Raw genomic sequence first — 57,041 nt, 5'->3', positions numbered from 1 at the left:
TGTGTTCTGGTCCGCTGCCCTGGCCGCAGACTCGACGCCCCGTCCCTCGTCCCTGGACGAGGCGCAACGGACGGCGAACGACGCCGCGGGCTGGGTCGAAGAGAACTGGTCCGTCTGGCTCAGCAACGGCCTGCGTATCGTCCTGATCATCGTGATCGCGGTCGCCGCGCGGTCGCTGATCCGCCGTGCCATCACCAGACTGATAGCGCGGATGAACCGCACCGCCCAGGCGGTCGACGGCACGGCCCTGGGCAGCCTGCTCGTCAACGCCGAGCGGCGCCGGCAGCGCTCGGAGGCCATCGGTTCGGTGCTGCGCAGCGTCGCCTCGTTCCTGATCATGGGAACAGCGGCCCTGACCGTGCTCTCCGTGCTGAAGATCAACCTTGCGCCGCTGCTAGCCAGTGCGGGTGTGGCGGGTGTCGCCATCGGTTTCGGCGCCCGGAACCTGGTCACCGACTTCCTCTCCGGCGTCTTCATGATCCTCGAGGACCAGTACGGCGTGGGCGACGAGGTCGACGCGGGCGTCGCCACCGGCACGGTCGTCGAGGTGGGCCTGCGCGTGACCAAGCTGCGCGGGGCGAACGGCGCCATCTGGTACGTGCGCAACGGCGAGGTCAAGCGCATCGGCAACCTCAGCCAGGGCTGGTCCATGGCCGAGGTGGACGTCACGCTGCGCTACGACGAGGACCTGGACCGGGCCCGTTCCGTCATCGCCGCCGCCGGCGAGGAGATGGCCAAGGAGACGCCCTGGTCGGAGCGGATCTGGGAGCCGGTCGAGGTCATGGGCCTGGACTCGGTCACCCTGGAGGCGGTGGTCGTGCGGGTGCAGGCCAAGACGATGCCGGGCAACGCCGCCGGCGTCGAGCGCGAGCTGCGCTGGCGGATCAAGCGGGCGCTGGACGCGGCGGGCATCCGCATGGGGGCTCCGCTGCCGGGGTCGCTGGAGCAGGAGCTCGACGCGCTGCCCGATCCCTCGGCGGGCGTCGCCGCTCCCTCGGCCCTCAACAACCCCACGTCCCCGCAGGCGCAGGCGACCGCGCCGATTCCGCCGGCGCCGCCGGCTCCGGTGCCGCCGGGCGCGACGCTCGGCAAGTAGCCGGCCCCGATGCCGTGGAGGGCTCCCTCGCCGCCGATGTGGTGAGGGAGCCCTCCGCTTTCCTTCAGTGTTCCTGGAAGACCTTGTCCAGGAACTGGTCCACGTTGACCCGCATCCGCTCCAGCCGCTCGTCGAGCGAGAGCGACTCCTTGTACCGCATCGTCATCACGGGCGCCTTCTTGCCGCGTACGTACAGCGGGCAGGCGAGGTCCGCGCACATATAGGCGCCGACGGTGTTGCCCTCGCGGCCGGAGACGCCGACCCGGCGGGCCGCCAGCAGGGAGACGCCCGAGCCGGGGTGCGCGGTCAGGCACAGCGAGCACATCGTGGTCTTGGCCAGGCTCCGGGGGCCGCCCTGCGGTACGCGCAGGGTGACACCGGTCAGCCGGCCGTCCCGCTCGGCGACGAGGTAACCGCGGTCCGGCGCCCCCGGGTCCCGCCAGCCGAGGAAGTCCAGGTCCGCCCAGGGGAGATCGGCCAGTCCGCGGGGCAGGCTGATCCTGCGCGCTTCGCCCTTCGAGCAGTTGACGAAAGAGGCGCGTATGTCGTCGTCGCGGAGTGGTTCCATGGGAAGGGAAGCTAACAGTGGGACGTATCTGACGTCGCGTGATTTTCCGCCCCGGCCGGCGGCCCACCGGTCCAGACCTATTGACGCCCGCGCTGACGTGCGCATACCTTCTGTCAGCGATTGGAAAGTTTCCTTACAGAGCGGCTGTTCACGGACGCCGGCGAAGGGCGGGACGAAGCCATGGCAGGAACCGGGATCCCCGGCACCCCCAGCGTCCTGCGGGCCATGAACGACCGCGCCGCGCTCGAACTGCTCGTCGCCCACGGCCCGCTCACCCGTACCCGCCTGGGCGAGCTGACCGGCCTGTCCAAGCCCACCGCCTCCCAGCTGCTCGCCCGGCTCGCCGCCGCCGGGCTGGTCCGCACCGTCGGCAGCGTCACGGGGCGGCCCGGGCCCAACGCCCAGCTGTACGAGGTGAATCCGGCCGTCGCCCATGTCGCCGGCCTCGCCGTCGACAAGCTGGGCATCACGGCCGCCGTCGCCGACATCACCGGCACGGTCGTCGGCGAGCACCGCGTCGCGGCGGTGGCCCTCGACGAGTCGGTCCGCGGCCGCACGACCGAGCTGGTGACCGAGGCCGTCAGCGGCGCCCTGGCCGCCGCCGGGCTCGCCCCGGACGCCCTGCGCCGCACCGTCATCGGCACCCCCGGGGCGCTCGACCCGGCCACCGGCACCCTGCGCTACGCCCCGCACATGCCCGGCTGGCACTCGACGACCCAGCGCGAGGACCTCGCCGAGGCCCTCGGCACGCCCGTCGCCATCGAGAACGACGTCAACCTCGCCGCCGTCGCCGAGCGGCACGCCGGGGCCGCTCGGGACGCCGAGGACTACGTGCTCGTCTGGATCGACGAGGGCGTCGGCGCCGCCGTCGTGCTGGGCGGCCGGCTGCTGCGCGGCGCCACGGGCGGCGCCGGCGAGATCGGCTACATGCCGCTGCCGGGAGCGCCGCTCGCCCGCGGCGGCCCACAGGCCACGATCGGGGACGGCGGGGGCGGCTTCCAGCAGCTCGTGGACTACTCCACCGTGCTGCCGCTGGCCCGGGAGCTGGGCATCCAGGCGCCGACCGCGCCCGAGGCGGTGGCCCTCGCGCGGCGGGCCGAGGGCGCCGGCGACGCGCTCCTGGCGGAGCTCGCGACCCGCATCGCCTGCGGCCTCGCGGCGGTCGTCGCCGTCGTCGACCCCGCGCTCGTGGTGCTCTCCGGCCAGCTCTGCCAGGCCGGGGGCGAGCGACTGCGCGCCCTCGTCGAGGCGGACATGACCGGGCTCGCCCTGCCCCGGCCGCACCTGCGGCTGAGCACGGTGGAGGGCTCCCCCATCCTCATCGGCGCCCTGCGGACCGCCCTCGCGGACGCCCGCGACACCGTCTTCGACACGGTCTGACCACCGCACGACCGTCCCCGCCCTCCGGAGCGACACCTCCCCGCCCTCCCCCGTCGGAAAGGACGTTCCGTATGCGCCGAAGCGGACGCCGCGGCTTACCGGCCGCGCTCCTCCCCCTGCTGGTGACGGCGGGCCTGCTGCTCGCCGGCTGCGCGAACCCGGGCACCGGCAGCGACCGGGACGACCCGACCCGGCCGGTCACCCTCCGCTTCTGGCACGGCTGGTCGGAGAAGAACGAGGTCAAGGCGGTCGACGAGGCGATCGCCCGGTTCGAGAGGCGCTACCCCCACATCCGGGTGGAGTCGACGGGCAACGTCACCGACGAGACCGTCAACCAGGCGCTGCGGGCCGGCGGCGGAAAGGCACCCGACGTCGTCTCCTCCTTCACCACCAACAACGTGGGGCAGTACTGCTCCTCGGGCATGTGGGTCGACCTCGACCCCTTCCTGCGCAGGTCCGGCCTCGACAAGAAGGACGTCTTCCCGAAGACGCTCCTGGACTACACGAGCTACCGGGGAACGCAATGCGCCCTGCCCCTGCTCGCCGACGCCTACGGGATGTACTACAACCGGGACGCCTTCGAGGAGGCGGGCGTCTCCCGGCCGCCGCGCACCATGTCCGAGTTCAAAGCCGCGGCCGTGAAGCTCACCCGGCGGGCGGAGGACGGCTCGTACCGGCGGGTGGGGTTCATGCCGAACTTCCGCCTGTACGAGAACAGCCCGGACCGGCTCTTCGCCCAGTGGGCCCCGCGCTACTTCGACGACGAGGGCCGGTCCCGCCTCTCCCGGGAGCCCGCGGCGCGGCAGTTCTTCGGCGTGCAGCGGGACCTGGTCTCCGCGCTCGGCGGCTACGGCCCGCTGGAGAGGTTCCGCACCACCTTCGGCGACGAGATGTCCTCGCAGAACGCCTTCCTGACCGGGAAGCTCGCCATGCACCTGGACGGCTCCTGGCGCAGTCTGATGCTGGCGAACGCCCGGCCCTCCTTCCGGTGGGCGACCGCGCCCATGCCCGTACCGGACGACCGGCCGGAGACGTACGGGCGCGGCTATCTGACCGGAACGGTCGCGGGCATCGCGCACAGCAGCAAGCACCAGAACGCCGCCTGGGAGCTGGTGAAGTTCCTGACGACCGACACCGATCAGGTCGTCACCTTCGCGAACGCCATCCACAACGTGCCCTCCACCAAGGCCGCGCTCGCCTCGCCCGGGCTCGACGCCGACCCGGCCTTCCGCACCTTCCTCGCCATCGCGCAGAACCGGCACAGCGTCTCCATGCCCCCCTCGGTCAACGGCGGGATGTACATCACCGCCCTCCAGGACTTCGCCTACGACGTGGAGGCCGGCAGGGTCCGCGACCTGGACAAGGGGCTGCGCGCGCTCGACCGGCAGATAGACGACGACACCCTCCAGTCCGCCAACTGACGAAAGCTGCGCCATGGCCCTCCTGCCCACCGCGCCGGCGCTGCGCCGCAAACGCACCCGCGCGCGCCTGCGCACCCTCGGCTTCCTGTCCCCCTGGCTGATCGGCTTCGGCGTCTTCTTCGGCTACCCGCTGCTCGCCACCGTCTACTTCTCCTTCATGCACTACAACCAGATCCAGGCCCCCACCTTCGTGGGCCTGCGCAACTGGACGTACGTGCTGCGCCAGATGCCGCTGTTCGGGCCCGCTCTGTGGAACACGCTGTGGCTGGTGGTGGTCATGGTGGCGCTGCGGGTCGTCTTCGGGCTGGGCGTCGGACTGCTGATCACCAAGGTCAAGTCGGGCGCCGGCTTCTTCCGTACGGCCTTCTACCTGCCCTACCTCGCCCCGCCCGTGGCCGCGACCGTGGCCTTCGTCTTCCTGCTCAACCCGGGGACGGGGCCGGTCAACGAGGTCCTCTCCATGCTCGGGATCCCGGCGCCGAACTGGTTCAACGACCCCGCCTGGGCCAAGCCCTCGCTGGTCCTGCTGTCGCTGTGGGGCATCGGCGACCTCATGGTGATCTTCATGGCGGCGCTGCTGGACGTGCCCAAGGAGCAGTACGAGGCCGCCGAGCTCGACGGCGCGGGCCGCCTGGCGAGGTTCCGCTATGTCACCTGGCCGTCGATCACCCCGATCGTGATGTTCGCGGTCGTGACGGGGGTGGTGCAGACGATGCAGTACTACACCCAGGCGCTCGTCGCCGGGAAGCTCGCCTCCGGCATCAGCGTCGGCCCGGGCTCGGTGATCCAGCCCGGCTATCCCGACCACTCCACCCTCACGGTGCCGCAGCTCGTCTACTCCCTGGGCTTCCAGAACTTCAACACCGGCGCCGCGTGCGTGCTCTCGCTCGTGCTCTTCGTCATCGCCATGGCCGTGACCTCGCTGCTGATGCGCAAGGGCACCGGCCTGCTGAGGGCGGAGGACTGAGCCGTGACGACCCGCAAGCGTGCCCTGCACTGGATAGCCGTGCACACCACGGCCGTCGCCGCCGCGCTCTTCTTCGTCCTGCCCTTCGTCTTCGTCCTCCTGACCTCCGTCATGAGCGACGAACAGGCGATGAGCGGCGAACTATGGCCCCACGAATGGCACTGGTCTCATTACGCCGACGTCTTCAACACGCCAGGATTCACCCGCTGGTGGCGCAATTCGCTGCTGTACGCGGGGCTCGGCACCCTCTTCACCGTGTGCTCGTCCCTGCCGGTCGCCTACGCGCTCGCGAAATTCCGGTTCCGCGGCCGGCGCCCGGCGCTGTTGCTGGTGATCTCCACGATGATGCTGCCGCCGCAGGTCGTCGTCGTCCCGATGTATCTGGTGTGGGCGCAGCAGCTGCATCTGTCGGGGTCGCTGTGGCCCCTGATCATTCCGATGGCGTTCGGCGACGCGTACTCCATCTTCCTGCTGCGGCAGTTCCTGCTCACCATTCCCGGCGAATACCTGGAGCAGGCGAAGATCGACGGCTGCGGCGAGCTGCGCACGCTCCTGCGCGTCGTCGTGCCGATGGCCAGGCCGGGCATCGCCGCGGTCGCGCTGTTTCAGTTCTTCTACTGCTGGAACGATTACTTCGGGCCGCAGATCTACGCGGCCCAGAATCCGGGCGCGTGGACCCTCGCGTACGGCCTGGAGTCGTTCAAGAGTGCGCACGACGTCAACTGGAATCTCACCATGGCCGCGACCGTCCTGGTCATGGCCCCCGTCGTCATCGTTTTCTTCTTCGCTCAGAAGGCCTTCGTCGAAGGCGTCACCCTCACCGGAGTAAAGGGCTGATTTCCCATGGGGCTCGTATGAAACTCGCTGTGGTCGGCGGAGGCTCGACCTACACCCCCGAACTCGTCGACGGCTTCGCGCGCCTGCGCGAGGTGCTGCCGGTGCGGGAGCTGGTGCTGATCGACCCGGACGCCGGCCGGCTGGAGTTGGTCGGCGCCCTGGCCCGGCGCATCTTCGCCAAGCAGGGCCACCCCGGGCGGATCACCTGGACCGCCGACCTCGACGCGGGCGTGGACGGGGCGCACGCCGTGCTGCTCCAGCTGCGCGTGGGCGGGCAGGCGGCCCGTGAGCAGGACGAGACCTGGCCGCTGGAGTGCGGCTGCGTCGGACAGGAGACCACGGGCGCGGGCGGCCTGGCCAAGGCGCTGCGGACGGTGCCGGTGGTCCTGGACATCGCCGAGCGGGTGCGGCGCCGCAACCCCGACGCGTGGATCGTGGACTTCACCAACCCGGTCGGGATCGTCACACGGGCCCTGCTGACGGCCGGGCACCGGGCCGTCGGCCTGTGCAACGTGGCCATCGGCTTCCAGCGCAAGTTCGCCCGGCTCCTGGGGGTGGCACCGCAGGAGGTGTCGCTGGAGCACGTGGGCCTGAACCACCTCACGTGGGAGCGGGCCGTGCACGTGGGCGGCCGGGACGTGCTGCCGGAGCTGATCGCCGCGCACGGCGAGGCGATCGCCGCGGACCTGCGCATGCCGCGCGGGCTGCTGGACCGGCTGGGCGTCGTGCCCTCGTACTACCTGCGCTACTTCTACCAGCACGACGCGGTCGTACGGGAGTTGCGCACCAAGCCCTCGCGGGCCGCCGAGGTGGCGGAGATGGAGCGGCGGCTGCTGGCGATGTACGGCGACCCGGCGCTGGAGGAGAAGCCGGAGCTGCTGGGCAAGCGGGGCGGGGCCTTCTACTCGGAGGCCGCCGTGGCGCTCACCTCCTCGCTGCTGGCCGACACCGGTGACGTCCAGGTGGTCAACGCCCTCAACGGCGGCACCCTGCCCTTCCTCCCCGACGACGCGGTGATCGAGGTGCAGGCGAGGGTGGACGCCCAGGGAGCGCATCCCCTACCGGTGCGCCCCCTGGAACCGCTGTACGCCGGGCTGGTCGCCGGTGTCACGGCCTACGAGCGTTTGGCGCTGGAAGCCGCTCTGAAGGGCGGCCGGGACCGCGTGTTCGAGGCGCTGCTGGCGCATCCGCTGATCGGGCAGATCGAGTACGCGGACCGGCTGACCGACGAGCTCGTCGCGCACAACAGGGAGCACCTCGCGTGGGCCTGAACCACCGGCCCCACGGGGGCCTGATCGTGGCGGTCGACGCCGGCAACAGCAAGACCGACGTGGCCGTCGTCGGCCGTGACGGCACGGTCTTCGGCACGGCTCGCGGCGGTGGCTTCCAGCCGCAGACGGTGGGCGTCGAGCGCGCGGTCGACATCCTGCAGTCGGCCGTCGCCGAGGCCGCCTCCGATGCGCTCCGGGAGCTCCATCCGCCCCTGCTGCTCGACCATTTCTCCGCCTGTCTGGCCAACGCCGACTTCCCCGAGGAGGAGGAGCTGCTGGCGGCCGAGATCGCACGCCGGAACCGGTCGGGGGACCCCACGGACCCGGGCCCCACCGTCGAGGTGGCCAACGACACCTTCGCCCTGCTGCGGGCGGGACTGCCCGACGGGGGCGAACCGACAGGCGTCGCCGTGGTGTGCGGCGCGGGGATCAACTGCTCGGGGCTGGCCCCCGGCGGTCGCAGCGCCCGCTTCGCCTCGGTCGGCCGGATCTCGGGCGACTGGGGCGGGGGCGGGCATCTGGCCGAGGAGGCGCTGTGGTGGGCCGCCAGGGCCGAGGACGGGCGCGGCGAGGCGACGGCCCTGGCCCGTGAACTGCCCGCCCACTTCGGGCTGTCCAGCATGCTGGAGCTGATCGAGGCCCTGCACCTGGGGCGGATCGGGCGGGAGCGCCGGCACGAGCTGGGCCCGCTGCTCTTCGCCGTGGCCGCGGGCGGGGACGCGGTGGCCCGCGCGATCATCGAGCGGCAGGCGGAGGAGGTCGTGGCCATGGCGGCGGCCGCGCTCGGCCGGCTGGGCCTGCTGGACGCGCCGGTGCCGGTCATCCTGGGCGGCGGCGTGCTCACGGCCCGCCACCCGCTGCTGCACGACCGCGTAGTGGAGCTGCTGGCCGGGCGCGCGCCCCGGGCCGTACCCCACGTCGTCGTGGCACCGCCCGTGCTGGGCGCCGCGCTGCTGGGCCTGGACCGCACGGCGGCGCCCCCCACCGCGTACGCGCGCCTGCGCGCCCACTACGCGCGGCTGTGAGGGATCCGGGGCGGGCGGGTTTTTGGGCGCCCCCTCCGGATTTCAGGGCACTTCGGGTCGTACGGGAACCGAACAGGCGCCGCCGGACGTGAAGGGGAGGGAAGGTCGGCGCGGACACCCGATGAAGATCGCGATCCGAACAAGATCAAGGCACGATGGGTGTGTTTGTCAGTCCCTGCGGCCATACTGCTGGCCGGGCACCTGTTCCCCCACCGCTGTCGGGGTGACGGGTCGCCGCCGGCGACCAAGGGGGGGTCACGTGTCACCACCGCAGGCGGATCCGGCCGCGCGGCGCACCGCGTGGCACGAGAGCCTGGAGCGGCTGAGAGCCTCGGCCACGACCGAACCGGGCCGGCTGCGCATCATCGGAGCCGTACTGGCCGCCCTGCTGGTGGCGTTCGGGGCCGTCACCGTCTGGCAGGTCACCGACCGGACCACGGCCGCGGACGCCGTCGTCGGCCACAGCCAGCCGCTGAGCGCCGACGCCGCGGACATCTACCGTTCCCTCGCCGACGCCGACACCGCCGCCGCCGGAGGATTCCTCGCCGGCGGGCAGGAGCCGCGAGCCGTCCGCCAGCGGTACGAGAAGGACATCGCCCTCGCCTCCCGGCTGCTGGTGAAGGCCGCCGCCAACACCGACGCCTCGGACCCGGCCGGCCCCCAGATAGCCAAGCTCAACGAACAACTCCCCGTCTACACCGGTCTCGTGGAGTCCGCCCGCGTCAACAACCGTCAGGGACTCCCGCTGGGCGGCGCCTATCTGCGGTACGCCAGCGAGCGGATGCGCGAGGAGCTGCTGCCCGCCGCCCGCGCGCTGTACGAGACCGAGACCGGCCGCCTCGGCTCCGACTACGGCCACGCCAAGGCCCTGCCCTGGCCCGCGTTCGCCACCGGGGTCATGGCCATCGGCGCGCTGGGCTGGGCGCAGCGCCGCAACTACCTGCGCACCCACCGCGTTCTCAACCACGGCCTGCTGGCCTCGACCGCCGCCGCCACGGTGCTGCTGCTGTGGCTGGCCGTCGGGCACGGCCTGGCCCGTGCGGGGCTGAGCGACTCCTACGAGCACGGGGCCCGTTCGCTGCAGGTGCTCAACCAGGCCCGGATCGCGGCGCTCCAGGCGCGGGGCGACGAGAGCCTCACGCTCGTGGCGCGCGGCGCCGTACTCACGCCGGACGGCTCCGACGCGTACGAGGCGAGCTACCGGCAGGGCATGCGCAAGCTCGTCGGGGGCGACGGCGTCGCCTCCTCCGCGCCCGGCGAGGGCAGCCTGCTGGAGCGGGCGCGGTCGCTGGCGGACGGCTCGGCGGGCCGTGACCCGGTGGCCGGGGCGATCGAGGGCGTGCGGGAGTGGCAGCAGCGGCACCGCGACGCCCGGGCCTCCGACGACAGCGGGTACTACGAACGGGCGCTGCCGAAGGTGATCGGCGAGAAGGGCAGTACCGGCGAATCGTTCGACCGGGTGGACACCGGGCTGCGGCGCGCCCTGACGCAGGAGCAGGGCGAGTTCCGGCGGGCGGCGGACGACGGGCGCGGCGCGCTCGCCGGGCTGGCCGTGGGCGCCGTCGTGCTGGCCGTCCTGGGGGCGGCGGGCGCGGTGCTCGGCATCGGGCGCAGGCTGTCGGAGTACCGGTGACAGGGGGAGGCGGGCGCATGCGGGGACGGGCCGGGGCACGGTTGCGGGCGGCGGCGGGCGCCGTCGTGTGCGCGCTGGCCGTGGCAGGCGTCGCGGCGCTGTCGCCGTCGTCGGCGCCGCGGCATACGGACCGGGTGTATCCGGCCGCGGCGGGGGCGGCCGCCAGGGCGCCGGCGAAGTGCGCCTCGCCGGAGGCGAGCCTGCGGCCGTCGACCGCCGACGGACCGGCCGTGCAGCGCATCAGGAACCGCGGCCGGCTCATCGCCGGCGTCGACCAGAACAGCTACCGCTGGGGCTATCGCGACCCGGCCACCCGCGAGCTCAGCGGCTTCGACATCGACCTCGTGCGGGCCATCGCCAAGGCCGTCCTCGGCGACCCCGACAAGGTCACCTTTCTGGCGATCCCCACGAACCAGCGCATACCCGCCCTGGAAAAGGGCAAGGTGGACATCATCGCGCGCACGATGACCATCAACTGTGACCGGATCAAGCAAGTCGCCTTCTCCACGGCCTACTTCGAGGCCGGACAGCAGGTGCTGGCCCCCAAGGGTTCACCGGTCACGGCGTTCGACGACACCTTGAAGGGGAAGAAAGTCTGTACGGCCAAGGGATCCACGGGCGAGAGCGAGCTGAAGCACGAGTCGCACGGCGCCGAGGTGCTGACCGTGCCCAATCAGCTCGACTGCCTCGTGCGGCTCCAGCTGGGCCGGGTCGACGCGGTGGTCACCGACAGCGCCCTGGCCGCCGGACAGGCGGCCCAGGACCCGTCCGTGCGACTGGTCGGCAAACCGTTCACCACCGAGTCCTACGGCGTGGCGATGAACCTCGGGGACACGGACCTGGTACGCCGGGTCAACGCAGTACTGGACGACTACCGCCGGGGCGGCGACCAGAGCCCGTGGATGCAGGCCTACCGCAAGTGGCTGGAGCACGACCTGAGGGACATCACCGCCCCTCCGGAACCGAAGTACAGGGACTGAGGGGACACGAAGGACTGACGGCACACCGAGAGCTGACGGAGGACCCGGCGCAAGGGCCGGCAAGGACTACCGTTCACAGCGTTCGTGCGCGGCGCGGGCCGCGGACAGGAGAGGGGATCGATGGCGGTCGCGGGGCCCACCGGGCCGGCCTTGAGCCGCGAGGAGGTGGACCGTGCGCTGACGAGGCTCGGCGCGGAGCACGAGGCCGTCGAGTCCTCGCTGCTCGCCCTCCAGGACCACGCGGGCCGGCGCCTGCTGGAGGGGGCGGAGCTGACCGGCGCCACCAAGAGCCGGTGGGCGGTCACCGAACAGCTCATCACCCAGCTGTGGGTGTACTTCGACGCCTACACCGACGCCCTGGAGGCGGCCCGTGAGCTGCGTGCCCGGCGCCGCTGGCCCACCCCGGGCGAGCTGTCGGACCTCACCGACCTGCTGTGCGGCGCGGGCCTGACCCTGCCCGCCGGCCCGCCGACGGCCACGCTGGCGGCCCTGGGCGGCCCCGCGCGGCTCAGCGAGCGGCTGAGCCTGCAGGACCTGCTGGACCGGATGAACGGCTGGTACGCCCAGGCCCTGGACGTGGTCGTCATGGCCGACGCCGTCTGGTCCGCACTGCCGGCCCGTATCGACCTGCTCGCCGCCGAGCTGCGGCGCACCCGGTCGCTGGCCCACTCGGTGGGCGTGCGGCCGGGCGAGCACCCCGCCGGCGACGACCTCGAGCAGATCACCGACGAGCTGACCGCGCTGCGGTGCGAGGTGATATCGGATCCGCTCGCGTTCTGGGCGGGCGCCTCCCCCAGCTCCGCGCCGGGCGGGGGCCGCCCCGACACCGACCGCTACGACCGTGCGGCCCGCGCCCTGGACGAGGTGCGGCGGGAGGTCGAGGCCGTCCTGGACGTCCGCCAGGACGCCGAGCAGCGGCTGATGCGCGTCCGGGACGTGCTCTCGCGCGCCGACCGCACCCTGGGCGAGGCCCGGCAGGCCCGCGTCGAGGTCCTGTCGAAGATCGCCGCGTCCGAGGTGCCGGCCGTCTCCGGCCCGCCGACCGCGCTCTACGAACAGCTGTCGGTGGCCTCGGAGCACCGCAGACGGGCGCAGTGGCACCGGCTCTCCCCGCTCCTGGAGGGCCTGGAGCAGCGTGCCGAGGAGGAGTTGCTGCGCGCCCGCGAGTCGCTGACGGCGGTGACCGCGCCGCTGGCCGTGCGGGCGGAGCTGCGCGGCCGCCTCGATGCCTACAAGGCGAAGGCATCCCGGCTGGGGCTGGCCGAGGACCCGTTCCTGATCGAGCGGTACGACGTGGCGCGCCGCATGCTGTGGAGCGCGCCCTGCGATCTGTTCGCCGCGGAACAGGCCGTCCTGCGCTTCCAGCAGGCCGTGGCCGGGGCCCTGGCCCCGCCGTCCGCCGGCTCCGCCGTTCCGGAGACCGCCGACCGCAGGGGGGACGCATGACGGGAACCAGCTGCCAGCGGCCGGACTGCGCCGGCGCCTACGAGGACGTCGGCAGCGGCGAGCTGTACTGCGACACCTGCGGGCTCGCCCCGGTCGTCTCGCCGGGCGGCCTTCTCGCCTCGCCGGCCACCGGGGTCACCCGGGCTGGCGGGCGGGGCGCTTCGTCGCCGGACAGCGCGGGCAGCGGCGGCTCCGCGGGGTCCGGTTCGGGCTCCTCCTCCGGGTCCTCCTCCCGTTCGTCGCGCTCCTCGGGTTCCTCGGGCTCGCGCCGGTCGGTGTCGGGGCGGCTGTCCCGCTCGCTGGCCGGCGGCTCCGGGAGCACCGCCGCGGTGTCGGTGCGCAGCCGGCCCTCCGGCGCCCCCGCGTCCGGGCGCAACAAGCTGGGCGCGGGCCTGGTCAGCATGCCGGGCGTGCCCCGGCCCGAGCCGCGCTCGGCGGTGCTGGAGAACCCGGAGGTGCCCGAGCGCAAGCGGTTCTGCAGCAAGAGCGACTGCGGCGCGCCCGTGGGCCGTTCGCGCGCCGACCGGCCGGGGCGCACGGAGGGCTTCTGCACCAAGTGCGGCCACCCCTACTCCTTCGTGCCCAAGCTGCACCCGGGGGACGTGGTGCACGGCCAGTACGAGGTGGCGGGCTGTCTGGCGCACGGCGGGCTCGGCTGGATCTATCTGGCGATCGACCGTGCGGTCTCCGACCGCTGGGTGGTCCTCAAGGGCCTGCTGGATACGGGCGACGAGGACGCGCTGGCGGCCGCGGTCTCCGAGCGCCGCTTCCTCGCCGAGATCGAGCACTCGAACATCGTGCGCATCTACAACTTCGTCGAGCACCTGGACCTGCGCACCGGAAGCCTCGACGGCTACATCGTCATGGAGTACGTCGGCGGCAAGTCGCTCAAGGAGATCGCCAACGAGCGGCGCACGCGCGACGGCCGTCGCGATCCCCTGCCGGTGGAGCGGGCGTGCGCGTACGGCATCGAGGCCCTGGAGGCGCTCGCCCATCTGCACAGCCGCAATCTGCTGTACTGCGACTTCAAGGTCGACAACGCCATTCAGCAGCAGGACCAGCTCAAACTGATCGACATGGGCGCGGTCCGCAGGATGGACGACCACGACAGCCCGATCTACGGCACGGTCGGCTACCAGGCCCCCGAGGTCGCCGAGGTGGGCCCGTCCGTCGCCTCCGACCTCTACACGGTGGCGCGCACCCTCGCCGTGCTCACCTTCGACTTCCAGGGCTATACGAACGTCTTCGCGGACAGCCTGCCCGACCCGGAGAACATCGACGTCTTCTCCCGCTACGAGTCCTTCTACCGGCTGCTCGTGCGGGCCACCGACCCCGACCCGGCGCGCAGGTTCGGCTCCGCCGACGAGATGGCGGACCAGCTGACGGGTGTACTGCGGGAGGTCGTGGCGCTGCAGACGGGCACACCGCGGCCCGCGGTGTCCACGCTGTTCGGCCCCGAGCCGCGGGTGGTGGACACCGTCCTGTTCGCGGCGGGGGGCGAGGACGTCTCCGTGCTGGGCGCCCGGCGGCCGGGCGGCCGCAGGGCGGGCAGAACGACCGGGGCCGCCGCGCCGCCGGCGCCCGCCCGGCCGGCCGTGGCCGCCGTCGCCCCCCTCGACGCCCGGGCCACCGCCCTGGCCCTGCCGCTGCCCCGCATCGACGCGGCCGACCCCAACGCGGGCTTCCTCGCCGGCCTGCTCGCCTCCCAGCCGGCCGAGCTCCACACCGCCCTGCAGGCGGCGCCGACGGACTCGGCGGAGCTGCGGCTGCGCCGCGTGCGGGCCCAGCTGGAGCTCGGCGAGGACGGCCCCGCGGACCGGGCCATCGCCGCGCTGGAGGCCGCGCGACCGGACGACTGGCGCACCATCTGGTACCGGGGCGTCCACGCGCTGGCCGTGGGCGACCACGAACGCGCCGCGTTGTCCTTCGACGCCGTCTACGACGCGTTCCCGGGCGAGCCCGCGCCGAAGCTGGCGCTCGGCGTGTGCGCGGAGGTCCTGGGCCAGCTGGACAACGCCGCGGAGTACTACCGTCTGGTGTGGGCCACCGACCCGAGCTTCGTCAGCGCCGCCTTCGCGCTGGCCCGGGTGCGGCTGGCCACGGGGGACCGCGCCGGCGCGGTGCGGGCGCTGGAGTCCGTACCGGAAGCCTCCATCCACTACACCGCGGCGCGGGTCGCGGCGGTACGGGCCCGGCTGCGGCAGCGGTCCGCGCACGACGCGCTGCTGGCCGATCTGCGGGCCGCCGCCGGGCAGGTGGAGCGGCTCGCGGACTTCGGGCTGGACGCGGTGCGGCGCGAGCGGCTGTCGACGGAGGTGCTGGGCACCGCGCTGGACTGGGTGCTCTCCGGCGGGCAGGGGGCGCCGGGCGGCCCCGGCGCCGTGGCCGCGCCCCCGGGCCCGGCGGTGCTGCTGGGCAGCCCGCTGGACGAGCGGGGCCTGCGGTTCGGGCTGGAGCGCTCGTACCGCGTGCTCGCGCGCCTGGCCCAGCGCGGTGAGGAACGGATCGAACTGGTGGAACGGGCCAACCGTTACCGCCCCAGGACATGGGTGTGATCGATGTCGCAACTGCCCCCACAGCTGACGGCGTGCCCCGTCTGTCACGAGCCGCTGGAGCCGGCCGACAATTTCTGCGGAGGCTGCGGAGCCGACCTCTCGGCGGTGCCGCCCGTGCCGGGCGACGCGCGCTGCGCCGACGGGTGGCGACAGCCGGACACGCCCGCGGCGCGGGGAGCGGACGACTACCGCCTCGCCCCGCCGCACGGCCCCTCCGCTGCGCCGCACGGTGGCGTACCCGCGCAATCACCGCCGTGCGCGGGCGCCGGAAGGACCTGTGCGGCGTGCCGGTCGGGCATGATCGACAACGACGGGTACTGCGAACACTGCGGGCATGCACAACCGCGCGAACGGGATCACATGGAGCACGAGTCGGCAGGCGTCGCCGCGGTCAGCGACCGCGGCCTGCGCCACCATCGCAACGAGGACGCGTACGCCGTGTCCACCACCGGCCTCCCCGACGGCCGGCCGGCCGTCGTCGCGGTCGTCAGCGACGGCGTGTCCTCCGCGGCGCGCCCCGACGAGGCGTCAGCCGCCGCCGTCACCACGGCATGTGACGCCCTGGCGGAATCCCTCGCCCGGGGCACCGGCCCCAGGGAGGCCACGCACCAGGCGATCGTGGCCGCCGCCGAGGCCGTCGTCGCCCTGGTCACCCCGGGCGGGCAGCCGCGCGAACACGACCGCTACCGCCAGGAGAACGCCCCCGCCTGCACCATCGTCAGCGCGGTCATCACCGGCGACCTGCTGACCGTCGGCTGGGTGGGCGACAGCCGCGCCTACTGGGTGCCCGACGACCGCACCACCCAGCCGGCCCGGCTCACCGAGGACGACTCCTGGGCCGCCCAGATGGTCGCGGCGGGCCTGATGTCGGAGGCCGAGGCGTACGCGGACGAGCGTGCCCACGCGATCACCGGCTGGCTCGGCGCGGACGCGTACGAGGTCGAACCGCACACCGCCTCGTACCACCCCGACCGGCCGGGCGTGGTGATCGTCTGCAGCGACGGGCTGTGGAACTACGCCGAATCGGCCGAGCAGATGGCGGCCGTCGTCCCGCTCGACGCCCGCGCCCGGCCGCTGGAGTGCGCACGCACTCTGCTGACGCACGCTCTGGACGGAGGGGGCCACGACAACGTAACAGTGGCCGTACTGCCGTTCCCGGCGCGGCCGGAAGGGGCAGGATCGGCCTGACGGCACGAGCGCGTCCACGGGGGGATCGTACGCGGCGCCATGGTCCGGCGCCGCGCGCCTGTCCGCCCCACCGCACGCCCATGTGACCACGTGGAGTACGAAGGAGCGGATCAGATGGCCAGGTTCTCCCCACCGAGCGTGCCGCAGTTCTCGGTCGATGTGTACCAGAACGTCAACCTGCCCGAGGGGGGCCGCGAGGTCAACGCGGTGGTCACCGTCACCGCCTGCGGCGGCGCCACCGTCGTGGAGACGCCGGCTGCGTCCCTGTCGCCCGCGTCGGTCCCGCCGGTCGGCGGCGCCCCGGACGCCGCCGTCGTCATCATGGTCGACTGCTCCGGCTCGATGGACTACCCGCCGGCCAAGATGCGCAGCGCACGCGAGGCCACGGCGGCCGCCATCGACGCGCTGCGCGAGGGCGTGGCCTTCGCCGTCGTCGCCGGCACCCACCAGGCCCGCGAGGTCTACCCCGGCGGCGGGCGGCTCGCGGCGGCCGACGCCGTGACCCGGCGACAGGCCAAGGACGCGCTGCGCAAGCTCAGCCCGGGCGGCGGCACGGCCATCGGCACGTGGCTGCGCCTGGCCGACCGGCTGCTGGCCTCGTCACAGGCCTCGATACGGCACGGCATCCTGCTCACCGACGGCCGCAACGAACACGAGGAGGCGGACGCGCTGCGGGCGTCGCTGGATGTGTGCGCGGGCCGCTTCACCTGCGACGCGCGCGGCGTGGGGACGGACTACGAGGTCAAGGAGGTCATGCGGATAGCCTCCGCGCTGCTGGGCACCGCCGAGATCGTCGCCGATCCGGCCGGGCTGGCCGCGGACTTCACCGGAATGATGGAGTCCGTGATGGGCAAGGAAGTCGGGGACGTCTTCCTGCGGCTGTGGACCCCGCTGGGCGCCGAGGTGCTGTTCGTCAAGCAGTGCGCGCCGACGGTGGAGGAGTTGACGGGCCAGCGGCTGGAGGCCGGTCCGCGCGCGGGCGACTACCCCACCGGCTCCTGGGGCGACGAGTCGCGGGACTACCACGTGTGCATACGGGTGCCGAGCGCGGGCGTGGGCCAGGAGATGCTCGCCGCCCGGGTCTCGCTCGTCCTGTCGGCACCGGACGGCTCCCCGGCGCAGGTGCTCGCCCAGGGCCTGGTGCGGGCGGTGTGGACGGACGACCTGACGGCGTCGACCTCCATCAACCCCCAGGTCGCGCACTACACGGGCCAGGCGGAACTGGCCCAGGCCATCCAGCAGGGCCTGGATCTGCGCAAGGCCGGCGACGTGGACGGGGCCACCGCGAAGCTGGGCCGTGCCGTGCAGCTGGCGAGCCGTTCCGGGCACGAAGCCACCGCGAAACTGCTCGCCAAGGTGGTGGACGTCGTCGACGCGGCGAACGGTACTGTGCGGCTGAAGGCGAATGTCTCCAAAGAGGCCGAGATGACGCTGGAGACCCGTTCCACCAAGACCGTTCGCGTCAAGAAGTAACGCAGAGGGGGAATCGACCGACATGCCGACCTGCCCGAACGGCCACCAGTCGGGAACCGAGGACTGGTGCGAGGTGTGCGGCCACCGTATGACGGGGGCGGCCGCGCCGGCCGGCGCCGTCCCCCCGCCGCCCTCCGCGCCGCCCACCGCCGGCACCGGCGGCTACGGCTATCCGGGAGGCGACGCCACCGTGCAGGCGGAGCTCTGCCCGCAGTGCCGTACGCCGCGCGAGGCGCAGGCCCCCTTCTGCGAGGAGTGCCGCTACAACTTCCTCACCAGGTCGGGGAATCCGTACGCGTCGCCGCCCCCGTCGGCCCAGGGCTTCCAGTCGGCGCCGCCGCCCCCGCCGCAGCACACCCAGCCGCCGCAGAGCTTCGAGTACCACGGCTCACGCCCGTCCCGCATCAACCGCCCTGCCGAGCCCCTGACGCCCCAGGGCCCCCCGCAGACCTTCGGCGGCGAGGACGACTGGGTGCTCTCCCCGCCGGCCAACCCGCCCGCCGCCGGCACGTTCACCTACGAGCCGTACGAGCCCCACGAGCCGCAGCCGTCGTACGAGCACCAGGGCGAGCGGGCCGCCGCGGAGGGCGGGCCGCGGCCGGTGCCGCCGCAGCCCGGCGGACCCGCCCCGGGTGCCGGCTGGGTGGCGTTCATCGCGCCCGACCGGGAGTACTTCCTGTCGATGATGAACCGCAGCGGCCCGGAGGCGGCGGGGCTGAACCTGCCCGCGTACTCCCCCGAGCTGCAGTTCCCGCTCAGCGGCCGGCAGGTCACCATCGGCCGCCGCCGGCACAGCACGGGCGAGGCGCCCGACATAGACCTCTCGCGCCCGCCGGAGGACCCGGGCGTCTCGCACCAGCACGCGATGCTGGTGCACCAGCCCGACGGCGGCTGGGCAGTCGTCGACCAGGACTCCACCAACGGCACCACGATCAACGGTTCCGAGGAACCGATCCAGCCCTACGTGCCGGTCGCCCTCCAGGACGGCGACCGGGTGCACGTCGGAGCCTGGACGACGATCACGGTCCGGCGGGGCTGACGGGCCGGGCGGGACGGCAGGGTCCTAAGCCGCCGGTCCTCGGCCGGGCGGTCTGAGACCATGGAAGCGTGAATGAGATTCCGCGCGGCACGCTTCAGGAGCAGACCTTCTACGAGCAGGTCGGCGGCGAGGCGACCTTCCGTCGCCTGGTCCACCGCTTCTACGAGGGCGTGGCCGGGGATCCCCTGCTGCGCCCCATGTACCCGGATGAGGACCTGGGCCCGGCCGAGGAGCGCCTGGTGCTCTTCCTGATGCAGTACTGGGGTGGCCCCCGCACGTACAGCGACAACCGCGGCCACCCGCGGCTGCGGATGCGGCACGCGCCCTTCACCGTGGACCGCGCCGCGCACGACGCGTGGCTGCGGCACATGCGGGACGCGGTGGACGAGCTGAAGCTCGCGCCCGAGCTGGAACGCCAGCTGTGGAACTACCTGACGTACGCCGCCGCTTCCATGGTCAACACCGAGGGCTGAGGCCCCTTCGGGCCCCCCGGGCGGCCGCTCAGGCGGGGGTGACCGTCAGATCCCGCAGGCCGCCGCCCGTGCTGACGGCGATCGAGCCGTAGGGGGTGCGCAGGCGCAGCCAGCCGCGCGCGGCGAAGAGGACCGGCGGCTCGGGGGCGAGGACGGTGGTGGTGCCGTCGGCCCGGCCCGCCGGGCGGGTGGCGCCGACGGGGCGCAGGAAGCCCAGCGACTGGGCGGCGTGCACCGCGCGCAGGGGCAGCCCGGTGTCACCGAGGGTGCGGGACCAGATCTCCCGGCCTATGCGTTCCCGCTCGGCACGGGTGCGGCGCTGCTCGGGCAGCGCCTCGTCGCGGGCGCGGAACTCCGCGACCGCCGCGGCGAGGGCGCCGCGCACGGCCTCCACGCCGGGGAATCCCTCGACCCGCCGCCAGCCGCCGCGCGGCGGCAGCACCCCGGCCCAGGGCGGGCCGGTGACGGCCTCGGGCACCGCGATCTCCACGCCGTCGCCGCGCACCGGCTGCCCGGCGTCCAGCTCGTCGGTGAGCCGGCCGGCCGAGACGGTGACGTCCAGCGCGTGGTCGTCCGCCAGCCGTGCCGTGCGGACCGCGAGGACCTCGAAGGACGGCGGACGGCCGAAGACGGCGAGGACCCCGCCGCCCGCCTGGAGCCGGACCACGGCGGCACGGTCGTAGTGGATCAGCCGGGCCAGGAAGGCGGCCAGATCGGCCGCCTCCCCGGCGTCGGCGAAGCGCAGCCGCTGTGTCATGCGGCGACGGCCTCCTCCGGGGAGCCGTCGGGCTCGTCGGAGAAGGTCTTGAGCAGTTCCTTCTCGTCGGCGGTGACCCGCCGGGGCCGCCCGGAGGCGAAATCGAAGGGGACCACGACGGTGCTGGCCCGTACGTAGACCTGCTCCGCGTCCTTGACCTCGTAGGAGACGGTCATGGACGCGGCGCCGACCTTGGTCACCCACGTCTCGACGGTCACCGGTTCGGCCCGGTACGCCAGCGGACGCAGATAGTCGATCTCGTGCCGGGCCACGACGGAACCGTCGGCGAAGGAGCCTTCGTCCGCCTTGAGCCGCAGCTGGTGGATGAGGTCGATCCGCGCCTCTTCGAGGTAGCGCAGGAAGACCGCGTTGTTGACATGGCCGTAGGCGTCCATGTCGGACCAGCGCAGGGGGCAGGAGTAGATGTGGCGCGCCACGGTCAGCCCCGGGTCAGCTTCTTGTAGGTGGCACGGTGCGGACGGGCCGCGTCCGGGCCGAGGCGCTCGATCTTGTTCTTCTCGTACGACTCGAAGTTGCCCTCGAACCAGAACCACTTCGAGTTGCCCTCGTAGGCCAGGATGTGCGTGGCCACTCGGTCCAGGAACCAGCGGTCGTGGGAGACGACCACCGCGGCGCCGGGGAAGTCCAGCAGCGCGTTCTCCAGGGAGGACAGGGTCTCGACGTCGAGGTCGTTGGTCGGCTCGTCGAGGAGGAGCAGGTTGCCGCCCTGCTTGAGGGTGAGCGCCAGGTTCAGGCGGTTGCGCTCACCACCGGACAGGACGCCGGCCGGCTTCTGCTGGTCCGGGCCCTTGAAGCCGAACGCGGAGACGTAGGCGCGCGAGGGCATCTCGACCTGGCCGACGTTGATGTAGTCCAGCTCGTCGGAGACGACGGCCCACAGCGTCTTCTTGGGGTCGATGTTGGCGCGGCTCTGGTCGACGTAGGAGATCTTGACGGTCTCGCCGACCCGGATGGAACCGGAGTCCGGCTTCTCCAGGCCCTGGATCATCTTGAACAGCGTCGTCTTGCCGGCGCCGTTCGGGCCGATGACGCCGACGATGCCGTTGCGCGGCAGGGTGAAGGACAGGTCGTCGATGAGGACCTTGTCACCGAAGGCCTTGGAGAGGTTGTTGACCTCGACGACGACGGAGCCCAGACGCGGGCCCGGCGGGATCTGGATCTCCTCGAAGTCCAGCTTCCGCATCTTGTCGGCCTCGGCCGCCATCTCCTCGTAACGGGCGAGGCGCGCCTTGGACTTGGCCTGACGGCCCTTGGCGTTGGAGCGGACCCACTCCAGCTCTTCCTTGAGGCGCTTCTGGCGCTTGGCGTCCTTCTGGCCCTCGACCTTCAGACGGGCTGCCTTGTTCTCCAGGTAGGTGGAGTAGTTGCCCTCGTAGGGGATCGCGCGGCCGCGGTCGAGCTCGAGGATCCACTCGGCGACGTTGTCGAGGAAGTACCGGTCGTGGGTGATCGCCACGACGGTGCCCGGGTACTTGGCCAGGTGCTGCTCCAGCCAGTTCACCGACTCGGCGTCGAGGTGGTTGGTGGGCTCGTCGAGGAGCAGCAGGTCGGGGGCCTCGAGCAGCAGCTTGCAGAGCGCCACGCGGCGCTTCTCGCCACCGGAGAGGTTGACGACCGGCCAGTCGGCGGGCGGGCAGCCCAGCGCGTCCATGGCCTGCTCCAGCTGGGCGTCGAGGTCCCAGGCGTTGGCGTGGTCGAGCACCTCCTGGAGCTTGCCCATCTCGTCGAGCAGCGCGTCGGAGTAGTCCGTCGCCATGAGCTCGGCGATCTCGTTGAAGCGGTTGAGCTTGCCCTTGATCTCCGCGACGCCGTCCTCGACGTTCTCCAGGACCGTCTTGGACTCGTCCAGCTTCGGCTCCTGCATCAGGATGCCGACGCTGTAGCCGGGCGAGAGGAACGCGTCGCCGTTGGACGGCTGCTCCAGACCGGCCATGATCTTGAGGACGGTGGACTTACCGGCACCGTTGGGGCCGACCACACCGATCTTCGCACCGGGCAGGAAGCTCAGCGTCACGTCATCGAGGATGACCTTGTCGCCGTGCGCCTTGCGCGTCTTGCGCATGGTGTAGATGTACTCAGCCAAGAGAAACCGTCCGGCAATCGAGAAGGGCCAATGTGCGGCTCCGCCGCGTGAGGGCAGATACACCCCATCTTGCCGTACGGGAAGCCCTGGGCGGAAACGCGTTAGGGCCGACGGGCCGGTAACCGGAGGACATTCCCGGTCACCGGCCGTACGCGAGGCGTCACGCGTCGGGTCTTTCCTGAGGTGGGGCCGCTGGCACCGGCCCGCCCGCCTACTGTTCGGTGGTCTTCTTGCGGCGCAGGAGGAAGACGGCGCCGCCGCCGGCCACGATGAGGGCTATCGCCACACCGGCGATGGTGGGCGTGGCGCTGCTGCTGCCGGTGTTCGCCAGGTCACCGCCGGTGGTGGAGCCGGTCGAGCCGGTGCTGGTGCCGGAGCCGCCGGCCGGGGCGCTGGGGGAGGCGGAGGGCTTGCCGGTGCCGCCCGTGGTGCCCGAGCCGCCGGTGGTGCCGGTCTCGGCGGTCTTGCAGTCGAGGATGCCGGAGAACGTCTTGGAGAAGCCGTTCGGGCCCGTGATCGTGATCTTGTAGGCCTGGTCCTCGCCGACCTTCACCAGGGTGGTCTCGGAGCCGCCGGGCTTGACGGTGTGCTTCTTGCCCTCCAGCTCGAAGGTGAACGGCTGGTCGCCCTTGTTGTCGGCGGTGATCTCCACACCGCCCTTCTCACAGCTCTTCTTGGCGGTCAGGGCCGGTATCGCGCCCTTGGTCGCCCAGTTCGCGGTGGCGGTGGCGGAGACGGTGCTCTCGCTGGAGCCGGCCAGGATCATCGTCTGGGTCTTGGTGTGGTCGCCTATGAAGGCGCGGCCGACGGGGACCTTGGTGGCGGCCGTGGCCTTGAACGAGGCGGAGCCGTCGGGGGTGCCGGCCGGCACGTCGAAGAAGATCTCGCCGCCGTTGACGGTCGAGGTGACCGGCTTGCCGGCCTTGTCGACGACCTGCACCTTCTTGGCGGTGGTGTCGCCGGAGGGGGCGACCGTGACGCTGCCCGCGTTGGTGTGGACGGTGACCGGGCCGATGCGCTGGCCGGACTTGCCGGAGACCGCCGGCGGGGTGAGCGTCAGGGACGCCTTGGGCTCCTCGACGCTCTCGGCGCTCTTGGTGAGGTAGTCCGCGAGCTTCTCTGCCGCCGGGTTCTTGGCGTCGACCTTGACGTTGTCCGAGTAGCGCCAGATGGCGACCTGGGTGCCGGCGGCCGCGGCGTTCACGTCCAGCTTGTCCGTGCCCGCCGCCTTGGCGAGCGCGGCCAGGTCGTTGATCTGCGGGTAGGAGTGCTGGAGGATCCAGCGGATCTTGCCCGCGTTGGCGTTGTTGTGCAGGGACGACTCGTCCCAGCCCGTCTCCTTGTACTTCGCGCCGTCGACGGTGTTGGTGAGGATGTCGATGCAGTAGGTCTGCAGCGTGCCGCCGCCGTCGACCTTCATCTCGAACAGGCCCGCCATGATGTCCCCGGTCTTGCGCCGGTCCTGCACCATGGCCCCGCCGCCGGCCGTGATGCGGCCGAGCGTGGCGGTCACGCCCCCCTGGTTCTGCGGCGCCTCGTCCGCGGCCGCCGGGCCCGCCAGGGCGAGGGTGCCGCCGACGGCCAGACCGGCCGCCAGGATCGCCGACGCAAGGCGGGCAGCGCCCCGCCTCTTTACAGAGTTCATGGATTTCCTTTCGGGCGGACGCGTCCGCGCGAAGATCAGGTGCAGACCGTTCCGGACACGCCCCACCGGGCAACTCAAAACTCAGGAGCCCCCGTTGCTATGGACGGGATCTTAAGGAGCGAGCGCAACACCATCCCCACAGATGCCTGCGCACAACCGATCCGAATCGGAATCGTTATCGCATAGGCGTACTCGACTCCGCATTATCGATAAATCGCCGGGACAAATGCCCCATTTCAGAGGACGGCGACCGCCGTAACCCCCGAGACCGCAGCCGCGTCCGGCTCGCCGTCCGACGCGGCATCAGCCCCGACCGCTCCCACGGGGACGGGCGGTGGCGGTCCCGCCGAAGCCGGGACCTGGGGCGAAGGCTGCGGAAGGACCTCGGACAGCGGCTGAGGAACGGTCTGGACCCGGCCCCGCAAAGGCGGTTGACCGCCGGATGCGCCCCGGCCGGGGCCCGGATCCGCGCCCGCCATGCGCACCGGCTCGAGCGGCAGCGGCCTGGCCGGGGACACCCGGCGAAATGCCGAGGTGCCGCGCGCCAGGTCGTGCCCGATGGACACGGCGTCAATGTCCGCCGACACCCAACGCTTTCCGTCGCGCTCCTGCTCCTGAATTCGCAACTTTCCCTGGACGATGAGCGGTTCGCCCACCGTCACCGACCCGACCACATTCCCCGCCAGGGCCCTCCATGCCCACACTGTGTAAAAGCTCGTGTACGCATCCGCCCATTCCTCCCGCTGCCGGTCCCAGCGGCGCACCGTCGCGGCCAGGCGGAAACGCGAGACCGCCGCCCCGTTCGCCGCCTCCCTGAAATCCGGCTGCGTGGCCACGTTGCCCACGACCGTCACCAATGTCTCGTTCATCCGGAACGCCTCCCCCGTCGGCTGATGACGTTCATGGTGCCGACGATCGCCCGAGCCCGCTGAGGCCTGTGGACAGCGGCGCGGTTGGGGACAACGCCCTCACCCACGCGGACCCCTCAGGTCCCACAGACCTCCTCCAGCCCCGAGCGACCCGGCTACGCCTCCCCCGCCGCGATCACGAACTGTGCCCGCACCTCGCGGTACCGCAGCAGCTCCGCCGCCACCGGCTCCAGCACCCGGGCCCGCCCGCACCCCGCGGCGGCGCCCCGCAGCCTGCGCTCCGTCTCCAGCCCGTACCCACGCGCCGGCCCCCGCGCGGCCAGCCGGCCGCACCACGCCAGCAGCGGACCGCCCAGTCCGCCGCCCGCCAGCAGCGCGCCCGGCACCCACCACGGCCCGCCGAACTCGCCCATGAACAGGCCCACCAGCCACGCCACGCCCAGAAGTTGCAACGCCGACAGCACGCCTTGGCCCGCCGCGACAGCCGCCCACCAGCGGGGCCGTACCGCACGCCCGTGCGCGGCCCCGCGCGTCCGCGCGGCACCCATACGGCCCGCGGCCATCCGCCCGACGCCGGTGGGCCATACGCCCGTACGGCCGCCGTCGGCGCAGCCCACGCCCGTGCGCGGGCCGCCCGTCAGGCCGATGCTCGCGCGTCTCGTGCCCGTGACCACGGCCGTGGCCGCCACGGCGGCCACCTCGTCCAAAGCCTCCGCGAGGCCCTCCGCGCCGCGGCCCGCCGCCTCGCGGACGGCTTGCGCCCAGGGGCCGGGCAGCCCGGCGGACGCCTCGTAGGCCAGGGCGCGCACGGCCTGCTCGACCAGGGGCCGCGACGCCGTGCGGCGCCGCGACGGGGTGAGGAGGCCGGTGGCGTCGGCACCCGCGCCGGAGGCCGCGGAGGATGCGGCAGCGGATTCCAGCTCGCCCGTGGCCCCGCCGCGGCCGCGCTCGGTCCAGCACCGCAGCCGCTTCCACGAGGTGCCGCACGCCCGCTCGGCGTCCCGGCGCCAGGCGCGTTCCGCCGCCAGGCCCGCGGCCTGGGCGCCCACCGCCTCGGCCAGCCGGTCCTCGAACTCCTGCCGCGCCCGTTCCGTCAGCCCCGGCCGGCCGTCGGCGACGTACGCCGAGCGCAGCCGTGCCGAGACGCCGTCCACGTCGGCCGTCAGCCGCAGCTCCGCCGCGTTCCGGCGGGCCACGAACAGTCCCAGGGCCTCGCGCAGTTCGCCGATGCCCGCTCCCGTCAGCGCGGACAGGGCCAGTACCGCGGCTCCCGGCTCGCCGTGCTCGCCGAGCGCCAGACCGTCCTCGTCCAGCAGTCGCCGCAGATCGTCCAGCACCTGGTCGGCGGCGTCCTCGGAGAGCCGGTCGACCTGGTTGAGCACGACGAACGTCACCTCCGCGTACCCGGCCAGCGGGCGCAGATAGCGCTCGTGCAGCACGGCGTCCGCGTACTTCTCCGGGTCCACCACCCAGATCACCGCGTCCACCAGCCCCAGCAGCCGGTCCACCTGTTCCCGGTGGCCGGCCGCCGCCGAGTCGTGGTCGGGCAGGTCGAGCAGGACGAGCCCGTTGAGTGCCGGGTCGTACGGGCGTACCGGCTGCCGGCGGGCGCGGGCGGGGATGCCGAGCCGGTCCAGCAGGCCGTCCGCGCGGTCGGTCCACGCGCAGGAGATCGGCAGGGCGGTGGTCGGCCGCCGCACCCCCGCCTCCGAGAGCTGGGCCCGGGCGAGGGCGTTGAACAGCGTCGACTTGCCGCTGCCGGTGGCCCCCGCGATGGCCACCACCGTCATGTCCAGCGCGTACCGCTGCCGGGCCGCCGCCTCGTCCAGCACCCGGCCCGCCTCGGCGAGCGTGCGCCGGTCCAGCCGTGCCCGCGACAGCCCGACCAGCTCGCGCAGGGCGTCGAGCCGGGGCCGCAGCACCAGCCCCGCCGGCGAGGGCGACGCCGCGACCCGGGGCACGGCGGGGGCCGGGGGGCGCTCGGGCGGGGCCGCGCGTTCGGGGTACGAAGCGGGACGTTCCGGCCGGCCGCGGCGCGCGATCAGGCCGTCGTTCCAGAAGCGGTTGACTTCGTCAGCTGACGGCACGGGGGTCACTTCTCCTTTTGCAGCACGGACAGTGCCGCGATGAGCTCGACCTGGTGGTCGGGGGTCATCTCGAGGGCCTCGAGGGGGGCCGCCCTGCGGTCCCGCTCGGCGTCGAGAACCTGTTCGATGCAGTGGGCCAGCAGCTGCCCGCCCCGGTCCCGCAGCCGCAGCGCGCCCTGCGCGCCGAACGTCTCCGCCAGCCCCTCCCCCGCCTTGCCCACCCGGCGGCCGCCCAGCAACGCCGCTCCGAGCAGCGCGGCGGTGCGTTCGCTCTCGGGCCCCCGATCACGCTCGGCGGCCCGCACCTCTTCCTCCGCGATCTCCTCCAGGCAGCGCCGCCAGCGCCGTACGGCCACGCCGATCCGGGCCCGGGCGCCGTCCGGGTCGCCGGGGGCGAGTGCCGCCTCGGCCACCGGGTCGTTGCCGCAGGCCGCCGCGATCTCCTCGTCGGCGGCGTCCGCGGCACAGCTGAGCAGCGCGATGACGGAACCGGTGAGGGCGGTGAGCAGCTCGTCGGGCGTGCTGTCGCGGGGATAGCCGCGCCAGTGCGTGAGCGCGTCGCCTGCGAGCGCCTCGCCCGCCGCGAGCTCCCGGCGTACGCGCTCCAACGCGCGCCCGTACGCATCTTCCACGCGCTGCAGCAGCCGTACGGCAGCCGCGTGCTGCAGGGCCGAGGCCCCGGCGAGCCCCGGCAGCCGCGACCCCAGCGAGGAGAGCACCCCGCGCGCGGTCCGGGCGGTCGCCACGGTCCGGGCGGCGGGGTCCTCGGCCTGCTGGGTGAGCCAGGCACGCAGCCCCGCGACGGCGGTGGAGGGCAGCAGTCCGCTGCCTCCCGCGGATTCGGGGAGCTCGGGGATGGTGAAGCGGGGCACGTCACCCAGGCCCGCGTTCTCCAGCAGCGCGTCGTACTGCCGGGACACTTCCACGGCCACCTGGTGCGGCACCCGGTCCAGGACGGTGACCAGGGTGACGTCGTACTCCTTGGCGGTGCGCAGCAGGTGCCAGGGCACCGCGTCCGCGTACCGGGTGGCGGTGGTGACCAGGACCCAGATGTCGGCGGCGCAGATCAGGGCGGCGGCGAGTTCGCGGTTGCGGGCGACGAGGGAGTCGATGTCGGGGGCGTCGAGCAGGGCCAGGCCGCGCGGCAGGGAACGGTCGGTCTCCACCCGCAGGGCGAACGGCTCGTCCTCCGCCACCTCCTCCCCGCCCTCGACCACCCCGTCGTCGTCCATGGTCTCCGCGTCGTACGCCGCCGCGGCGGCCTCCTGGTTCGGTACCCAGACGCGCTGCAGCTTCGGCAGCACACGGTCCCCGGCGAACCAGTGATGATCATCCGGATGGCACACCAGAACTGGCATGCGAGTTGTCGGCCGCAGCACGCCCGCTTCAGTGACCCGACGCCCCACCAGCGAGTTGACCAGCGTGGACTTGCCGGCCCCCGTGGACCCCCCGACAACCGCCAGCAACGGCGCTTCGGGGGCGCACAGCCGGGGCACCAAGTAGTCGTCGAGCTGCGCCAGGAGCTCGGCACGGTTTCGGCGGGCGCGGGCGGCGCCGGGAAGGGGGAGCGGGAAGCGTGCGGCGTCCACGCGGTCACGCAGTGCGGACAGCGCGTCAAGCAGTCGGGGCCGTACGTCCAAGGTCGCCACACGTGAAGAATGCCCAATTCTGGGGTGTTTTTGAAGCGTATAGCCCCTGGCGCGCGAGGCGTGGCGCAAGAGGCCCAGGCATAACGAGTACACAACACCCGCCGCCTGAGACGTCAAAAACGATGCGAAAATCGCACCTGCCTGCGATTATCAGGACCGCTTCACCGAACCTCCACATCGTGTTACGGAGGTGAAGCAACCGGGACGAGGTACGCGGAGCCCTATCCTTGTCCCCGGCAAGGTCACGGCACCACCGAGCCCGGGGCTTCAGCCGTCCGCGACCGCCGCACACACCGGCCCCCGTAGCTCAGTGGATAGAGCAGGCGCCTTCTAAGCGCTTGGCCGCAGGTTCGAGTCCTGCCGGGGGCGCTCTCCCCATCGTGCACGCCCCTCCTTCCGGGAGGGGCGTTTTTGTTGCCCCGCTTCAGCTCTCGGTGGCCCTGACGACCGCACCCAGCCAGAGGGTGTCCCGGGCTCGGGTCATGGCCACGAAGAGCTGGGTGCGGCAGAGCTCGTCGCGCTCGCGGGTGATGTCTTCGTCGGCGGAGGTGCAGGGGTGGGTGAGGGTGTGGTCGGGGAGGTAGACGTGCTTGAACTCCAGGCCCTTGGCGCGGCGGTAGCTGCCCAGTTTGACGCCCGGCACCGGATGGCCGTCGTAGCGCTCCAGGGAGCACTGGGGGATGCCCGCGTGGGCGAGGAGGCGGCGGTAGTGGTCCGTCTCGCGCTTGGAGCGGCACAGGAGGGCGGAGTCGGGCCAGCTGGCCTCGCCACGGGTGCGGAGGGCTCCCAGGAGCGCCGCGTCCTGTTCGGCGGGGGTCCGGGAGAGCGACCGTACGACGTGGCCTTCGTGGTAGGTGAGGTCGACGTCGCGGATGCCGGCGATGCGGGTGCCGTCGATGTCGTCGAAGGCGTCCTCCGCCACCACGGCCAGGGCCGCGTCGAGGACCTGCTTGGCGTTGCGGTAGTTCGTACGCAGGACCTGGCCTCGGTCGCCGCGGACGTCGATTCCCGCGTCGGACAGCCGGAAGCCTCCCGGATAGACGGCCTGTTGGCCGTCGCCGACCAGCAACAGGCCGTTGGGGGCGTCCCCGACGAGGGCGTGCAGGAGGCACACGCCGACCAGGGTGAGGTCCTGCACCTCGTCGGCGATGACCGCCGCGTACGGTGAACGGCCCGGCCTCGCACGGGCCTCGGCCAGGGCGAGGCTGAGGATGTCGTTGAAGTCGTGCACCCCGCGCTCGGCGCGGACCCGCTCGTACTCCTCGTACAGGGCCCACACGGCCTCGCGGTGCGGGCGGCGGAGGTTGGTGCGGCGCCGGTGGCGCCTGAGGGTCGCGTACTCCTCGAAGCGGGTGATCCCGCGGCCCTTTATGACGCAGTCGATCTCCTCGCGCCAGTAGCGCGGGGAGGGATCGAGCACGGACAGGACACTGCCCCGGCCGTAGCGCATCCAGGCACGGCTGAAGGCGTCCTCCGCCCGGCCGCCGTGCAGCCGGTGGGTGATGCCGCGCTCGGAGAGGAACTTCCGGGCCCAGGAGTGCAGGCTGCGGAATTCGACCCGGTCGACGACGGCCGGCGACATGGTGCGCAGGAACGTGCTCTGTACCCGGGGGAGGTTGCTCGCGAAGGTCACGTACAGGATGCGCCCGGTCGTGCGCTGCGCAAGGTGGGCGGCGCGGTGCAGTGCCACCACGGTCTTGCCGGTGCCCGCCGGGCCGGTCACACGCGCCGGGCCGGCCCAGTTGCGCCGCACCAGGGCGACCTGGTCGGGGTGCAGGAACGTCATCCACTGCTCGATGGGCCCTCTGCGGGCGGCGTCCATGGCCGCGTCCCGCAGGCCGTCGATGTCGAAGAGCGTCTCCGGCTGCGGGAACACCGAGGAGACGGAGGACGCGCAGGGCGCACAGGAGGCGGACGGCTTCGCACCGGTGCGCTCGGCGGGTACGCACGAGGCCTCGTACGCCGGGAAGACCTGCTCCATGTGGTCGGCTATCGCCCGCACCATGGCCGGGCCCAGCCGGGTGCGCTCGGCGATCAGGGCCGGGCCCACCTCCCGCTCGCCCAGCAGCCGCACCCTGCCCAGCGTGCCGCTGAAGGAGCGGCCCGCGAAGACCATCAGCGGCTGCACGGCCACCGGAGACAGGCCCAGCGTCGCCAGGGCCCCTTCCGCCACCCGCGTCACCGCCAGCAGCTTGCCGATCTCTCCGTCCCGCCGCTGCCGGCCGGCCGTGAGATGGCCGTCGCCCGCCTCGGGGGCCGCGCGCCAGTTCTTGACGTCGATGACGAAGACGCCGCCGGGCCCCACCAGCAGCATGTCGACGTTGGCCGCGCGCGTACCGGGCCACCGCCGGTCCACGAGCAACCGCCAGCCGCGCCGGGTGAGCATCAGCAGCTGGGCGGCCACCTTGCGCTCGCCCTCGCTCGCCGCCTCCCACCGCCGGGCCTCCCGCTGCGCGGCGCGCAGCTGCTCGCGCAGCTCGCGCTCGTGCCGCCGCGCCTCCTGCGCCCTTTCCGAAGCCGAACCACCAGCCCCCATGACCGCCCCCCTTGCCCGCACTCCCCCTAGTACGTGCATATATACGCAACGTAATGATCGTACTGCGCAATGGAGTCGCCGCCCAGTCGCCAAGTGTGGCGGGTATCGTCTGGCGGATGGTGCGGCGCCCTGGCGCACGCCCCCCTGAGCCTCGAGGCGCGAGGTTCAGGGAGCTCGAGCCATGAAAGGCCGTCGGGAGAGAGCGAGGACGCGGTGCCGGACGCAGGAACCTCCCGTCCGTCGCACCTCCTGCTGCGGGACGACGCCGCACAGTGGGCCACCACGTCGCCCTCTCACACCGTGCTGGGCGTCATCCACAACGTCACGTCCGCGACACGGCTGTTGGACCTCCTCTCGCCATTCGAGGGAGACAGCCGAATAAACATCGTCTTCGCCTGCACGGGCTCGTCGGCGTTCGACGCCGGGATACGGGAGTTCGCCGCCGCGCGCCAACTGCCCTGCATCTCCTGGGAGGAGGCCAAGCGGCAGAAGTTCGACCTGGCGGTGAGCAGCAGCCGGGGCGGCGAACTGCAGGAGATCAACGCACCGCTCGTCGGCGCTCCCCACGGCGCTGGATATAATAAATACTTGCACCGGAAGCCCGGAAGCCCGGAAGCCCGGAAGCCCGGAAGCCCGGAAGCCCGGAAGCCCGGAAGCCTTTGGGCTTGATGCCGAGTGGCTCACTCATGAGGGCCGGCTGATTCCTTCCGCCATCGTCCTCTCCCACGACGAACAGCGCGAACGCCTGCGCCGTGGCTGCCCCGAAGCCGTACCGATCTCCGTCGTCGCCGGGGACCCCTGCATGGACCGGCTCCGCGCCAGCCTTCCCTTCCGTGACGAGTACCGCGCCGCCTTCGGGCTGCGGCCCGGCCAGAGGCTCATCGTGCTCACCTCCACCTGGGGGCCGCACTCCCTCCTCGGCGCGAACATGGACATCGTCCGCCGGGCCCTCGCCGAGCTGCCCGTCGACGGCTATCGCGTCGTCGCCGCCGTGCACCCCAACGTCTGGTTCGGCCACAGCGGTTGGCAGGTCCGCTCCTGGCTGGCTCCGTTCCTGCGCGCCGGTCTCCTCCTCCCCCAGCCGGAGACCGACGCCTGGAAGGCGGCGCTGGTGGCTGCCGACGCCTTCGTCGGCGACCACGGCTCGCTGACCCTCTACGGCTCCGCGCTCGGCGTTCCCGGCCTACTGGGCGCCTTCGGGGAGGCCGTGGTGGCCGCCGGTTCGCCCATGGAGCGGCTGGGGGCGGCGCTGCCGCGCGTCAGCCCGTACGAGCCGCTCGAAGAGCAGGTGCGGCGTGCCATGGCCGCGCAGCCCGGTGACGAACGGCTGGCCGGCATCGGTGCGCTCGTCACGTCCCGGCCCATGCGGTCGGCCGCGTTGCTGCGCCGCCTGTACTACGCGCGGATGGAGCTGACCGAGCCGGACCGGCCGGCTATTCCCCGGCCCATCGCACTGCCGCTGCCGCTTCCCGCCGAACGGTACGAACCGGTGCCTCCGGCCATGTACGTCACCGTCGCGGCCGGCGGCGACGGGCGGGTGTCGGTGCGGCGCCACCCTGCCGAGTTCCAGGGCTCCGTGACCGGGCACCTGCCCGACCCGCACCTCGTGGCGGCGGAGGGCGAGCCCGACCCCCGCTGGGCCCGCGCGGCCGATGTGATCGTGGCCCGGCCGCCGGCGCCCGGCGAGTCCGGCAGGGAGGCCGCCGAACGGCTCTTCCGGCGGTATCCCGGATGCCGGCTGGCGGCCTTCGCCGGTGGTCCGGGGGCGAGGGACTGTGTCGCCTTCACGCGTGAGGGGGCGCGATTGCGGGCACGGTGGGACGGGGCTGAGGCGGGGGCCGGAGCGGGAGCGACCACGGCGGTTGCGGCGTCGGTGCTCTACGTCGGACTGGGGGACGAACGCGGGGACAGGGGCGGAGCCGTCACTGCCGACGTCGACATCGCCGACGAGGTTCTTGCGGGGCGGCTCGCTCTGGAGGGGGTTCAGAGGGCTTTCCCGTGACCTGACCTTCCACTGTTTGACCGTCCCTCGTTCTCAAACCCGTCCCTTAGCTCAGGCGTTCCCGCGCCGCCCTCGCCCCGGCGCTCTCCCCTCCCGCTCCGCCCACTCGGACGTACAGCTCCAGTGCCGCCCGCCAGTCGGCCTCTGCGGCCTCCTGCCGGCCTCCGGTCGCCAGTACGTCTCCGCGTAGCAGAAGGATGTCGGCTTCTTCCTTGAGTGCGCCGCAGGTGTGGATGAGGGTGACGGCCTCGTTCAGGGGGGCCAGGGCCTCGTCCGACCGGTCGGCGCGCAGGCGGGCCTGGGCGTAGTGCCACAAGGACTTGGCCTCGTTGAAGCGGTCGGGCAGCGCGGCGAACAGTGCGCGGGCTCGCAGCAGCAGCCCGGCCGCCTCCGCATGGCTGCGGTCGGCGCTGAGGGCGCGGCCCAGGTGGAACGTCAGCAGGGCGCGGCCGCGTGGGTGGTCGATGTCCTCCAGTGCGTCGACCGCGCGCCGGAAGTGGTCCGCTGCGGCCTGCGGCCGGCCGGCGCGCAGCTCCAGCAGGCCCAGGCCCTCCAGGGCCGAGGACGCGGTACGCGCGTGTCCGATGGCGCAGGCCAGGGTCAGGGCTTGGTCGTAGTGGTCGCGGGCTTCCACGGTGTCGGTGTCGTCGTCGCGGTCGGCATAGGCGAAGGCCAGCTCCAGGTGCATGCGCGCCACGGCAATGGGGTCGTCGCCTTGTTGTGCTGCCCTGACTCCCGTCAGGCATACGGCCACCCAGTCCGCGTGATACTTGCGCCGGAAGAAGAAGCCGCGCAGCGCCTCGCACAGCTGCCACGCCGCAGCGTGGCGCCCGGTGGTGTGCGCCAGTTCCGCGACCGCCACCACGTTGGCGCGGTCCGCCTCCATGGCGTCCAGGGCCTCGTCGGCGCCGGCGAAGACCTCCCGCAGACGCTCGGGCCGCGCGAACAGCGGCCCGTAGCGCCAGCGGTCGGAGGTCTGCCACTCGACGGCCGCCGCACGTTCCAGGTACCACTGGACGTAGTGGTCGACGTACCGCTCGCGGGACCGGTCCACGGGCCGGTCGGCCGTGCGCGCTTCGACGCCATCGGCCGCGGTGCGCGCGTGGTCGTGGACGAGTCCGTGCATGCGCAGCCGCCCGTCACCGGCCGGTTCCAGCAGCCGCTCCCGTACGAGCGTCCGTACGTCGTCCTCCGCCCGGGCGAGCCGGCGTACGAGCTCACGGGAGAACTCCGGTGTGGGGTGCAGCCCCAGGGCGCGGTAGAGCTCTGCCGGGCCCTCGGCGAGGGAGTCGTACACGGCGTCGAAGACCTGGGCGACGGAGAGGTCGTCGGGCACGGTGAGCGCCTCCAGGCGGGTGCGGCGGTCGACGAGTTCGCGGGCGAGCTCCGCGGGATCCTCCCCCGTCTCCAGCAGTTCACCCACGCGCGCGCCCGCGATCCTCACGGCCAGCGGCAGTCCGGCGCAGGCCCGCAGGACGTCCTCCAGCGCCGGCCGGTCCAGTGCGTCCGGCCGTCCCGTCACCGCGTGGAACAACTCGGCGCCGGACCCCTCGTCGAGTGCGTCCAAGTGGACGCTCAGCGCTCGCGGGTGTGAGGCCCGCAGACCGGTGAGCGGGAATCGACTGGTGACGACGACCACGCTCCCTGGGTGGCCCGGCAGCAGGGGGCGGACCTGGGCGGCGCTCACCACGTTGTCCAGGAACACCAAGGTGGGCGCGTCCGCCGTCAGTGATCTGTAGTGTGCCGCCAGCCCGTCCAGGTCGGTGGGCCGGGGCGATTCGGCCCGCTCCTGACGGTGCGATAGTTCCCGGACGAAGCCTTCGAGTACGGCGGCGGGGTCGCGCGGCCTGAGGGGGCCTTGCGGGCTCATGTCGTCCTGGAGGTGGCCGCCGGGGAAGTCGGCGCCCAGCTGGTGCAGCCAGCGCAGTGCGGTGGCCGTCTTGCCCATGCCGGGCAGGCCTGTGACCGTCACGATCAGGGGCGCTTCGCGCACGGCCCGTTCGGCGGACGCGCGCGCGAGGGTCGCGAAGACCGGTGTGCGGTCGACGAACACGTCGGGCGCCGGGCCCAGGAGGCGTGGTGCCCTTGCGGCTGTGGGCCGGTGCAGGTGGACTTCCCGCGCCTGCACGACCGGGCCCAGGAACGTACCGCCCGTGATCGTGTTCTCGATGCCGTCGCGCTCGCCCATGCGTCCCCGCCCCGCCCGCCGCAGTTGTGGGGAAAGATCCTACGTGCGGCCGGGCGGAGGCCGAAGGGGGCGCCGGTGAAAGGCGCATGGCGCCCGCCGGCGGTGGGCCGGGGGCGCCATGCGCTCAGGAACGGCTCCGGGGCGGGGGCGTCCCGGAAGCCGTGGATCGACTGTGTTCGGCAGACGTCAGTCGTTGATGCAGACGTTGCCGGAAGCGGCGTTGAGCAGCCCGACGATGTCGATGGTGTTGCCGCAGAGGTTGATCGGGATGTGGATCGGGATCTGGATGACGTTGCCCGAGATGACACCCGGGGAACCCGCGGCCACACCCTTGGCTCCGGAGTCGGCGACCGCACCGCCGGCGACGCCGGCGAGAGTGGCGCCCACAGCGGCGGTGACGACTGCTGCCCTGGCGATTCGTGACATGGGAGACACCTTTGCTTGGACGTACGGGACGAGCACCCGGTCGGTGACGGCCGGGAGCCCGGATCAACGTGCGGGAATCACAAAGGTTTCGTCCGTGAAGCGACCGGGTGACCCCGATATGAGCCGAATGGGTGCCGAGTGTGGGCTGATCAACAGCAATAGGGGTTTCCCCATTGGCTTCCCGGCTGGCAGGGTTCCGTCGTACAGGCAATTCGGCCTCTTCGACCATGGGGATGACTGGCGAGAATGATTGGCGCCCTGCTGACGTCACCGATCGAATCCGCCGAGTCCTTCGACGATCCCGCCTTCGACGGCCCGGTCTCCGGCGGCGCGAACGCGACGCCCGCGCTGTTCCCCGAGGAAGAGGCGCTCATCGCCAGGGCGGTGGAGAAGCGGCGCAGGGAGTTCACCACAGTGCGGGCCTGCGCCCGGACGGCTCTGGGCCGGCTGGGCGTCGCCCCCGGTCCCATCGTCCCCGGGCAGCGCGGAGCCCCCCAGTGGCCTTCCGGCATCGTCGGCAGCATGACGCACTGCGCCGGCTACCGCGCGGCGGCCGTCGCGCGCAGCGCCGACATACTGACCATCGGGCTGGACGCGGAGCCCAACGCGCCACTGCCCAACGACGGCGTGCGGGAGCTGGTGACCCGCCCGGAGGAGCACGGATGGCTGGCCCGGCTGAGCGCCGAGCGGCCCGACGTGTGCTGGGACCGGCTGGTGTTCAGCGCCAAGGAGAGCGTCTACAAGGCGTGGTTTCCGCTCACCCGGCTCTGGCTGGACTTCCAGGACGCCGTCGTCGAGGTGGACCCGGCTGAGCAGACCTTCCGCGCACGGCTGCTGACGCCGGATCCACTCCTGGCGGCGACCGGAAACCGGCTGTCCGGCTTCGAAGGCCGCTGGCTGGTCCGCGACGGCCTGATCGTGACGGCGATCGCCGTTCCCGGCCACTAGTCACGGGCGCGCCCCGCTGTTGGAGGGGGGGCGACCGCCGCACTGGGCCGTAGGCACCGGCGGGCCGCGCTGAGCCATGGGCACCAGCAGCAGCGCGTCAGCCGTCCGCGCCCTGCCCCGCCGATGCCCGCCGGCGTGGTCAGCCCTCCGGCGATGCCACCCGTTCGGCGAAGGCCGCCAGCTCCTCGCGCCAGCCGTCCGCCAGTGGTGTGGTGGCGGCGATGTCGCGGGCCCGCCGGACGAGCTCGTCGATCAGCTGCTCGGTGACGTCCTGTTCCTCGGGGTCCAGCAGCAGCTCGCGCAGCAGCTGTGCGTCCCAGGCGAACTCCGGGCCTCCGTCGAGGAAACCGCGCAGCCGCCACGCGGCGTGCAGCGGGCGGGCGTAGCCGTCGTACGGGGCGTCGAGGTCGGGGCGGCCGGCGAGAGCCGCCCCCAGGCGCAGCGGGTGGCGCAGGGCGTACCAGCCGGCCGCGCAGCCGCGGTCGCAGCCGGACACGCAGTGGCCGGGCCAGGGGTCCTCGAGGTACTCGGCGGCCATGGCCTCGTGCGTGTACGCGCCGATCGCCCGCTGGACCCGCAGTTCGTCCCAGATCTGCCACGCCTCGGCGGGCAACCGGGCCACGAGCCGGTCCGCGTGGGCGAGGGCGAGGTCGCCGGCGAGTGTGGCGGTGGATTCGCCGAAGCGCCGGGAGTCGCCCGCCCAGCCGCTGTGCTCGTGCTCGGCGGCCCGGCCGGCGTGCAGGGTGGGGATGCCCCTGCGCAGGGCGGCGTTGTCGCGGACGTCGGCGCGTATGAGGGTGCAGGTGTCGAGGAGTTCGAGGGCCACGGCGGTGTCGACGGCGGCGGTGGCGTCCGGATCGCCGCCGGCCGCGAGATAGCCGGTGAGGAAGACGGTCGGACGGGCCCTGTCTCCGCCCGCGGTCACCAGCTCGGCCAGGGACTCGATCAGCCCGGCGCCGCGGGCGTCGGCGGTGCGCCACAGGCGGTGTTCCTCGTCGAAGAGGCCGCGCAGCCGTTCCTCGACGCGGTCGAGCATCCTCGCCCGCTGGTGCCGCGGCGAGGGCGTGCGGGGCGTCACCGGTCCGGGCGGCTGGGGTTGCTTCGACATCGTGTGCCTCCCTGGTTCGAGTGCGGCCGTCGGCCGGCCCTGGCGGGCGGCGGCTCCGCTCTCGACGGCGGAGGGTGACCGGCCAGGAGACTGCCCAGCCGTACGCGCTGGAAGCGCTGGTTTCCTGCCAAACGGGGCGTCTGAATGATTCGGGGGTGACGGATGGAACGCCAGGTGGTCCGGGACCGACCCCGCCGGAGCGCCGGACGGCCCCGGGGTGACGACCGGCCCGGCATGTGCGTGCCGTCTGTACAGCGCGCGTGGTGGGCGGTTACAACGGGGGCGGGCCACGGGAACCGGCTTTCGGAGGCAACCATGCGCAGAATCGCGATCGTCGGCGCCGGACAGGCGGGGCTGCAGCTGGCCCTGGGGCTGCGGGCGGCGGGGTACGAGGTGACCGTGGTCTCCGCCCGCACGCCCGAGGAGGTCCGCGGCGGGCGGGTCATGTCCACGCAGCTGATGTACGGTCCGGCACTCGCCCTGGAGCGCGAGCTGGGCCTGAACCTGTGGGACGAGCAGACGCCACGGATCGACGGAGTGCGCATCAGCCCCACCGATCCTCCGGGGGTGCTTGCCCCGGAGCGGGCCATCTCCGGCGCCCTGGACGAGCCGGCCCGCTCCGTCGACCAGCGGGTGAAGACCTCCCGGTGGCTGGAGCTCTTCGAAGAGCGCGGCGGCCGGGTGGAGTACCGGAAGGTCACCGCGGAGGAACTGTCGGGCGTGGCGGCGGGCCATGACCTGACGGTCGTCGCCTCGGGGCACGGACCACTGGGGGAGATCTTCGGGCGCGACGAGCGGCACAGCCCGTTCCAGGCCCCGCAGCGCGCGCTGGCCTGCGTGTACGTGCACGGCACCCGGCCGGATCCGACGCCGCCGCCAGGTTATCTGCGCATGTACGCGTTCCCGGGGGTCGGGGAGTTCTTCGTCCTGCCCGCGCTGACGGCCTCCGGGCCGTGCGACATCCTGCTGTGGGAAGGCCGTCCGGGCGGCCCCTTCGACTGCTGGGGCGACGTCCGGGACCCGGGTGCGGCGCTGGAACGGTCGCGGCAGCTGCTGCGCTCGTACGCGCCCTGGGAGTACGACCTGTGCGCGGACGCCGTGCCGACCGACGCCGGCGCCCTGCTGACCGGAAGCCTGGTCCCGGTGGTGCGGCACCCGGTCGCGGAGGTCGCCCCGGGCTCGTACGTGCTGGGCATGGCCGACGCGGTCGTACTCAACGACCCGGTGACCGGGCAGGGCTCCAACAACGCGGCGCGCTGCGCGGACCGCTATCTGGCTTCGATCCTGGCGCGGGACGAGCGGCCCTTCGACCGGGCGTGGATGCACGAGACGTTCGCCGGCTGGTGGGAGCACGCCCGGCACGCCACCGCCTTCACCAACATGGTCCTGGACGCTCCGCTGCCGGACCACGTCCAGCACGTCCTGGCCGCGGCCGCCCAGCACCCGGAACTCGCCCGCCGCTACGTCAACGGCTTCGCCGATCCCGCGGACTATCAGGAGTGGCTGATGGACGCCGACCGGGCGGAGGCCTGTCTGGCGGCGGTGTCGGGGCGGGTAGCGGGGTGAGCGGCGTGGGAACGGGCGCCGGGATGGGCGTGGGCTAGCCTGACGCGATGGGCACGATGGGCGCGGCACGGCCGGGAGCGACGGCGGACCGCGCCGCGCGGACGCCTCTGCGGCGCCGCGCTCCGCACTCGCAGTGGCCCGTCGTCTGCGCGGTGTCCCTCGGTGGTGGGGCCGGAGCCGCGGCCCGTTACGGCGCGGCCTTGTTGTGGCCGACGGCGCCCGGTGCCTTCCCCTGGACGACGTTGCTGGTCAACGTGGTGGGCTGCGCGCTGATCGGGGTGCTGCTGGTGACCATCGCCGAGCTGGGCACGCCGCACCGGCTGACGCGGCCCTTCCTGGGCACCGGGGTGCTGGGCGGCTTCACGACGTTCTCCACGTACGCGGTGGACATCCGGCAACTGGCCGAGGACGGGCGCGTGGGCGCCGGTCTGGCCTACCTAGCGGTGACGCTGCTCGCCGCCCTGGCGGCGGTGTGGGCGACGGCCGCGGCGACCCGGCGGCTGATCGCCCTGCGAAGAGCGCGATGAGACTGCACGGCAAGGCCCTGCGCGTCACGGTCCTCATCGGCGAGTCCGACACGTACGCCGGCTCCGGCCGCCGCCCGCTCTACTCCGAGATCGTCCACCGTGCCCACGCGGCGGGCCTGGCGGGGGCCAGCGTCTTCCGCGGCATCGAGGGCTTCGGTGCCTCGTCGCTCATCCACACCTCACGGCTGCTGTCCCTGAGCGAGGACCTGCCGGTGGCCGTCGTCATCGTCGACACCGAGGAGCGCGTGCGGGCCTTCCTGCCCGTGTTGGGGGAGCTGGTCGGCGAGGGGCTCGTCACTCTCGACGAGGTCGAGGTGCTGCACTACAAGGGCCGTGGCCGGGAGACGCCCGCGTGAACTGGCTCCTCGTCATCGCCGGCGCCATGGCCGGCGCCCCACTGCGCTATCTCACGGACCGCTTTGTGCAGTCCCGGCACGACTCGGTGTTCCCCTGGGGCACGTTCGTGGTGAACGTGGTGGGCTGCTTCGTCCTCGGCGCGCTGACCGGCGCGATGCCGGACGAGCGGTGGCGGCTGCTGGTGGGGACAGGGCTGTGCGGTGCGCTGACGACGTATTCGACCTTCTCGTACGAGACGCTGCGCCTCGCCGAAGACGGTGCGCGGGGCTACGCGGCGCTGAACGTGGTGGGCAGTGTGGTGTGCGGGCTGGGTGCGGCGTTCGTGGGGGTGGGGGCGGGACAGGTGATGTGGAGCGGGTGATGTCCGCCATCGGGCCCATCGCCACGTTTTCCACAACGGAAAATCTCGAGTTGCCATGACGGAAACAGCGTGGTTCACTTTCCGTCATGGCAACTGATGAGCTCTCACGGTCGTCCAGGCCGTCCATGCCCACGCGGGAAAGCGCCGCCCAGTCCCTGGCGCTGGCCGAGGCGGCCCAGGCGGCGGTCGGGGCGATCGCACCCGGGCGCTGGTACCACCCGACGCTCTCCGCGTTCGTGGCCGCGATATTCCTCACCAATCTGCTGCCCGACCCGCTCGACATCACGGCCGTGGGCGTCCTGTTCGTGGGCATGATGACCTTCGTGTTCGTGCAGGCGCGCACGATGGGCGTCCTGCACCGGGTCACTCCGGAGGCGGGTCGTCAGGCGGCCGGCGGCGCGGTCATCGGCCTCGCGATGTACGTCGCCGCCCTCGTCGTGGACCGCCAGGCCGACATGCCCTGGGTATGGGTGCCCGCGGCACTGCTCACCGGAGGAGGCATCCTGATACTTGGAAACAACTCCCGCAAGAAGGGCATACCCGCCAAGTGACCGCTCCCGAAGACGGCTTCAACGAGACGATCCACGCGCCGAACCGGCTCCGGATCTGCGCCGCGCTCGACGCCGTCGAGGAGATCGAGTTCGCGACGATACGCGACACGCTGGGCGTGAGTCCTTCCGTACTGAGCAAGCACGTCACGGTCCTGTCGGACGCCGGCTACGTCGAGCAGCGCCGGGCCGTGCGCGACACGCGGCAGCGGGTGTGGCTGCGCCTGACCAAGGAGGGCCGGGCGGCCTACCGCTCCCACCTCGCCGCGCTCCGCGCCATCGTCAACGCCGAACTGAGCTGACCTGAGCGGGGCAGCCCCGCACCGGGCCGCGCCCCGTCAAGACCCGCCGGGCTGCTCGTCCGCCGCCGCGCCCAGGTGCTCCAGCAGTACGCGGCGCAGCTCGCGGGCCGCGCGTGGGGGCGGTGCGTCCTTGCGGTGGGCGACCGCCACGGTCCGGCGCATGCGCTCGCCCTCGAAGGGGGTGACCCGCAGGCCGGAGCGGGCCGCGACCATGCCGGGGACGACCGCGAGACCGAGACCGGCACGGACGAAACCCAGGACGGCGTCCATTTCGCCGCCCTCGACGGTGAAGGAGGGTTCGAAGCCCGCCGCACGGCACGCGGCGGTGGTGATCTCGCGTAGGTCGTAGCCGCGCCGGAACATCACCATCGGCAGTTCCCGCAGCTGCTCCACCCGGATGCTGCGGCCCCGGACGGGGGCCGGGGCGGCGGGGGACGACACCACGACCAGGTCCTCGTGGAGGAGCTCGGTCGTCGCCAGGGCCGGGGCGCCCACACCGAGCGGGGTGATGATCAGTGCGAGGTCGAGCCCGCCGTCGGCGAGACGGCGCACGAGGTCCTGCGAGCCGCCTTCGTCCACGTGCAGCTCGATGCCGGGAAACCGGGCGTGATAGGTGCGCAGGACATCCGGAACCAGGCTCGCGCACAGGCTCGGCGGTGCGCCCAGCCGGACCCGGCCACGGCGCAGCTGGGCGACTTCCTGCACCTCGCGGCGGGCCGTCTCGGTGTCCGCGAGCACGCGTCGGGCGAGCGGCAGCAGCGCCTCGCCCGCGTCGGTGAGGGTGATGTTGCCCCGGGCGCGGTGGAAGAGCTCGGCGCCCAATTCCCGCTCCAGGGCGCGGATCTGCTGGGAGAGCGAGGGCTGGGCGACGTGCAGCGCCTCGGCGGCGCGGGTGAAGTGCCGGACCTCGGCGACGGTGGCGAAGTAGCGGAGCTGCTGGAGTTGCACCACCGCAGGATAGATAGGGGGATCCTATGGAAACCAGCGCCACCATGTCTTGGACGCATGGAAAGAGCCCGCCTACCGTCGGTTGTCATGGCACTCGCGACCCGGACGGACCGGTCTCCGTCCCTCATCGGCTTCGTGTGGCGCTCGACCGTCGGCAAGAAGGCGGTCATGGCCGTCACCGGTCTGGTCATGCTGGCGTACCTGGTCGCCCACATGATGGGCAATCTGAAGGTGTTCTTCGGGGCCGGGGAGTTCAACCATTACGGGCACTGGATCCGCACCGTCGGCGAGCCGTTCCTGCACCGCGAGTGGTTCCTGTGGACGGCACGGGTGGTGCTGAGCGCCTCCGTCGTCCTGCACGGGGTGGCGGCGTACCAGCTCAGCCGCCGCGACATCGCCGCGCGCCCGGCCAAGTACGCGCACAAGCGGCCCCGGGCGAGCTATGCGACGCGCACCATGCGCTGGGGCGGGGTGATCGTGGGGCTGTTCATCGTCTGGCACATCCTGGACCTCACCACCCTCACCGTGAACCCCAACGCCCAGCAGGGCCGGCCGTACGAGAACCTCGTCGCGTCCTTCGACCGCTGGTACGTCAGCGCCTTCTACATCGTGGCGATGCTCGCGCTCGGCCTGCACATCCGTCACGGCTTCTGGAGCGCCGCCCAGACGCTGGGGGTGGGCTCGCCGCGCCGCGAGCGGGTGCTCAAGGTCCTCGCAGGCGGTCTGGCGCTCTTGCTGACCTGCGGATTCATCGCCGTGCCCGTGGGCGTCCTGACAGGAGTCGTGAGCTGAGATGAGCGAATACCTCCACTACCGCGTCGGTGTTCCCCTCACCGACACCAAGGCCCCCGACGGCCCCGTCGCCGAGCGCTGGGACCGCCGGCGCTTCGAGGCGAAGCTGGTCAACCCCGCCAACCGCCGCAAGCACACGGTCATCGTCGTCGGCACCGGACTGGCGGGCGGCGCGGCCGGGGCCACGCTGGCCGAACAGGGCTACCACGTCGTGCAGTTCTGCTACCAGGACTCACCGCGCCGCGCCCACTCCATCGCGGCCCAGGGCGGCATCAACGCCGCCAAGAACTACCGCAACGACGGCGACTCCGTGCACCGGCTGTTCTACGACACCGTCAAGGGCGGCGACTTCCGCGCCCGTGAGTCCAACGTCCACCGGCTCGCCCAGATCTCCGTCGAGATCATCGACCAGTGCGTGGCCCAGGGCGTGCCGTTCGCCCGGGAGTACGGCGGTCTGCTGGACACCCGCTCCTTCGGCGGCGTCCAGGTCTCCCGTACGTTCTACGCACGCGGCCAGACCGGGCAGCAGCTCCTGCTCGGCGCGTATCAGGCGCTCAGCCGGCAGATCGACGCGGGCACCGTCGAGATGCACGCCCGCTCCGAGATGCTCGACCTGATCGTCATCGACGGCCGGGCACGCGGCATCGTCGCCCGCGACCTGGTCACCGGCCGGATCGACACCTACATGGCCGACGCCGTCGTGCTGGCCTCCGGCGGCTACGGCAATGTCTTCTACCTCTCCACCAACGCCAAGAACTCCAACGCCACGGCTGTCTGGCGCGCCCACCGGCGCGGCGCCCACTTCGCCAACCCCTGCTTCACCCAGATCCACCCCACGTGCATCCCGCGCTCGGGCGACCACCAGTCCAAGCTGACGCTGATGAGCGAGTCGCTGCGCAACGACGGCCGCATCTGGGTGCCGAAGGCCAAGGGCGACACCCGGCCGCCGGCCGCAATCCCCGAGGAGGAGCGCGACTACTACCTGGAGCGCCTCTACCCCTCCTTCGGCAACCTCGTGCCGCGCGACATCGCCTCGCGCGCCGCGAAGAACGTCTGTGACGAGGGGCGCGGCGTCGGCCCCGGCGGGCAGGGCGTCTACCTCGACTTCGCCGACGCCATCGCGCGCATGGGCCGCGCGGCCGTCGAGGCGAAGTACGGCAACCTCTTCGAGATGTACGAGCGGATCACCGCCGAGGATCCGTACCGGGTGCCCATGCGCATCTACCCGGCCATCCACTACACGATGGGCGGCCTGTGGGTGGACTACGACCTGCAGACCACCGTGCCCGGCCTGTTCGCGATCGGCGAGGCCAACTTCTCCGACCACGGGGCCAACCGCCTGGGCGCGTCCGCGCTGATGCAGGGGCTGGCCGACGGCTATTTCGTGCTGCCCTCCACCATCAACGACTACCTCGCCCGCCACCCCCACGAGGCCGTGGACCCCTCCCATCCGGCCGTCACCGCCGCCGTCGCCGAGGTCACCGGCCGCCTCGCCCGGCTGCTGGCCGCCGACGGGGACCGCACGCCGGACTCCTTCCACCGGGAGCTGGGCGAGCTGCTGTGGGACGAGTGCGGGATGGCCCGTACCGACACCGGGCTGCGCAAGGCGCTGGACCGGATCCCCGCCCTGCGGGAGGAGTTCTGGCGCCGCATCAAGGTGCCGGGCACGGGCGGGGAGCTCAACCAGTCGCTGGAGAAGGCGAACCGCATCGTCGACTACCTCGAGCTCGCGGAGCTGATGTGCCTGGACGCCCTGCACCGCACGGAGTCCTGCGGCGGCCACTTCCGGGAGGAGAGCCGCACGCCCGAGGGCGAGGCGGCGCGCAAGGACGAGGAGTTCGCGTACGCGGCGGCCTGGGAGTTCACGGGCACGGGCAGCGCGCCCGTGCTCCACAAGGAAGACCTGCGTTTCGAGTACGTCCACCCCACCCAGCGGAGCTACGCGTGAACCTCACCCTGCGCATCTGGCGCCAGCGCACCCCCGAGGACGCCGGGGCCATGACCACGTACGAGGTCACGGGCATCAGCGAGGACATGTCCTTCCTGGAGATGCTCGACCACCTCAACGAGGAGCTGATCCTCTCCGGCGACGAGCCCGTCGCCTTCGACCACGACTGCCGCGAGGGCATCTGCGGCGCCTGCGGCATGGTGATCAACGGCCGGGCGCACGGCCCGGAGCGCACCACCACCTGCCAGCTCCATATGCGCCACTTCCGCGACGGCGACACGATCGACGTCGAGCCCTGGCGGGCGGCGGCGTTTCCCGTGGTCAAGGACCTGGTCGTGGACCGCTCGGCCTTCGACCGGGTCATCGGTTCCGGAGGCTATGTCTCCGTGCCCACCGGCTCCGCACCCGAGGCGCATGCGACGCCTGTGCCCAAGCCCGTCGCCGACCTGGCCTTCGAGCACGCCGAGTGCATCGGCTGCGGGGCGTGCGTGGCCGCCTGTCCGAACGGTTCGGCGATGCTCTTCACCTCGGCGAAGGTGGTGCATCTGAACGTCCTGCCGCAGGGCGCCCCGGAGCGGGAGTCCCGGGTGCTGGGCATGGTCACGGCCATGGACGAGGAGGGTTTCGGCGGCTGCACCAACACCGGCGAGTGCGCCACGGCGTGCCCCAAGGGCATACCGCTGCAGTCCATCGCCACGATGAACCGCGAATTCCTGCGGGCCACCCTCAAGGGCGGCCGGCGGCGCTGACGGCGGCCGGGCGGAGCCGGGACGGGCGGTGGTCGCGGGTGCGCAGGTGGAACGCGGCGGTCCCCAGCAGCCACATCGCCGCGAACCACACGGGCCCCAGCAGCAGGTGGCCGTACGGCGTGTCCCCGGTGAACCCGGCGGCCACGCTCACCTGCGTCGGACCGTACTCGGGGAGGATCTGCACCCCGTCCTTGGTGGCGCCGGGATTGCTGATGGGGTTCTGCAGCATGGTGTCCAGCAGGCTGGCCATGATGATCACGAACAGCCCCTCCAGCTCGTTGCGCAGGAACGCCCCGAGCAGGATGCCGATCCCGCCGTAGCCGACCCCGGCCGTGAACAGTCCGGTGGCCAGCAGCCAGGGCCGGACGGGGTCCCAGTACCAGCAGATCACGGCCGTGGCGTAGCCGGAGATCAGGGCCGCCGCGAGCACCATCGCGTTGACCTTGGCGACGAGCAGGCAGATGCGGGGGTAGCCGGCCAGGACGAGGCGGCGGTCGAAGGCGAGCGACTTGAACGTCGTCATGAACATCATGAAGCCGACGATCAGCGTCACCGCGTTGATCGCGCCGGAGACCATCGTCAGGTGGTTGCCGTCGACGGTGAGCCGCCGGCCGGCGGCCCGCAGCAGGAAGGTGCTGGGCGCCGGGGCGACGAACCAGTGCACCATCGTCAGCCAGAAGGGGATGTAGAAGACGACCAGTACGAGGGCGAAGCGATTGCGCAGGTGTTCCAGCAGGGCGAACCCCGCGGCCGTGGCGAAGCGGCGCCTCGCGGTCCGCAGCCGGCTCATGCGTTCCGCCCCGGGAGCAGGGCGGCCCCGGCGTCGGCCGGCCGTGGCCGCCACGGCTCCGCGACGCCGTCGTGCAGGCGGTACAGCTGATCCAGCCGCCCGGTGTCCCAGGCCAGGTGGGAGACGACGAGGACGCACCGTCCCCGGTCGCGCAGGCGGGCGGCGACGTCCCAGAACCGCAGGTAGGTCTCCCAGTCGAAGCCCTGGTACGGCTCGTCGAGCAGCAGGACGTGCGGGTCGTGCATCAGGGCGAGGGTCAGGTTGAGCTTCTGCCGGGTGCCGCCGCTCAGCGCGGCGACGCGGGTGCGGCGGTACTCGCCGAAGTGCAGCTCCTCGATCAGTTCCGCGGCCCGGCGGGTGTCTTCCAGGCCGTAGGCGACCTGGAAGTGGCGCACGTGCTGCTCGACGGTGAGGAAGTCGTTGAGGACCGTCTCCTGGGGGCAGTAGCCGAGCGAGCCCCGGTGCGCGACGTCACCGGAGTCGGCCGCGATCTGCCCGCACAGGATGCGCAGGAGCGTGGTCTTGCCCGCGCCGTTCTCCCCCACGATCCCGGCCAGGGTGCCCGGGCCGAGCTCGAGACGGACGCCGCGCAGCACCCGGCGGGAGCCGTAGGACTTGTGCAACGCGCCGACGCGCAGGGCGTGCGGCGCTGCGAACACCTCGGATGTATCGGACACGCCGGTTCAACGAACGGCGCGGCGGCGCGTTGCGAGCGGTGTCAGCGCGCTCCGAAGACCTGGGTCCAGCGGGGGCCGCCGGGGGCCTTGTTGATGCCGATGCCGATCTCCTTGAAGGAGCAGTTGAGGATGTTCTTGCGGTGGCCGTCGCTGTTCATCCACGAGTCCATGACGGCGGCCGCGGTCTGCTGCCCGTAGGCGATGTTCTCGCCGTAGGTGCTCCACTTGTAGCCGGCGGCGGTGACGCGCTCGCCCGGGCCCTTGCCGTCGGGGTTGGTGTGGTCGAAGAACGAGCGGGCCGCCATGTCGTCGGAGTGGCCCTGCGCCGCCGCGTCCAGGAGGCTGTTGGAGGACACGGGCGAGCAGCCCACCTTGGCGCGCTCGCTGTTGACCAGGGAGACGACCTGCTGGCCGAGGGAGCCGCCGCCCGGGTTGCCGGCGGGGGCCTTGGACGTGGCCTTCGGGGCGCGGGAGGCGGTGCGCTCGGGAGTGGGGCTGGCGGTGCGCGCTTCGGCGGACTTGGAGGGCTTCGCCGAGGGGGAGGAGGCGCTGGGCGAGGGGCTCGCCGAGGCCGACGCGCTGGGCGAGGCGGACTGCGAGGGGCCGGTGCGCAGCGGGGAGGGCTCCTTGGCGCTCTGCTGCTTCAGGTCGCCGGGGGCCTCGGCGGACCCGGCCTTGACGGTCGTGTCCTGGGAATCCTGGAAGAGGTAACCGCCGCCCAGCACGCCGCCGCCGACGATCGCCAGGATGCCCGCGCCGATAACGACCCGCCGGGCCGTACGGGAACGGCCGCCCGCGCGGTGGCCGTGGCTCCCGCCCCCGCGGCGGGCGCCGGCACGGCGGCCCCGGGGCCCGGGTATGCCCGCGTGCGCGGAGGAGGTGTGTGCCACGGCCTCGCCGTGGAGGGTGGCCCCGCCGCCCCACCGGGCGAGCAGCGCGGCGCCGACCGGCACCAGCCCGAGGCCGACCAGCAGCCCCTCCGCCGGGTACAGGGCCGCCAGGGTGCCGGAGCAGCGGCCGCAGCCGCGCACGTGCCGGGCTATGCGCTTGCGCCACAGCGCTGAGGGGGCGCCGTCCCAGGAGGCGACGACGTCCGCGAGCTGGGGGCAGCGCGGGTGGGCGGCGAGCGCCTGGACGACGCCGCGGGCGGTGTCCAGCTGGGTCTTGGTCCGCTGGATGCGGACGGCCGCGTGCTGCGGGGTGAGCTCGAGGGCGGCGGCGACCTCGGCGCGCTGGAGTTCGCCGGCGGCCTCCAGCCACCACAGGGACAGGACCTCCTGCTCCCCCTCGTCGAGCCAGCGCGTGGCCTCGGCGGCGTCCTTGCGCTGGCCTTCCAGGCCGAGCCGCACGATGGTCAGGTCGACGAAGTCGGCCTTGGGGTCGGGCACTTCGCCGACCACGTCCTGCAGTCCACTGACGGGGGCCTCGAGACGGTCCGCCCGGCAGTGGCTGCGTATCTGGTTCATGGTGATCGCCACGAGCCAGGAGCGGAAGCCGGCGGGGTCGCGCAGCCCGTCCAGGCCGTTGATCACGCGGAGCATGGTCTCCTGGACGACGTCGTCGACGTCGGCGTGCCCGTTGAGGGCGCGACCCACGATGTTGTAGACCAACGGCAGGTGGGAGGCGACGAGCTCGTCCTGCGCCGCGGTGTTTCCGGCCTGCGCCGCTTCCACCACGGCCACGTTCACACTCTTCACGCCCGCACCTCTTTCCGCACCCGCCACGTTGGCGTTCGATCCGACACCTAGGAGACCGGGCGTCGGTCCGCAGATAACAAAAAAGTAGGTGCGAATGTACGCGAAGAGACTCAGGCACCCGTCCGGACGACGAACTCGCTGACGATTCCCGGAGCCGCAAACTCCGCGAATCCGACAGCCTCCTGCGCCGACATATCCCGAATGCGGTATCCGTCCTCCCCCGCGGCGACGGCAGCCGTGACAGTGGCCACACCTGACCGCCGCGAGAAGGGAGTCTGCGTGAAGGTCCACGCCAGCACCGCGTCCCGGTCGAGGGTCACCGTCTCCCGGCCGAAGGTGCCCGACCGTACGACGAGGTGCCGGCCGCGCACTCCATGGCCCAGCGACCGGTAGGCGTCGCGCGCCAGCGCCAGCGCGACCGGCACCGCGACCAGCGTCCAGACGGCCGCGCAGTACAGCAGCGCCGGCGTCAGCAGCCACCCGAGCGCCGCGAGCGCCACGGTCACCGGCAGCACCCCGAAGCCCAGCGCCCGCATCACCCGCCGCCGCAGGGCGGCCCGCGGATGCGGGCGCAGCGCGGGCCCGGGGCCGGCCGCGACCCCCAGCACCCCCGCGCACACCCGCTCGGCCACCGCCCGGGGCGCGGGCGGCAGGACGACGCTGCGCCTGCGGTTCTCCTCCCGGTTGCCCAGACCCCCCGCGACCGCGCGGACGCTCGCGCCGCCGCCCGCGCGTAGCAGCAGCGGCTCGCGCAGGGCCACTCCGCACAGTCGCACGCGTTCCAGGGAGACGGCACGGGTGGTGAACAGGCCGCGGCGGACGCCGAGGGTGGTCGCATCGGTCCATTCCAGGCGATAGCGCCACCAGTTCTCGGTGTACAGCAGCACGGCGCCCACGACTCCCAGCGCCGTGACGACCAGCAGGGCGAGCGGAACGGTGACCCACAGCGCGCTGTTGCCGAACTCGCGGAAGAAGTCCCGGAGGAAGCCGATGCGCCACGGCTCGACCCCCATGGCGTCCAGCGCGCGCCAGGCGGAGCCGGCCACGGTGAGGACGCCGCCGAAGACCCAGAACGTGAGCGGCGCGTACCGCAGCCATCGCGCGTCGGCCACCGCCAGCACCGGGTCCCCGGCACCCCGGCCCGCCCCGGCCGCCCGCGCGAGCAGTTCCGCCCGCAGCCGCTCGCCCTCGGACCGCGACAGCGCCTCCAGCGACAGCTCGCCCTCGCGCCCGCCCCGGCCGCCGCCTCCGCCCGTGCCCGCGCGGAGCACGGTGAGCCCGAGCAGCCGCTGCACGGGGTTGGCGGTCAGGTCGACGCTGCGGACGCGGTGCAGGGGGACGGCCCGTACGCGTCGCGTGAACAGGCCCGTGCGCAGTTCGAGGGAATCGGCGGTGACGCGGTAGCGGGTACGGCGCCAGGTGAGGAAGCCGGTCGCGGTGATGCCGGCGAAGACGAGCGCGATGACGGCGAGCGTGATCCAGGCGCGTGCGTCCAGGCGCCCGCCCGTGGCGAGCGCGGTGAGCGCGAGCGAGCCGAGCGGCGCGCCCAGCCAGGCGCAGTGCGCCAGGAGCGTACGGGGGTCGAGCCGGCGCCACTGCCCGTTCACGCGGCGCCCCCCGGAAGGGTGCGGGCGGCCGCGTTGCCGATGTGCTCCGCCAGCTGCCGGGCGACCTCGTCGGACACCCCGGCGATCGTCACGTCCCCGGCCGTGGAGGCCGTGGTGACGGTCACCGTGGCGAGTCCGTACCGCTGCTGCAGCGGGCCGCGCCGGGTGTCGACGGTCTGCACCCGGGACAGCGGGGCTATCCGGCGCTTCTGCCAGAACCAGCCGCTCGCCGCGTAGACCGCCGAGTGCCCCACCTCCCAGGCGTGCACGCGGTAGCGCACCCTCGGCATGGCCAGGGCGTACCCGAGCGCGGGCAGGATCAGGACGACAGTCACCAGCGGGCCCAGCCAGGGCAGCGCCCCGGGGAAGAACAGGACCGACAGCACGAGCAGCGTCACGGCCGTCAGCAGCAGGGGTCCGCTCACCGTGAGCCACGCCTGCGCGGCCCACCAGCGCCGGGCCCGGGGATCGACCCGGTGGCACGGCGGCCGGAGTCCTACCTGCGGAGGGTGCGGAAGTCCGGCCACCATGTCCCCCGTTTCTTTCCAAGTCAGTTGTATCGTGAAGAGCCAGGCTATGGCAATACAACTGACCTGTAAAACGGAAGGGGCAGCACCCGTGCCCAAGCTCGTCGACCATGACGAACGCCGCCGCAGCATCGCCGGCGCCCTGTGGCGGATCGCGTCCACGCGCGGGCTCGACGGCGCGAGCATGCGGGACGTGGCGGCCGAGGCGGGCATGTCGCTCGGGCAGCTGCAGCACTACTTCCGCAGCCGGGGCGACATGCTCGTCTTCGCCCTCGACCACATCAACGAACTCGCCGCCGGCCGTATCCGCGAGCGCGTGCGGGCGGTGGGCGGCACGCCTTCCCCGCGCGCGGTCCTGCGCGCGATCGTCGCCGAGATGCTGCCGCTGGACGACAACAGCCGCAGCGGCGTCCTGGTCCAGATCGCGTACTTCATGCAGGCCGTGCACGACGAGCGGCTGCGTCGCCACGCCAAGGAGGGCGTACCGCTGCTGCGGGCGATGCTCGCCGAGCAGATTCGGCAGGCCGTCGGGCGGGGGGAGGTGGCGGCCGACCGGGATCCGGAGACGGAGGCGATGCTGCTGCTCTGTCTGATCGACGGGTTGACTAGTTACACGCTGCTCGACGTTCAAACCCCTGCGGAGGCGATGCGGCTCGCTGACGCGCACCTCGACCGGCTGTTCGCGCCGTAACGAGGGTTTTCCCCTACCCGCCCCTTCCCGTAACCGGCGCTCCGCCCCGGACCCCGGTCCCCAAACGCGGAACGCGCTCGTTGGTTGCCATAACGGGCTGAAATTCAGCCCCCTCGGCGCTTCCCCGGTCGCAGCGCCGCCTCCAGCTCCTCCACCGCCTCCATCAGCAGTTCCGACGCCCGCACCGCCACCCCCTCCTCGCCCGCCGCCGTGCGCCAGGCGTCGTGGGCGCGGCGTGGGGCCGTCCAGTCCAGGGGGCGGCGTTCGCGGACGGCGGTCACCGCGTCCGGGAGGGCGGCGCGCAGGGCGGCCGCGAAGTGCTCGGCGCCCGGGGAGGGCTCGGCCTCGCGGTCCGGGATGTGAGCTTCCATCAGCATCGTCGCGCGGCCCATCGTGGCCAGCGCCGACTCCGCGCCGCGCTCGGCCTTGCGGGAGATGCCCCGGTGCCGCACCGGCTCCTTCTGGGCGCGGGCGGCGGCCTCCTCCCACTCCAGGCGCGCCGCCCGCGAGTCCAGCAGGGCCTCGCGCACCCGGCGCGGCTTGCGGACCGTCGGCTGGGCGTACAGGGCGAGCACCGCCAGGGCGTAACGGCCGTTGGACTCCAGCCAGTCGGCGAGCCGGTCGCGCAGCCGCAGCGTCTCCCAGGCGGGGAAGAGGGCGTAGGCGGCCAGCGCCAGCAGCCCGCCCAGCAGGGTCAGCGCCAGCCGGGCCTGTACGGTCTGCGACCAGCCCTCGCCCGCGATGCCGAGCAGGAAGACGACGTAGGCGGCGATGCAGGCGGAGGCCACGCTGTAGCCCGTACGCATCAGCAGGTACATCAGCCCGATGCACAGCACCGCCAGGGCGGCGCACACGTACATGCCCGGGTGCACGAGCACCATCAGCGCCCCGGCGAGCCAGACGCCCACCACGGTGCCGGCGAAGCGCGCCACGCCGCGCGAGTAGGTCTGCGCGAAGTCGGGCCGCATGACCATGACCGAGGTCATCGGCGCCCAGTAGCCGTGCCCGAGGGGCAGTGCGGACCCCAGGGCGTAGCCGGCCGAGACCACCGCCGTGACCCGGACCGCGTGCCGCCCGATGGCCGAGGACCAGCGCGCCTCGCGGCGCAGGGCCCGCAGACCGACGGGCACGAGGCGGGGCACGGAGGGGCGCAGCAGGTGGCGGCGGGTCCCGGCGTCGGCGGGGCGGGTCGACTCGACGCGCTCGTCGGCGGATTCGACGACGTCCGCGAGCAGCACCATCAGCCGCAGCGCGGAGCGGCGGGCCGCGCCGGTCAGAACGAGGCCGGACTCGTCGGGGACGTCGAGGGTGGCCATCACCTCCGGCGGCAGCCGTACCGGCTTGCCCCAGCGGACTGCGTGCGCCACCGCGTCCAGGACGACGGCGGCGGCCGCCAGCAGCTCCCGGGCACGGTCGCGCTCGGGTCCCTCGGGAGGGGGGCCCAGGACGGGGTCGGCGAGCGAGGCCAGCACGGGCCGCAGCCGCTCGGCCAGACCCCTGGGTCCGCCCAGCTGGCTGGGTCTGCGCCGGGCCTGGCGGGGGGTCAGGGCGGCGGCGCTGCGGGCGTCCATCAGCGGCTGGGGGTCGAAGCGGGCCTCCGGGTCGTGGCGCAGGCGGCGCGCGTAGTCGGCCTCGGCGGCCAGCGCGTCCGCGAGGGCGTCGCGCTGACGGCCCCAGGGGCGGATCGGGAAGACGACGATGAGCGCCGCCTGCACCAGTCCGCCATAGACGATCAGGGCGGCGTGGTGCAGCGCGCCGAGCACGGAGGTGGGCAGGGTGACGGTGAACAGCATCACGGCCACCATCTGGGAGGCCACCATGCCGGAGACCGGGCCGATGGCCCACGCCATGCCGGCCAGCAGCGTCCAGACGGCCAGCAGGACGGCGAAGACCACATGGTCGCCGATGGCGATGTAGCCCAGGAACGTGCTGATGCCGAGCCCGACCGCCACGGCCAGCGCCAGCACCGGCCGCGGCCGCCAGCTGCGCTGGAAGGTGGCCAGGCCCGAGGCGAAGGCGCCGAAGGCCGAGGACACCGCGAGCTTGGGCGTGCCGAGCCACAGGATGAGGCCGATGACGATCGCGACGCCGCACGCGCCGCGCAGCGCCACGAGCGGCTCCAGCTTGGTGCGCTCGATCGTCAGCCCGGCGCGTGCGGTGTCCTTCAGCGCGCTCGACCAGGTCATGCCCGCAGCTTACGGTCCGATCACCGCATAACGGGGCAATCAGGACTAACGGTGGCTGGGGAACCCCAGGTCCACGCCGCCGTCCTCCGGGTCGGGCCACCGGGTGGTGACGACCTTGCCGCGCGTGTAGAAGTGCACGCCGTCGTTGCCGTAGATGTGGTGGTCGCCGAAGAGGGAGTGCTTCCAGCCGCCGAAGGAGTGGTAGCCGACCGGCACCGGGATGGGCACGTTGACGCCCACCATGCCCGCCTCGACCTCCAGTTGGAAGCGGCGGGCGGCGCCGCCGTCGCGGGTGAAGACGGCGGTGCCGTTGCCCCACGGCGAGGCGTTGATGAGGGCCACGCCCTCCTCGTAGGTCTCCGCGCGCAGCACGCACAGCACCGGGCCGAAGATCTCGTCGCGGTAGGCGTCCGCGTCGGTCGGCACCTTGTCCAGCAGGGACAGCCCGATCCAGTGCCCCTCCTCATAGCCCTCCACCGTGAAGCCGGTGCCGTCCAGGACGACCTCCGCGCCCTGGGCGGCCGCGCCGTGGACGTAGGAGGCGACCTTGTCGCGGTGGGCCTTGGTGATCAGGGGGCCCATCTCGGACGTGGGGTCGTCGCCCGGACCGATCTTGATCTTCTCGGCGCGCTCGCGGATCTTCGCCACCAGCTCGTCGCCGGTGCCGCCGACCGCGACGACCGCGGAGATCGCCATGCAGCGCTCGCCGGCCGAGCCGTAGGCGGCCGAGACGGCGGCGTCCGCGGCGGCGTCGAGGTCGGCGTCGGGCAGGACCAGCATGTGGTTCTTGGCGCCGCCCAGCGCCTGGACGCGCTTGCCGTGGGCGGAGGCGGTGGTGTGGATGTGGCGGGCGATGGGCGTGGAGCCGACGAAGGAGACGGCGGCGATGTCGGGGTGTTCGAGCAGGCGGTCGACGGCCGTCCGGTCGCCGTTGACGACGTTGAGGACGCCGTCGGGCAGGCCCGCCTCGGCGGCGAGCTCGGCCAGGCGGAGCGCGGCCGAGGGGTCCTTCTCGCTCGGCTTGAGGACGAAGGTGTTGCCGCAGGCGATGGCGAGCGGGAACATCCACATCGGCACCATGGCCGGGAAGTTGAAGGGCGTGATGCCCGCGACGACGCCCAGCGGCTGGCGGATCGAGGCGACGTCGACGCGGCTGGAGACCTGTGTGGACAGCTCGCCCTTGAGCTGCGTGGTGATCCCGCACGCCAGCTCGACGATCTCCAGACCGCGGGCGACCTCGCCGAGCGCGTCGGAGTGGACCTTGCCGTGCTCGGCGGTGATCAGTGCGGCGAGCTCGTCGCGGTGGGCGTCGAGCAGCGCGCGGTAGCGGAACAGCACCGCCGTGCGCGCCGCCAGCGAGGAGCCGCCCCACGTCTCGTAGGCGGCCTTGGCGGCCGCGACGGCCGCGTCGACCTCCTCGACGGAGGCGAAGGCCACGCGCGTGGTGACGGCACCGGTCGCCGGGTCGGTCACCGGTCCGTACTCGCCCGAGGTGCCCTCGACGGACTTGCCGTCGATCCAGTGGTTGACGGTCTTCATGGGCTGCGGCCTCTCCTACGGTCAAAGATAACGTCGACGGGCGGCGGCGTTGCGGTCGTACTCCTCCCGGGCCGTCACGGCCGCCGGGCGGGTCGCGGTCTCGGCGACAGGCACATCCCACCACGCCTGGGCAGGGGGCGCGCCGGACAGTGTGTCGGCTGTTTCGGTCTCCACATAGACACATGTGGGCCGGTCGGAGGCGCGCGCCTCGGCCAGCGCCGCGCGCAGCTCGAGGACGGTACGGGCCCGCAGCACGGTCATGCCCAGGGAGGCGGCGTTGGCGGCCAGGTCCACGGGCAGCGGGTCGCCGGTGTAGGTGCCGTCGGGCGCCCGGAAGCGGTAGGCGGTGCCGAAGCGTTCGCCGCCGACGGCTTCCGAGAGGCCGCCGATGGAGGCGTAGCCGTGGTTCTGCACCAGGATCACCTTGATGGCGATCCCCTCCTGCACGGCGGTGACCAGCTCGGTCGGCATCATCAGGTAGGTGCCGTCGCCGACCAGCGCCCACACCGGCCGGTCCGGGTCCGCCAGTCGCACGCCGATCGCGGCCGGGATCTCGTAGCCCATGCAGGAGTAGCCGTATTCGAGGTGGTACTGGCGGCGGGAGCGGGCCCGCCAGAGCTTGTGCAGGTCGCCGGGGAGCGAACCGGCCGCGTTGATCACCACGTCCTCGTCGCCGACGACGGTCTCGAGCGCGCCGATCACCTGGGTCTGGGTGGGGCGCCGCCCGTCGCCGTCCTCCCGCCAGGAGTACGCGTACTCGACCGCGGCGTCCCACTGCGTCTTCCCGGCGGTGTACGCGCTCACGTACTCCGGCGCGACCCGGTGGCCCCGCAGCCCGTCGGCCAGCGCCCGAAGGCCGGTGCGGGCGTCGGCGACCAGGGGCAGCCCGGCCATCTTGTGGGCGTCGTGGGCGGCGATGTTGAGGTTGACGAAGCGGACGCCGGGGGCGGCGAAGAGGGTCGCGGAGGCGGTGGTGAAGTCGCTGTAGCGGGTGCCGACGCCGATGACCAGGTCGGCGGCGCCGGCGAGCGCGTCGGCGACGGCCGTGCCGGTGTGGCCGATGCCGCCGACGTCCGCCGGGTGGTCGTGGCGCAGCGAGCCCTTGCCGGCCTGGGTGGAGGCGACCGGGATGCCGGTGGCGTCGGCGAGCGCGCGCAGCTCCTCCTCCGCCTCGCTGTGGTGGACGCCGCCGCCCGCGATGATCAGCGGGCGCCGGGCGGCCCGTACCGCCTCGACGGCGGCGGCCAGTTCGGCGGGGTCGGGCGCGGGGCGGCGCACCTGCCAGACGCGGTCGGCGAAGAACTCCTCCGGCCAGTCGTACGCCTCCACCTGGACGTCCTGGGGCAGGGCGAGGGTGACGGCGCCGGTCTCCACGGGGTCGGCCAGCACCCGCATGGCCTGCAGGGCGGCGGGGATCAGCGCCTCGGGGCGGACGATCCGGTCGAAGTAGCGGGAGACCGGGCGCAGGCAGTCGTTGACGGAGACGTCGCCGGCCGCGGGGTGTTCGAGCTGTTGCAGCACGGGGTCGGCGGGCCGGGTCGCGAAGGTGTCGCCGGGG

General features: G+C 72.9%; 48 protein-coding genes, 1 tRNA gene and 1 pseudogene (1 of these 50 running past the window's edge). 29 read left to right on the top strand and 21 right to left on the bottom strand.

What is annotated here, in order from left to right:
* The first annotated feature begins 1 nt into the window (after position 1).
* A complete protein-coding gene (locus ACIGXW_RS20275) occupies positions 2-1,096 on the top strand; it encodes a mechanosensitive ion channel family protein (RefSeq protein ID WP_399574279.1) in 1,095 nt (364 codons plus the stop codon).
* 64 nt (positions 1,097-1,160) lie between these two features.
* Here ACIGXW_RS20275 and ACIGXW_RS20270 read toward each other — a convergent pair whose 3' ends face one another.
* Positions 1,161-1,664, bottom strand: coding sequence for an FBP domain-containing protein (locus ACIGXW_RS20270; protein ID WP_399574278.1), 504 nt, complete (start codon positions 1,662-1,664; stop codon positions 1,161-1,163).
* A gap of 180 nt (positions 1,665-1,844) precedes the next feature.
* On the opposite strand from ACIGXW_RS20270, the gene ACIGXW_RS20265 reads away from it, so the two are divergent.
* From ACIGXW_RS20265 to ACIGXW_RS20200, 14 genes and pseudogenes are all read left to right on the top strand, one after another.
* Positions 1,845-3,044 (top strand): ROK family protein, encoded by a 1,200-nt coding sequence (locus ACIGXW_RS20265; protein WP_399574277.1) that lies wholly within the window; start codon positions 1,845-1,847, stop codon positions 3,042-3,044.
* 71 nt (positions 3,045-3,115) lie between these two features.
* Positions 3,116-4,465, top strand: a complete 1,350-nt coding sequence (locus tag ACIGXW_RS20260) for an ABC transporter substrate-binding protein (RefSeq protein ID WP_399574276.1) — start codon at positions 3,116-3,118, stop codon at positions 4,463-4,465.
* A gap of 13 nt (positions 4,466-4,478) precedes the next feature.
* Positions 4,479-5,432: a carbohydrate ABC transporter permease gene (locus tag ACIGXW_RS20255; RefSeq protein ID WP_399574275.1), complete on the top strand. Its 954-nt coding sequence runs from the start codon at positions 4,479-4,481 to the stop codon at positions 5,430-5,432.
* Positions 5,433-5,444: 12 nt separating this feature from the next.
* Positions 5,445-6,269 (top strand): annotated as a pseudogene (locus ACIGXW_RS20250) (carbohydrate ABC transporter permease); the annotation flags it as partial.
* A 17-nt stretch (positions 6,270-6,286) separates the two neighbouring features.
* The gene (locus ACIGXW_RS20245) at positions 6,287-7,540 is read left to right on the top strand and encodes a 6-phospho-beta-glucosidase (protein WP_399574274.1); all 1,254 of its coding nucleotides are present in this window, start codon (positions 6,287-6,289) and stop codon (positions 7,538-7,540) included.
* Positions 7,531-8,565, top strand: a complete 1,035-nt coding sequence (locus ACIGXW_RS20240; RefSeq protein WP_399574273.1) for an N-acetylglucosamine kinase — start codon at positions 7,531-7,533, stop codon at positions 8,563-8,565. Before ACIGXW_RS20245 ends, ACIGXW_RS20240 begins: the two co-directional genes overlap by 10 nt.
* 259 nt (positions 8,566-8,824) lie before the next feature.
* The gene (locus tag ACIGXW_RS20235; RefSeq protein ID WP_399574272.1) at positions 8,825-10,198 is read left to right on the top strand and encodes a hypothetical protein; all 1,374 of its coding nucleotides are present in this window, start codon (positions 8,825-8,827) and stop codon (positions 10,196-10,198) included.
* A 17-nt stretch (positions 10,199-10,215) separates the two neighbouring features.
* Positions 10,216-11,178, top strand: coding sequence for a glutamate ABC transporter substrate-binding protein (locus ACIGXW_RS20230; protein WP_399574271.1), 963 nt, complete (start codon positions 10,216-10,218; stop codon positions 11,176-11,178).
* 120 nt (positions 11,179-11,298) lie between these two features.
* Positions 11,299-12,624 carry a hypothetical protein gene (locus ACIGXW_RS20225; protein WP_071964251.1) on the top strand — a complete coding sequence of 442 codons (1,326 nt, stop codon included), beginning with the start codon at positions 11,299-11,301 and terminating at the stop codon, positions 12,622-12,624.
* Complete coding sequence (locus tag ACIGXW_RS20220) at positions 12,621-15,179, top strand: tetratricopeptide repeat protein (protein ID WP_399574270.1); 2,559 nt, start codon at positions 12,621-12,623, stop codon at positions 15,177-15,179. The genes ACIGXW_RS20225 and ACIGXW_RS20220 overlap by 4 nt, the downstream gene beginning before the upstream one ends.
* 3 nt (positions 15,180-15,182) lie before the next feature.
* A complete protein-coding gene (locus tag ACIGXW_RS20215) occupies positions 15,183-16,367 on the top strand; it encodes a protein phosphatase 2C domain-containing protein (RefSeq protein WP_399574269.1) in 1,185 nt (394 codons plus the stop codon).
* Between the two features lie 114 nt (positions 16,368-16,481).
* The gene (locus ACIGXW_RS20210) at positions 16,482-17,840 is read left to right on the top strand and encodes a VWA domain-containing protein (protein WP_399574267.1); all 1,359 of its coding nucleotides are present in this window, start codon (positions 16,482-16,484) and stop codon (positions 17,838-17,840) included.
* A gap of 22 nt (positions 17,841-17,862) precedes the next feature.
* On the top strand, positions 17,863-18,879 hold the full coding sequence (locus ACIGXW_RS20205; RefSeq protein WP_399574266.1) for an FHA domain-containing protein: 1,017 nt from the start codon (positions 17,863-17,865) through the stop codon (positions 18,877-18,879).
* 68 nt (positions 18,880-18,947) lie between these two features.
* Entirely contained in the window at positions 18,948-19,352 is a 405-nt protein-coding gene (locus tag ACIGXW_RS20200; protein WP_399574265.1) for a globin, read from the top strand.
* A gap of 28 nt (positions 19,353-19,380) precedes the next feature.
* Here ACIGXW_RS20200 and ACIGXW_RS20195 read toward each other — a convergent pair whose 3' ends face one another.
* The 7 genes from ACIGXW_RS20195 to ACIGXW_RS20165 form a co-directional block, all read right to left on the bottom strand.
* Positions 19,381-20,109, bottom strand: a complete 729-nt coding sequence (locus ACIGXW_RS20195; protein WP_399574264.1) for a hypothetical protein — start codon at positions 20,107-20,109, stop codon at positions 19,381-19,383.
* A complete protein-coding gene (locus tag ACIGXW_RS20190; protein WP_071964259.1) occupies positions 20,106-20,546 on the bottom strand; it encodes a thioesterase family protein in 441 nt (146 codons plus the stop codon). The genes ACIGXW_RS20195 and ACIGXW_RS20190 overlap by 4 nt, the downstream gene beginning before the upstream one ends.
* 2 nt (positions 20,547-20,548) lie before the next feature.
* Positions 20,549-22,213 carry an energy-dependent translational throttle protein EttA gene (ettA, locus tag ACIGXW_RS20185; protein ID WP_071964260.1) on the bottom strand — a complete coding sequence of 555 codons (1,665 nt, stop codon included), beginning with the start codon at positions 22,211-22,213 and terminating at the stop codon, positions 20,549-20,551.
* Positions 22,214-22,424: 211 nt separating this feature from the next.
* The gene (locus tag ACIGXW_RS20180) at positions 22,425-23,858 is read right to left on the bottom strand and encodes a Cys-Gln thioester bond-forming surface protein (RefSeq protein WP_399574263.1); all 1,434 of its coding nucleotides are present in this window, start codon (positions 23,856-23,858) and stop codon (positions 22,425-22,427) included.
* Between the two features lie 236 nt (positions 23,859-24,094).
* Positions 24,095-24,727, bottom strand: a complete 633-nt coding sequence (locus ACIGXW_RS20175) for a single-stranded DNA-binding protein (RefSeq protein ID WP_399574261.1) — start codon at positions 24,725-24,727, stop codon at positions 24,095-24,097.
* A 155-nt stretch (positions 24,728-24,882) separates the two neighbouring features.
* Positions 24,883-26,823, bottom strand: a complete 1,941-nt coding sequence (locus tag ACIGXW_RS20170; RefSeq protein WP_399574260.1) for a GTPase — start codon at positions 26,821-26,823, stop codon at positions 24,883-24,885.
* The gene (locus tag ACIGXW_RS20165) at positions 26,820-28,463 is read right to left on the bottom strand and encodes a dynamin family protein (protein WP_360909763.1); all 1,644 of its coding nucleotides are present in this window, start codon (positions 28,461-28,463) and stop codon (positions 26,820-26,822) included. The genes ACIGXW_RS20170 and ACIGXW_RS20165 overlap by 4 nt, the downstream gene beginning before the upstream one ends.
* A gap of 296 nt (positions 28,464-28,759) precedes the next feature.
* On the opposite strand from ACIGXW_RS20165, the gene ACIGXW_RS20160 reads away from it, so the two are divergent.
* Positions 28,760-28,832: transfer RNA gene (locus ACIGXW_RS20160), tRNA-Arg, on the top strand.
* Between the two features lie 55 nt (positions 28,833-28,887).
* On the opposite strand, the gene ACIGXW_RS20155 is transcribed toward ACIGXW_RS20160, so the two are convergent.
* Positions 28,888-30,999 carry a UvrD-helicase domain-containing protein gene (locus ACIGXW_RS20155; RefSeq protein WP_399574259.1) on the bottom strand — a complete coding sequence of 704 codons (2,112 nt, stop codon included), beginning with the start codon at positions 30,997-30,999 and terminating at the stop codon, positions 28,888-28,890.
* A gap of 213 nt (positions 31,000-31,212) precedes the next feature.
* Here ACIGXW_RS20155 and ACIGXW_RS20150 point away from each other — a divergent pair, with 213 nt between their 5' ends.
* Both ACIGXW_RS20150 and ACIGXW_RS20145 read left to right on the top strand, forming a co-directional pair.
* Complete coding sequence (locus tag ACIGXW_RS20150) at positions 31,213-31,668, top strand: hypothetical protein (RefSeq protein WP_399574258.1); 456 nt, start codon at positions 31,213-31,215, stop codon at positions 31,666-31,668.
* 133 nt (positions 31,669-31,801) lie between these two features.
* A complete protein-coding gene (locus ACIGXW_RS20145) occupies positions 31,802-33,001 on the top strand; it encodes a hypothetical protein (RefSeq protein ID WP_399574257.1) in 1,200 nt (399 codons plus the stop codon).
* 46 nt (positions 33,002-33,047) lie between these two features.
* Here the strand turns inward: ACIGXW_RS20145 and ACIGXW_RS20140 are convergent, their stop codons facing one another.
* Complete coding sequence (locus tag ACIGXW_RS20140; RefSeq protein ID WP_399574256.1) at positions 33,048-35,189, bottom strand: NB-ARC domain-containing protein; 2,142 nt, start codon at positions 35,187-35,189, stop codon at positions 33,048-33,050.
* Between the two features lie 186 nt (positions 35,190-35,375).
* Positions 35,376-35,615: a chaplin gene (locus ACIGXW_RS20135; RefSeq protein WP_399574255.1), complete on the bottom strand. Its 240-nt coding sequence runs from the start codon at positions 35,613-35,615 to the stop codon at positions 35,376-35,378.
* A 246-nt stretch (positions 35,616-35,861) separates the two neighbouring features.
* Here ACIGXW_RS20135 and ACIGXW_RS20130 point away from each other — a divergent pair, with 246 nt between their 5' ends.
* Positions 35,862-36,563: a 4'-phosphopantetheinyl transferase gene (locus ACIGXW_RS20130; protein WP_399574254.1), complete on the top strand. Its 702-nt coding sequence runs from the start codon at positions 35,862-35,864 to the stop codon at positions 36,561-36,563.
* Positions 36,564-36,702: 139 nt separating this feature from the next.
* Here ACIGXW_RS20130 and ACIGXW_RS20125 read toward each other — a convergent pair whose 3' ends face one another.
* Positions 36,703-37,671 carry a polyprenyl synthetase family protein gene (locus ACIGXW_RS20125; protein WP_399574253.1) on the bottom strand — a complete coding sequence of 323 codons (969 nt, stop codon included), beginning with the start codon at positions 37,669-37,671 and terminating at the stop codon, positions 36,703-36,705.
* A 315-nt stretch (positions 37,672-37,986) separates the two neighbouring features.
* On the opposite strand from ACIGXW_RS20125, the gene ACIGXW_RS20120 reads away from it, so the two are divergent.
* The 6 genes from ACIGXW_RS20120 to ACIGXW_RS20095 all read left to right on the top strand — a co-directional run bounded on the left by ACIGXW_RS20120 (position 37,987) and on the right by ACIGXW_RS20095 (position 41,332).
* On the top strand, positions 37,987-39,237 hold the full coding sequence (locus ACIGXW_RS20120; RefSeq protein ID WP_399574252.1) for a styrene monooxygenase/indole monooxygenase family protein: 1,251 nt from the start codon (positions 37,987-37,989) through the stop codon (positions 39,235-39,237).
* A gap of 56 nt (positions 39,238-39,293) precedes the next feature.
* Entirely contained in the window at positions 39,294-39,764 is a 471-nt protein-coding gene (locus ACIGXW_RS20115; RefSeq protein ID WP_399574646.1) for a fluoride efflux transporter FluC, read from the top strand.
* A complete protein-coding gene (locus tag ACIGXW_RS20110; protein ID WP_399574251.1) occupies positions 39,761-40,120 on the top strand; it encodes a DUF190 domain-containing protein in 360 nt (119 codons plus the stop codon). Before ACIGXW_RS20115 ends, ACIGXW_RS20110 begins: the two co-directional genes overlap by 4 nt.
* Entirely contained in the window at positions 40,117-40,482 is a 366-nt protein-coding gene (gene crcB / locus ACIGXW_RS20105; RefSeq protein ID WP_399574249.1) for a fluoride efflux transporter CrcB, read from the top strand. The genes ACIGXW_RS20110 and crcB overlap by 4 nt, the downstream gene beginning before the upstream one ends.
* Positions 40,483-40,607: 125 nt before the next feature.
* Complete coding sequence (locus tag ACIGXW_RS20100; protein ID WP_399574248.1) at positions 40,608-41,033, top strand: hypothetical protein; 426 nt, start codon at positions 40,608-40,610, stop codon at positions 41,031-41,033.
* Positions 41,030-41,332 (top strand): transcriptional regulator, encoded by a 303-nt coding sequence (locus ACIGXW_RS20095; protein WP_071964394.1) that lies wholly within the window; start codon positions 41,030-41,032, stop codon positions 41,330-41,332. The genes ACIGXW_RS20100 and ACIGXW_RS20095 overlap by 4 nt, the downstream gene beginning before the upstream one ends.
* 36 nt (positions 41,333-41,368) lie before the next feature.
* On the opposite strand, the gene ACIGXW_RS20090 is transcribed toward ACIGXW_RS20095, so the two are convergent.
* On the bottom strand, positions 41,369-42,280 hold the full coding sequence (locus ACIGXW_RS20090; RefSeq protein WP_399574246.1) for a LysR family transcriptional regulator: 912 nt from the start codon (positions 42,278-42,280) through the stop codon (positions 41,369-41,371).
* 87 nt (positions 42,281-42,367) lie between these two features.
* Between ACIGXW_RS20090 and ACIGXW_RS20085 the strand changes: the two genes are divergently transcribed.
* Genes ACIGXW_RS20085 through ACIGXW_RS20075 form a run of 3 tightly spaced genes read left to right on the top strand, consistent with a single transcriptional unit; the run spans position 42,368 to position 45,769 of the window.
* Positions 42,368-43,072: a succinate dehydrogenase cytochrome b subunit gene (locus ACIGXW_RS20085; RefSeq protein WP_399574244.1), complete on the top strand. Its 705-nt coding sequence runs from the start codon at positions 42,368-42,370 to the stop codon at positions 43,070-43,072.
* A gap of 1 nt (position 43,073) precedes the next feature.
* The gene (locus ACIGXW_RS20080) at positions 43,074-45,020 is read left to right on the top strand and encodes a fumarate reductase/succinate dehydrogenase flavoprotein subunit (RefSeq protein WP_399574242.1); all 1,947 of its coding nucleotides are present in this window, start codon (positions 43,074-43,076) and stop codon (positions 45,018-45,020) included.
* Positions 45,017-45,769, top strand: a complete 753-nt coding sequence (locus tag ACIGXW_RS20075; RefSeq protein WP_399574240.1) for a succinate dehydrogenase/fumarate reductase iron-sulfur subunit — start codon at positions 45,017-45,019, stop codon at positions 45,767-45,769. Before ACIGXW_RS20080 ends, ACIGXW_RS20075 begins: the two co-directional genes overlap by 4 nt.
* Here ACIGXW_RS20075 and ACIGXW_RS20070 read toward each other — a convergent pair.
* From ACIGXW_RS20070 to ACIGXW_RS20050, 5 genes are all read right to left on the bottom strand, one after another.
* A complete protein-coding gene (locus tag ACIGXW_RS20070; RefSeq protein ID WP_399574238.1) occupies positions 45,747-46,559 on the bottom strand; it encodes an ABC transporter permease in 813 nt (270 codons plus the stop codon). The genes ACIGXW_RS20075 and ACIGXW_RS20070 overlap by 23 nt on opposite strands.
* On the bottom strand, positions 46,556-47,218 hold the full coding sequence (locus tag ACIGXW_RS20065; protein ID WP_399574644.1) for an ABC transporter ATP-binding protein: 663 nt from the start codon (positions 47,216-47,218) through the stop codon (positions 46,556-46,558). Before ACIGXW_RS20065 ends, ACIGXW_RS20070 begins: the two co-directional genes overlap by 4 nt.
* Before the next feature lie 59 nt (positions 47,219-47,277).
* Complete coding sequence (locus ACIGXW_RS20060; protein WP_399574236.1) at positions 47,278-48,933, bottom strand: sigma-70 family RNA polymerase sigma factor; 1,656 nt, start codon at positions 48,931-48,933, stop codon at positions 47,278-47,280.
* Between the two features lie 110 nt (positions 48,934-49,043).
* On the bottom strand, positions 49,044-50,540 hold the full coding sequence (locus ACIGXW_RS20055) for a PH domain-containing protein (RefSeq protein WP_399574234.1): 1,497 nt from the start codon (positions 50,538-50,540) through the stop codon (positions 49,044-49,046).
* On the bottom strand, positions 50,537-51,070 hold the full coding sequence (locus tag ACIGXW_RS20050; RefSeq protein WP_399574232.1) for a PH domain-containing protein: 534 nt from the start codon (positions 51,068-51,070) through the stop codon (positions 50,537-50,539). Before ACIGXW_RS20050 ends, ACIGXW_RS20055 begins: the two co-directional genes overlap by 4 nt.
* A gap of 88 nt (positions 51,071-51,158) precedes the next feature.
* Here ACIGXW_RS20050 and ACIGXW_RS20045 point away from each other — a divergent pair, with 88 nt between their 5' ends.
* Complete coding sequence (locus tag ACIGXW_RS20045) at positions 51,159-51,758, top strand: TetR/AcrR family transcriptional regulator (RefSeq protein WP_399574230.1); 600 nt, start codon at positions 51,159-51,161, stop codon at positions 51,756-51,758.
* Between the two features lie 104 nt (positions 51,759-51,862).
* Here ACIGXW_RS20045 and ACIGXW_RS20040 read toward each other — a convergent pair whose 3' ends face one another.
* The 3 genes in view from ACIGXW_RS20040 to iolD are tightly spaced (at most 45 nt apart) and all read right to left on the bottom strand, a layout consistent with a single transcriptional unit that may run on beyond the window.
* A complete protein-coding gene (locus tag ACIGXW_RS20040) occupies positions 51,863-53,944 on the bottom strand; it encodes an FUSC family protein (protein WP_071965652.1) in 2,082 nt (693 codons plus the stop codon).
* Positions 53,945-53,989: 45 nt separating this feature from the next.
* Positions 53,990-55,483: a CoA-acylating methylmalonate-semialdehyde dehydrogenase gene (gene mmsA, locus ACIGXW_RS20035; RefSeq protein WP_360909719.1), complete on the bottom strand. Its 1,494-nt coding sequence runs from the start codon at positions 55,481-55,483 to the stop codon at positions 53,990-53,992.
* Positions 55,484-55,504: 21 nt separating this feature from the next.
* Positions 55,505-57,041 carry the 3' portion of a 3D-(3,5/4)-trihydroxycyclohexane-1,2-dione acylhydrolase (decyclizing) gene (gene iolD / locus ACIGXW_RS20030; RefSeq protein ID WP_071963558.1) on the bottom strand. 341 nt of this gene lie beyond the right edge of the window, so the window shows 1,537 of its 1,878 coding nt (coding positions 342-1,878); the start codon falls outside the window, past its right edge; its stop codon occupies positions 55,505-55,507.

This window comes from Streptomyces sp. NPDC053079 (genome assembly GCF_044546695.1).
Taxonomy (GTDB): domain Bacteria; phylum Actinomycetota; class Actinomycetes; order Streptomycetales; family Streptomycetaceae; genus Streptomyces.
Note: the sequence above shows the minus strand (reverse complement) of the source record. Positions and strands in the feature narration are given on the sequence as shown.

Excerpts from the sequence above, each read along its gene's own strand:
- ACIGXW_RS20270 (WP_399574278.1), bottom strand. The coding sequence starts at position 1,664 with ATGGAACCACTCCGCGACGACGACATACGCGCCTCTTTCGTCAACTGC.
- ACIGXW_RS20265 (WP_399574277.1), top strand. The coding sequence starts at position 1,845 with ATGGCAGGAACCGGGATCCCCGGCACCCCCAGCGTCCTGCGGGCCATG.
- ACIGXW_RS20260 (WP_399574276.1), top strand. The coding sequence starts at position 3,116 with ATGCGCCGAAGCGGACGCCGCGGCTTACCGGCCGCGCTCCTCCCCCTG.
- ACIGXW_RS20255 (WP_399574275.1), top strand. The coding sequence starts at position 4,479 with ATGGCCCTCCTGCCCACCGCGCCGGCGCTGCGCCGCAAACGCACCCGC.
- ACIGXW_RS20245 (WP_399574274.1), top strand. The coding sequence starts at position 6,287 with ATGAAACTCGCTGTGGTCGGCGGAGGCTCGACCTACACCCCCGAACTC.
- ACIGXW_RS20230 (WP_399574271.1), top strand. The coding sequence starts at position 10,216 with ATGCGGGGACGGGCCGGGGCACGGTTGCGGGCGGCGGCGGGCGCCGTC.
- ACIGXW_RS20225 (WP_071964251.1), top strand. The coding sequence starts at position 11,299 with ATGGCGGTCGCGGGGCCCACCGGGCCGGCCTTGAGCCGCGAGGAGGTG.
- ACIGXW_RS20220 (WP_399574270.1), top strand. The coding sequence starts at position 12,621 with ATGACGGGAACCAGCTGCCAGCGGCCGGACTGCGCCGGCGCCTACGAG.
- ACIGXW_RS20215 (WP_399574269.1), top strand. The coding sequence starts at position 15,183 with ATGTCGCAACTGCCCCCACAGCTGACGGCGTGCCCCGTCTGTCACGAG.
- ACIGXW_RS20210 (WP_399574267.1), top strand. The coding sequence starts at position 16,482 with ATGGCCAGGTTCTCCCCACCGAGCGTGCCGCAGTTCTCGGTCGATGTG.
- ACIGXW_RS20205 (WP_399574266.1), top strand. The coding sequence starts at position 17,863 with ATGCCGACCTGCCCGAACGGCCACCAGTCGGGAACCGAGGACTGGTGC.
- ACIGXW_RS20195 (WP_399574264.1), bottom strand. The coding sequence starts at position 20,109 with ATGACACAGCGGCTGCGCTTCGCCGACGCCGGGGAGGCGGCCGATCTG.
- ACIGXW_RS20180 (WP_399574263.1), bottom strand. The coding sequence starts at position 23,858 with ATGAACTCTGTAAAGAGGCGGGGCGCTGCCCGCCTTGCGTCGGCGATC.
- ACIGXW_RS20175 (WP_399574261.1), bottom strand. The coding sequence starts at position 24,727 with ATGAACGAGACATTGGTGACGGTCGTGGGCAACGTGGCCACGCAGCCG.
- ACIGXW_RS20155 (WP_399574259.1), bottom strand. The coding sequence starts at position 30,999 with ATGGGGGCTGGTGGTTCGGCTTCGGAAAGGGCGCAGGAGGCGCGGCGG.
- ACIGXW_RS20145 (WP_399574257.1), top strand. The coding sequence starts at position 31,802 with ATGGACCGGCTCCGCGCCAGCCTTCCCTTCCGTGACGAGTACCGCGCC.
- ACIGXW_RS20140 (WP_399574256.1), bottom strand. The coding sequence starts at position 35,189 with ATGGGCGAGCGCGACGGCATCGAGAACACGATCACGGGCGGTACGTTC.
- ACIGXW_RS20135 (WP_399574255.1), bottom strand. The coding sequence starts at position 35,615 with ATGTCACGAATCGCCAGGGCAGCAGTCGTCACCGCCGCTGTGGGCGCC.
- ACIGXW_RS20130 (WP_399574254.1), top strand. The coding sequence starts at position 35,862 with ATGATTGGCGCCCTGCTGACGTCACCGATCGAATCCGCCGAGTCCTTC.
- ACIGXW_RS20125 (WP_399574253.1), bottom strand. The coding sequence starts at position 37,671 with ATGTCGAAGCAACCCCAGCCGCCCGGACCGGTGACGCCCCGCACGCCC.
- ACIGXW_RS20120 (WP_399574252.1), top strand. The coding sequence starts at position 37,987 with ATGCGCAGAATCGCGATCGTCGGCGCCGGACAGGCGGGGCTGCAGCTG.
- ACIGXW_RS20115 (WP_399574646.1), top strand. The coding sequence starts at position 39,294 with ATGGGCGCGGCACGGCCGGGAGCGACGGCGGACCGCGCCGCGCGGACG.
- ACIGXW_RS20110 (WP_399574251.1), top strand. The coding sequence starts at position 39,761 with ATGAGACTGCACGGCAAGGCCCTGCGCGTCACGGTCCTCATCGGCGAG.
- ACIGXW_RS20100 (WP_399574248.1), top strand. The coding sequence starts at position 40,608 with ATGCCCACGCGGGAAAGCGCCGCCCAGTCCCTGGCGCTGGCCGAGGCG.
- ACIGXW_RS20085 (WP_399574244.1), top strand. The coding sequence starts at position 42,368 with ATGGCACTCGCGACCCGGACGGACCGGTCTCCGTCCCTCATCGGCTTC.
- ACIGXW_RS20080 (WP_399574242.1), top strand. The coding sequence starts at position 43,074 with ATGAGCGAATACCTCCACTACCGCGTCGGTGTTCCCCTCACCGACACC.
- ACIGXW_RS20070 (WP_399574238.1), bottom strand. The coding sequence starts at position 46,559 with ATGAGCCGGCTGCGGACCGCGAGGCGCCGCTTCGCCACGGCCGCGGGG.
- ACIGXW_RS20050 (WP_399574232.1), bottom strand. The coding sequence starts at position 51,070 with ATGGTGGCCGGACTTCCGCACCCTCCGCAGGTAGGACTCCGGCCGCCG.
- ACIGXW_RS20040 (WP_071965652.1), bottom strand. The coding sequence starts at position 53,944 with ATGACCTGGTCGAGCGCGCTGAAGGACACCGCACGCGCCGGGCTGACG.
- mmsA (WP_360909719.1), bottom strand. The coding sequence starts at position 55,483 with ATGAAGACCGTCAACCACTGGATCGACGGCAAGTCCGTCGAGGGCACC.